Source organism: Candidatus Abyssobacteria bacterium SURF_5 (genome assembly GCA_003598085.1).
GTDB lineage: Bacteria > Abyssobacteria > SURF-5 > SURF-5 > SURF-5 > SURF-5.
Genome location: QZKU01000019.1, coordinates 1 through 57671, shown reverse-complemented (window position 1 = coordinate 57671; position 57671 = coordinate 1). Strand labels below are relative to the sequence as shown.

The following is a 57671-nucleotide window of genomic DNA, read 5'->3' as shown; positions in this document are numbered from 1 at the left end:
GGCAGAATGCGCTGCCGACTGAGAGACAGAGCTTCCTCGAGGGAGGCTTCCGCCGCAGGAGTGAACCGTTGTACGTTCAAGCTCCTCATGAGCTTGATGCTTCCGATATTAAGAATCGAAAAATTGAAATCGGCGACAACCTGCCCCGGAAAATATGTATTGGCGAGCCGAAGCGCTCCCAGGTTTGTGGCCAGGACGGAATCGATTAGATCAATTGGTAGACCCTGGAACAGGCGCTCGAGTTCCCACAATTCTCGCTCCGTGCTGATTCTCGGCGTGGCGATTCCGGCGTTCCTTCCCGATGCCCGGGCGAACGAGGCGAATTCCGCGATCGAGCCGCCGGTCCATCGCGTTCCCTCCTCGAAGAAGACTTCTCCTGCGACATAAACGAGGTCCGCACCCGCTTCCAGCGCGCCATACGCAGCCTCGGGAGAGCCTGCCCGCACTGCCAGGCGAGGAACCGGATTGCAGGCGTGCTGTTGATCACTATTGCGGGAAGCCGATGCTGCAAGGTCGGCCATTCCCTTTGCGTTCTGGAACCGAATCCCGGGAGCATGGCTGAAGAGGCGCGGCTCCCGCTTGCCGGAAAATCCGATGGAAGACGATCCGGGATTGCCAAATGCATAACAGGACGAAAAATCGCGGACCCGGTTGTTTTGAAGGTCGCTGTACGCGTCTCCGTTCTTGCGGTATGAACAGGGAGCTTCCCAATACCTGTCAATCTCCTCGCGATAGGCTTGCACAATCGGTTTCAGAAATTCAGACGGACGCATCCTGCCCTCGATTTTGAATGAGCATATTCCGGCATTCACCATCTCCGGTATATTTTGAAACATGCACATGTCGTTTCGAGCGAGCAGATATGGTCCCGGGCGGCCGTTTTTGACAGAGTCGCCGTTCTGCGCGTCGACAAGGTCATATGGCCAGCGACAAGGCTTGAGGCACCGCCCCCTGTTGCTGCTTTCTCCGAAGAGGATGCCGCTGGTGAAACACTGCCCGCTCTGAGACGTGCACATATCGCCATGGATAAAGTATTCGAATTCGAGGCCGGTTTCCCGCCACATCGACTGCACTTGAGCAAGCGTGATATCCCGCGACGTGATGATGCGCGTAATCCCCAATTCGCCCAGGGAAGTCGCCATGGCGCTGCTATGCACGTTCATCATCGTGCTGGCATGCTTTTCGAGCTTCAAACCTAATTCGCGGGACAGATGGAGAACCCCGAGGTCCTGCAAAATGATTGCGTCGACGCCGATGCTTTCAAGAAATTCGAGGTAGCGGGAAAGCCGGCTCAGTTCCTCGTCCCCGAGAAGACTGTTGACGGTTACATATATCCGTTTGTCGCGCTCGTGACACCACTTGACTGCTTCAGCCAGTTCCTCTGCTGAGAGGTTGAAGTCAGAGCGGTGAAGACGCATGTTGAAATTCTTGCCGCCGCAATACACGGCGTCCGCCCCCGCGCTTGTTACCTCTTTCAAGGTCTGCAACGTACCTGCAGGAGCAAGCAGTTCCGGCTTTGTCATTCTTCGATTCATCAAGAGCACCTGCTTTCCTTACCGCAAATATCCCTCAATACAGTCCGGTCTTCAACCGATTCCTCATGACCGGCAACGGCTCCGGGCAACGGAACCCGTCTTGCACAAAACCCAGATGTTCAACTCTCTCAGGGGGCGGGATGCGCTCGGCGCTATCGCGTTCGCACATGTTGACGATCAGTCCGCTGGAATCCAGTCGGTGAAACATGATCCTTCCTCGCTCGCCGTAGGCGACCCTTGTTTGGAGCACTCGCTCGTCAGGGATGGCTCCCTCGCACAGGGGGATCAGGCGAATGACAAGTCGATTGCCGTGTGGATAGTAGTCGATTGGCCGAGGCTCGACGGGAAACAGTTCCGGACACATTCCAAACAGGGTATTGCCGTAGCCTGAAATATGAACCGCGTTGGGGAACATGTCTTGCCGAAAAGCATCGTACCTCTCATGGGTCAGAGCGACTCCTCCATAATGCACGCCTCTGATTTTCAGGCGCTGAGATTTGGTCATCCCCTCGCTCAGAGCCGCCAAGACGGAAGGTGTTGTAAAAAGCACTCCAACGTCCTGGCTGTCCAGGATTCCCAGAGCCTGCTCGATTACGTGCTCAAGGTATCTCCGACTCCCCATTGAGCCGGATTTCATTTTCTTAGCCCATCGCGCATCGAAATCCACCGAAAATGGGTCCATGCTTTTCAGTCGATTGGCGCAGGCGCGCGCGGCCTTTCCGATTATGTGTGGGCCGGAAGGACCTATATACAGCCAGTTTTCCTCGCGTGGAAATCGCATCGCATTCGCGGCACGGGAAAAAGGCTCTATAAACGCGCCGCTGAACTCCTCTTCTGAGTAGGCGGTAAGCTTAGGCGCGCCGGTTGAGCCTGCGCTGTCACCAAGAACAAACGTTTGCTTTTCCTTTAGTAATGCCCGAGGAACAAACTCTTCCACTGACAGGCCTCGCAGTGACTCGTCATCCATCAACCCCAGCTTCCAAAGATCGTCCACTTCTTTCACTTCACTTGCAACATCAATCCCGAGTTCTGTCTGTCGTCTGAGCCAGTACGGGCTCCCATGTTCGGGATGAAAATGCAGCGAGAGTATATTTCTCAGATGAGTCTGCATGCCATCCAAGATGTTTCCCACAACTTTGTCTGAGGTCCTTTGGAGCATGGACATTCCTCTCATTTTTTCGATCCTTCCGCCGCTGAATTCTCTGACGCCGTTTCCAGCAACTGCCGGGCGTCACTGTTGTTCGCTTTACTCGTCAGGCTTTTTGAGGCTTCACGCTCAAGGTCGTCTTTTAAAGCTTTCCATTCGAGCGGCGCCAACAGGAAATTGTGAGCCCCAATTTTTTCCACTTGCTTGATCCTCTCGGGAAATTGTTGAAACTCTGCGGGCATTGTTAATCCTTGTTCCTGGATTTGTTGAAAAAGCGCGTGTGTCTCAACCCGGCTATCAAACCAAGCCTTCATCCAGTCGAGCAGTAAAAGCCCATATCGAGGGTTGTGACATTGGACGCACCTATCCTGATAGCTGACGATTCGCTGTCCTTCTTCGCGACTGTCATGACACTGGTCACAGCGAATGCGTTTCCAATGTGGGTCCGGCAGGGCCTTGCCGGCAGTCATGCCGGAGGAGCCGGCCATTATTTCCGCATACTCGGCGTGGCAATCGACACAAGCGGCTTTGAGAGGCTTGTATGTCTCGTGTTCATGACAATCCGCGCAGCCAACGGAGTTGTGGATGGCGTCCAACTTGAAATTTGATTGCTCGTCATGGTTGAATGTGAGGAAAGCGCCCTTCCATCCGAATTCGCCGTGACAGTTCCGGCATTGTGTTGACAGTTGTCCCTGGTGCTCGTCCGTATGACAGTTAATACAATCGGTCCCAATATCCTTGAATTTAGCGGCCGCAAGTTTTGCGATTGGTTCGCCGGGTTTGTGGCACTTGTCGCAACTCAATTCCTGATGTTTTCCCACCAGCTTATAATTGGAGTCGAGTGCATGGGAGTAATTCGTGCTTCTGCCGGTCCACCCCGTTTCGTCGTGACATTTTTCGCAGCTTTTTGAGAGCTGGTCGTTATGTTTGTCCGCGTGACAATCCACACAAGCGGTGTTCGGAACAATGAATTGAGTTGCCGGCTCGGGACCACGATGGCATTTTTCGCATGATGCCTCCTGATGTTTTCCCAGTAATTTATATTGGGAATCGCGGCTGTGTGTGTACTTCAGCGCCGGCCCGGACCAGCCGTCGGTTGAATGACATTTTTCACAATCGATACTAATCGCTTGCGGGTGTGGATTCTTATGACAGCTCGTGCATTTGGTTGCTTTGAGTCCGATATAATGAATGTGCGGTTCGTCGTGCGGGTGCTGTTTGGCGTGACATTTATCACAATGGATTTCGGCGTGTTTGCCTGTTAAAGGATAATTCGACAGCCTGTGGTTGAAAGCTTGTGGGTCAAAGTCATTGATGATATCCGACTCCAACCCTTTGTGATCGGTATGGCATTCTGTGCAGCTTCCCTGGAGTTTGCCGTGATAGCCGTCCCTTCTCGAAAGCCTCTCCTTGACGTCCTTGTGGCAATCCAGGCACCGAGAGTCGTCTATTCCGCGGGTGAGCGTATGGCACGCGTAACAATCCGTTAACTTCTTTTCATGAGCGTGGGATTTTGTGAGCTGTCCGGGAGAGAGAAACCTGGCGAAGGAAGGCAAATCCGCCTTTGCCTCCGTCCCGAGGACAAGCGGAACAACCAGCATGATTGCACGCGCCACAGCGGCGAGATTTTTATGATTGAGGATCTTCATCTGTGCAAGGTTCTTCCACTGTTCCTGCCCATCGAGGATGATGATGATCAGCCCATTCTCTGTCGACGTCCCCATGAATGATTGCCCAAAACGAGGGGCGCGTGGATCGATGCAGAACAGCCATGTACATGTGACCCAATACCGTGAGAACCGCAAACGGGAACAACGAGGCATGGATGAACCACGCCAGCAACAGGCCGTCGGATAACCACATGATAAGTCCCGAAACAACAAAACCAACGCCCATGCTCATTACAATCAACATGTTGAGCTTCTGTCCGGCGTTAAATTTTGCAACGGCGGGCATGGTTGTAGAAGGGATGAAGAGTTTCATGAACGAGCCATAGAACCACCTGAAATCGTTGCGGTCCCAACTGAATGCCAGCTTGATGTTTCTGAGGAGGATTTTCGCGTCCCCACTCATGAAGACCAGGAAAGGCGCGAGGATATAACATACGGCCGCGATCCTGTGGAGCGTCGTCAGGTTCAATTTGGATGCGCTTTCACCCGAGCGTGAGGCGGAGAATAGCAGCAACCCCCCTGTCACCATCAGGACGATTTGCGGGAGGGCGAACGACCAGTGCAACAGGCGTTCGGTCGCAGAAAAACGGCGAATTTTACCAGTTCGTCTCGCCCTTGACGAACAGGTGCTGATCGATGATAAATCGATGTGCTCCATCTTGACCTTCTCTCTTCAATACAATTTCCAGCCGGCTTGCCTCAAGAGGTAGTGAAAATCGGAATGCGCGTCGCTCCAGAGGCCTCAGAGCAGTCTGCGTTTCCTTATAAATGTCCACCGCCTGCTCGAGCAGCGTCTTCCCGTCGTCCGACTTCACTGTTAAGGACAATGTCGCTTTCCGAAAGCCGAAATCGCCGGTCGGGATGAAGTGGGGAAGAAGATTGATCACGTTCACTTCGGCGAAGCCCCCCTGCTCTTCGCATTCCCACCTGACATCCAAAGAAACGGCTTCTTCGGGCGCTTCCATTTTTTCGAAACTGAACGTGTGCCGCCTGAGCATGTGCTCCTCCTCCATGCTCACCAAGATCTTCGATGTTAAGCTGTCAGCCTGGGTGACCTTTCTCTTCACCTTCGGCATGTGACAGTCCTGACAATTTTTCTTGTTCTCGATTGCAGCGTTGCGCCACTCTTCATATGTTCCCTGATGGCATGTCCCGCAGAGCGAACTGGTCGTGAAGAATTCTTTTTCGACGCCGACCTCGTGCGGCACGACCGTGGCCGTAGGTTCGATGGGACCGATAAGTGTTCCCTGATTGAAATGGCATGAAATACAGGTCACGCCCTCTTCGCGGATGGCATTTCTTGCGGCTGGTACGCCCGCGGCATGAATGGAAACGGGCGTATGACAACCAAGACAGTCCTCAAAGGAATGATCATTCGTCGCGAGACGGAAGCTGTCACTGGAGTAACTCTTGGAATGGAGCGACTCCGTCCACTCTTTGTAGATCTCGATGTGACACTCGCCGCATTGGGAAGCGGAGGGATAATGCTGCTCCACCCTGGTCAGCATCCGGAAATGTTCGGAGGCGCATCCCCCAATGAGAAAGACGCCGAATGAGAGCAATAAAGCCAGAGTCGCTCTTCCCGGGTATGCTGATTCCCTCAATAAAGACTCTCTTTGGGTTCGTCTTTGCATATGGCTTCATTCTTGATATTCAATATGTATGCCATCAAGAGCACGCAGGCGCGGCATCGTCAGGAAACTACTTGGAACCAAGGGCTTTGGATGATGCCGGGCTCGGAGGAAAGGGTAAAGCCTATGTCCCGCTGTGTAAAATTTATATGGTCGTCAAATGAAAATCCTACAAAGAGCCCGCAACTCTGCCCGGGTCTGAGAAGCTGGGAGACACCCTGCGATATACGAATCAAAATTTCCTGGTTTTCCAAACCGAAGGAGGATTGCCTCATGTCTTACTTTGCGGGTGATGCACGGTATGAATTAAATTTTGTGATGCAAACAAAACTATTTTTGAACAACGGTGTCGTAACCTCAACGGGCGCCGCCGCGCGCGATCTTGAGATAGAGAAAGCTTTGATTGTCACTGGCCCGATCACGGCGGAATCAGAAGGATTGGCCACAGCCGTAGAAACCCTGGAGGGCGCGAAGATCAAACACGCGGTGTGGGCCAATGTCGAGCCGGAAGTGCCCGAAAGAACAGTGAGCGCATGCGTCAATGCTTACCGGGAGAATGAATGTAATGGCATTATTGCCATTGGCGGAGGCAGCTCGATCGATACCGCCAAGATGGCCGGTTGCATCATCGGGGGAGGCGGGTCAATCCGGGAATACGATTTGACGCAGGAGCGCCAAGCGCCACCGAATCTTCCGCCGCTTCTATGTATTCCCACCACGGCCGGCACTGGCAGCGAGGTAACCTCTATGGCGGTATTCACCCATGGCGATGACTCCTCCAAACGGGTGGTGATAAGCGCCAACATGTGTCCAAACGTCGCGCTCGTCGATCCCCTGCTCACCTACTCGATGCCGCCGGATCTGACCGCTGTCACGGGGATAGATGCATTCTGTCATTCAATTGAAGCCTATCTGTCAACCCTATCCAGTCCTATCAGCGACTCCCTCTCTCTCTATGCAATGGAATTAGCGGCCAAATTCCTCCCGAGAGCCGTGAAAGACGGAGAGGACGACGAGGCCCGAGCCGGCATGAGCGTGGCCGCAACCATGGCGGGCATGGCAATCAGCCATGCGATGCCTCATTTCGCTCATGCGATCGGACATGTTCTTGGCGCAAGGTGTCATGTGCCGCATGGCGCCGCCTGCAGCGCAGTTCTCCCGCAGGGGCTGAGGAAGCTGAAAAGCGCTCAATCAGGCAAGTTCCGAAAGATCGCTTGCATCTTTGGGCTGGCGCCCGAAGACTATGCCGGCGAGGAGGCAGTTGCCGATGCAGCAATTGATGCAATAGAAAATATGATATCCACCATCGGCCTGCCAAGACTTGAGGATGTTATGGGACAATTCGAAGGAAAGCCTTCGGAATTAGTGTCTGCGTGCGTCATCGAACCAGGTATGATGTTTTCGCCCGTACCGCTCTCAGAACTCGACGTAATGGATATCCTCGGCATCAAGAGCGGCTGACTATGCGTTGAGACTTGGCGATTCTGCGAAACCATTCAGTATAGGATGCAATTCCCCGAACTTGTATTTATGAGCCTCCAGCCCGGCGTCAGCTTGACACATCCCAAAGAAATATAATAAAGTCACATGGTCATACCATGTGATAATAGCGGCAAATCCGGTTCAGGGGGTGCGGCGCAATACCGGCCCTCTTCACTTTGCCGGCAAGTGGAAATCAGAACAGGAGAGGAATGATCATGGCAACCCTGAATGCGTCCAAGTCTGCGGATTCCGCGCCGCAAGACGGCGCTTTACATTTCCGTCCCGTTGAAAAAACGACTCTTTCAGGAGAGATCGTCGACCAGATTCTCTCCATGATCGTGACGGGAAAACTGAAGGCGGGAGACAGACTGCCGCCTGAAAGAGAGCTCTGCGAATCGTTCAAAGTCGGACGCGGATCGGTCCGAGAGGCGATGAAGGCGCTGGAGATCCTCGGAATTATCAGACGGGATGTTCCCGGCACGACCATTTGCAGGCCGGAAGAAAACCGGTATCTCGGCCTGTCGCTTACCACGGGTGCAGCGTCTCTCGAACAGGCGCTTGAATCGGCCAGAATCGTGGGCATCGAGACGGCCGGGTTGGCCGCCGAACGCGCGAAGCCTGCGCATATTCGGAAGATGGCTCAGAAAGTGAAGGAATCGGAAGACACGCAGAATCCGGCCGCTATCCATTTATCTTATCACCGGGCCCTCGCGGCCGCCGCTCAGAATCCGGTCCTCTCCCAGATCTACAGCATGCTCATCGCACTGGTTGCACAATCGCGCTCGCTCGTCCTGACATACCAGAACATGGATGAGAAGAAGTTGGAGAAGGTCGCCAGAGAAATCTTCGACGGCCACAAAAAAATTCTCAAGGCTATCGAATCGCATAATCCCATCTCCGCCAGGAGATGCATGAAAGAACACTACGACTGCATGGAAAGCGTGGCTCTTGGAAAATGACTCCCCCTCGAGCATGCCGGGGCAGTCCAAATAACGCGACAAATATTTGTCCAGAAGTCAGGCGGGAGGGGGATGACTGATGGCTGATGCAAGTTTTGACGCGGTGATCATCGGAGCGGGCCATAATGGCATGGCGCTCGGGTGTTATCTCGCGAAGTGCGGATGGAGCGTCGGCATCTTTGAGAGGAGGCACGAGGAAGGCGGGGGCCTCTGTACAGAGGAGCTCACGCGGCCCGGCTTTCTGCATAATGTCCATTCAAATTATCATACGCTTGTCGGTGTTTCGCCGGTGTATGACGACCTGAGACTCTTCGAGCATGGCCTCACCTATGCCCACCCCCCGGTCCAAATGGGAAGCGTCTTTCGGGACGGAACCTCACTTACTATCCATACGGATATGAACAAGACGTACCAGTCAATGGCTCGCTTTTCGGAACAGGACGCCGACACCTGGCTCCGGCTTTACGGGGAAGTGAAAGGATTCCTCGACCTCCTGGTCGGCACCCTCATGTTCGCGCCGCCCATCGACCTGAACGAAATTACAAATGCGCTCACTGTCTGGGGAGTCGAAGATAAATCCGAGTTCCTGCGGGCGCGCCTGCGCAGCCTGAGCATCAATGATTTCCTGAACCAGCATTTCGAAAACGAAAAGATCAAGACCATGCTGGCATTTCATGCGGCCGTATGCGCATACAGTAACGACGTGCGCGGACTCGCGATTTCTTTTCCTTTGCTCGCCGGCAAGATCGACAATTGGCAATGTTGCATCGGTGGATCTCATAAACTGGCGCACGCCCTCTGGTGGACCCTGCTTGCGGATGGCGGCATCGTGCATCCGGCCGCACCTGTCGAAAAGATTCTGACCAGGGACGGCCGGGCTGCCGGCGTGAAGTTGCTGGATGGCTCGCAAATCGAAGCGAAAAAGCTGGTCGCGAGTAACGTGGATCTCGAGCAGACGTTTCTGAAATTTCTCGACAGCGAAATCACGGACAAACTCTTCATCGAGAAGGTGAAGAATTGCAGGCACAAGGACTGGTCGCTGTTCAGCGTCCACCTTGCAATGAACGAGCCGCCACAGTATACGGCCGCCGCCTTCGATCCCGACATCAACCAGGCATGGGTAATGAATGTGGGATATGAATCGCTGTCGGATCTGAATAAGGACTTCGCGCTGGTCAGGAATGGAAAGCTGGCGGACCCAAAGCTCAACTGCGCCGTCAATTCACTTTTTGATCCCACCGACGCGCCTACCGGAAAGTACACCGGTCTCATCAGGCAGTTCGCTCCGTTTCAGATTGACGGGAATGAGAATGCCTGGGACGAAGTGAAAACGGATTACGCCGAGCGGTGCATAGCGAAGTGGCGCGCATATGCGCCGAATCTGGATCGCAACGCGATCATCGAATATGTTCCCTATACGCCCAAGGAGATCTCAGACAGGCTGGTGAACATGGTTCGCGGCGACTGGATGCTTGGCGCCATTGCGCCCGACAACCTGCTTTCACAGCGCCCCTTCCCTGCCCTTTCCCAATACAGAACCCCGATCAAGGGATTGTACATGTGCGGCTCCACCCAGCATCCGCACGGGTATATCACTTTCGCTCCCGCATATAATGCACTCCAGGTGATAGCCGACGATTATGGCCTGGAAAAATGGTGGAAGAAGGTCTAACTCCCTGTAGAGGTCGATGGCGTGAAGGTGAGTCTTGAAGGAAATGGCGAGCCAAGCGGGCTGGCGATGATGTTGTTCCAGTACTTTGAGCAGAACCTGGGCGATTGTGAATACAAGCGCAGGCAAGCCTGCAGAATACGAGGAAAGATGGCTATTGAAGCATCGGAAGGCAACATCGGTGTGACTGTTCAATTCAAGGGCGACAGCATAGAGATATCCAGCGGATGCTTTCCGAATGCGGACTTGTCCATGCGGGGAGGCATTTTTGATATTGCCGAAGCCGCCTCAAGCGGATCAGGAAAAGCAATTGAAAAGATAATGAGCGGGAAGCTCAAAATCGAATCCGCATGGAGACACCCGCTTTTTGCGTTTCGCGTGGCCAGATTCATGAGCCTGCCCGCAGAAATGAGGGCTGACGACAAGCCTGCGACATGGCCCGTCGGATGGATGCTCGCGGCAGCGGGGGCCGCAGTAATATTGGGGATGGCGGCGCTTCTCGCGCTAAGATGACCTTGGCTCCCCGGAGATGAGCAGGGAGGATACCTGAACAATGAAAGCGTATGACGCGATAGTGATAGGCGGCGGTCATAACGGGCTGACGCTGGCCGCGTATCTGCAGCGCGCGGGGATGCAAACGCTGGTGCTCGAGCGGCGACATGAATGGGGAAGCGGTCTTGCGACGGAGGAAGTGACGCTTCCCGGTTTTCTGCACAACACCCACGCGCAGTACATGGAATTCATCGATTACATGCCCTTCTATCACGACTTCGGGCTTGAGAAACTGGGCGCAAAGATGATTTATCCAGTCAATCAATGCGGCATCACTTTCGCCGATGGGCGGCCGCCGATAATCGTTCACAATCCGCAGCACCTTGACCTCACCTATAAGAGCATCGCGCAATACTCGAAGCAGGATGCCGAGACGTTTTGCGAGTTGAAACGCAAGACCATGGAAGTCGATCATCTATTCTGCATGCTGTACTGGAATCCTCCTGTTATGCCTCCCGACGATTCGCTTCACGGCCCGGAGGACATCACGATCGCTTTGCTCGAGCATCTCGGCCTCGGCAAGGAAATGCTGAATAAATCAGTCAGGGTGATTATTGACGAAACGTTTGAAACCCCTGAACTCAGGACGATGCTTTATCGCCAAGTGTTAGAGTGGGGCACCCCGCCGGAGTGGACCGCGACCGGCTTTTCTTTCATCGCCTGTATCCTGTGGCTCATCGGCATCTGGAAGATGTGTGTCGGCGGGACCCACACGCTCAGCCACGCCATGGAGAGCGCGTGCAGGCGGGAAGGAGTCGCCATGCGCGAGAACTCGCTCGTGCGCGAGATCATTATCAAGAACGGTCGCGCCGCCGGCGTCAGGCTGGAGGACGGAACACAGTTTGAAGCGAAGAAACTGATTGCCAGCAATGCCGACCTCAAGCAAACGCTGTTCGATCTTGTGGGCAAGCAAAACCTTAGCGAGCTGTGGATCAAACGGGTCAAGAATTTCAGAATAGGACCCGACCATTGCCTGGGCACGACCTCATTTGCCCTGAAGGAGGCACCGGATTACAAGTCGGCGAAATGGGATCCGAATATCAACAAGACGTTTTACACGATCGTCGGCTTCGAAACACCCGAGGAGATGATTAACTATATCAGGGAAGCGACACAGGGCAAGATACCCGGCACGCCCGGCGCCGGCACCTGGGTAAATTCACTTTGGGACCCGACACAGGCGCCACCCGGCAGGCACTCAATGAGCGGATGGTTTTTCTTCCCGAAGGCAAGCGAACTGACGCCCGCGGAATGGGATAAAGTCCGATCCACCTACAACGACAAATTTCGCAATCATTGGGAAAAATATGCGCCCAATATGACGTGCGCTAATGTGCTCGCCCACACACTCTATACACCCCTCGACATGGAGCAGACAATGCTGATGCGTGAAGGCTGCTTTTCAAACGGCTCGCTTGCAGCCGATCAGGCGGGCTGGATGAGGCCGTTTCCCGAGGCGTCACAATATCGAACCGAGATAGACGGGCTGTATCTTTGTGGGCCATATACGCATCCGTCCGGCGGCGTGTTTGCGGCATGCGGATACAATGCCTTCAAGTCTATCGCGCAGGACTTCGGACTTCCGAGGCTCTGGGAACAAGCGGACAGAGGATACTGAAAAATTGGCGGGGGGGAATATGGCTGATATCTATTCAATAGACTGGTACGACACGCTGAAGGCGCTGGTGAACAGCCGCGAAGACATCTCCGCTCGCGCGCCTCAGGGCCAGTGGCGCATTTGCGTTGAAATTGCGGGGGACGGAAAATCACCGTATATCGGCAACGGACAGGCGAAATATTTCTTTATCCTGTTCGATAAGGGAAAATGCCAGGAATACAAAGAACTTTCCGAGACAATGGACGGCAAGGGACTTGACTTCCGTTTCAGCGGTCCGGCCACCGTTTTCGAAGAAATAGCTGCCGGCATGCGTGATTTCATCGAAGCCGGCTTGCGCGGAGCAATCAGGATACGCGGCGATATGCGCATCTTCATGAAGAACGCCGAACTCGTCAAAATCATGTCCGAACTGTATTCTCAACAGGTCGATACGCAGTGGCCAAAAGGCAGACCTCCATACGTATGAGGAATTCTAAAGAAAAGGCAAAGAGGCCACCCGGAGAATGTTTCGCTGATCTCTTTTCAATATCTTACATGGTCAAGGTGTCTGGGTTGAGCGGGAATTAGAACTTTGCCGTTTTCACACAGGTGCTTCCCGCAGAGGACGACCGTCCGCTTTATTTTCATGTGATCCCCCCGCAAATCGCCATGCGCGCGTATCCAACGACCGGACTATATCGGGCCTTTTTCTGGGAGACAACGGGACTTTGGAGACAGTTTTGGGATAGTCCAGGAAGGGAAAAAGTACAGGCGGGATGATCCGGTCACCTGCGACCGGCCGAGACCCCGGAGCGACTGCGCCGCTTCATTCACATCTGCTACGCGGTCCAGAGCGATCAGTCCGTCACCCAATCTGATCGATAACGGTGTCGCGCGCCACCGGCGCGACATCGAAAATGCGAAAGCGGGCAATAGCCAGCGCATAGGGAAGCAAGGCGGAATTCAGGACAAAGACCAACGGATTGAACGGCGCGATTCGAGCGCCTGAGAATGTGACATATCATTCGCGCTGCTTTTCTTTATTTGCTTCCTTCTTCTCTAATAGCTGCAGTTGGTATAGATCGCCGAATCTATTTGTGAACTTAAACACTGTTCGATTTAACGGATTTCTCGAATAGAAATAAAGGCCGCACGGCTCAAGGCATTCAACAAGGCGAAGCTTTGTTTGGTTGTCGATCAGGCTGTAGTGAATTCGGTTGATGTTATTCTTGATCGCATAATCAAGCGAAGTGACTATCACACGCTCGTAGGCAAAACTCTTCCGGGAATGGTCGCGGTTGAAGCCTCCCAGAACTCCACCCATGTTTGAGCCGCTGATTTGAAAAGTATGGAAACCGGAGATTGTCTCATTGACACGGACAAGAATGTGGAGATATTTGTCGGAGTTGAAGACCTCCGTTTCAAATATATTGTCCTCAAAGAATTTTTGGCAGGGAGTGTTGACTCTGCTATATTCGACTGAACATTCAACGCACGCCTTTACCTGCTCTTTATCTTTATCCGATAGCGGGCCCTGCCGCGCCTCGGAAACTATGGACTGCTTTCTTCTGGACAAATTTTTCTTCAGGCTCCGGTGTTCCCCGAGGTATTCGGATATGTCCTTGTACCTTGTCGCATCAAGCCACGCTTCTGAGGGAGAGGGATATTTTGCAAAGCCTTCAGTTTGATAGACATCATCGTGAACAGCTGTATCAACGATCGTAACCATATCAGCTTCTTTTTCATTCCTCAAACATGTCAGGATGGCCTTCATCATTTCATCGGCCATTTCCGGCTCCCGATAAAAGAAGGGCCTGCTAAGATTAGAGGTAATCAGGTTACGAAAGGATAAGTAGGCGCAGTTGTTTGTAAGCGCCGACAGTCCGCCGCCCAATAGCCCGAGAAAGGAGTTTTTTCTCAGAGCTGCATAGGAAGTGCGAAGATCAAACGGCTTGATCTTCACAAAAAGCCCAAGCCCTGTCAATTCATCATCCGTGAACAGTTTCAAATAGAAAAAGCTTACTCGGCGAGTTGATCTGGCAACCCATTCATCGAAAAGATCCCAGACGTTATTGGACAGTCCCTGCTGTCTGAGATGCTTTGCGAATAGGTCCTTCTCCCGCTCGGTCAGCGTAGTAGCTTTTCCGCAGCGGATATTATTCATATTCACGTTCACGCAATTGCTCGGACAGGTAAGGCCGCGCGATGAGCGCCAGAGCCGTCCTGCTCCGCCGTTTCTTCATTTTTTTGCAGGTCTCTTCGGGATTCTTGTTGAGCAGGGCACGCCCGACTGGCAGAGGCCGCATCCCGCCTCTTCGTCGATTTCGAACTCCTTGCGCCATTCCTCGGTGCACTGCATTACATACATGCCGCATTTCATCTTATCATGGCCGGATTCCGAGAGCGCTCCGGCCGGACATCGCTTTATGCACTCGCCGCAAGTTCCGCTGTTGTGAAAGAGGCAGTTTGCCATGTGGTTTTGGTAGGCGCGGGGGCTAGCCTCGAGCTTCATGTTCACGATGACGCTGCCGACTCTGTGAGCGATTCCCCTGGGGGTGATCAATCCGTCATTGAGGCTGAAGGTGCCGAGGCCTGCCGCAAAGGCCGCATGGCGCTCGGACCAGTTAGACGCAAGGCCGACGCGGTCATCCACCAGGAATTGCCAATAGCTTGTGAGTATCGGCGCGGTCGCGAGGAGACCCTCCCTTCTGAGAACGTCTGCGACATGCCGCCGCAGCAGCTTGTTGTGCTTCTCGCCCATCTCACGGGTCAACGCCCATCGGCGGGAGGGCCGCTTCTCTTCCTTCGCGTTGTCTTCAACTGTTTCCTTCATGATCGGCAGAACCCAGGCGATAACGCTTAAGTTCTCCAGGCTTCCCTCATACTTCTCATCGGTAGCAAGCTGCTGCATGAGGTCCCTGGGCCTCCAGTGAAAATCGCCGACTACTCCCTGGTATTTGTCGAATATCTCGTCATCGCCGTCCGCGAAGCCGACCAGCGGCTTATCGAACATCCTCGAGTTATCCAACGTGGTGAAACGATTGGCCTCATTCTCTGCGACAAATCGTTCTATCTCTTCCGTGATAAACATCTCCGGATTATCCTGCAGCAAATGGTTCATCGTTTTCTCCCTGAATATCGGGTGTTATCCAAAAGGAAGAGCGGAATTATCCTTATTTCGTCTTTCCCCTGCATGACAAAATGCACGTTTCGAGGATGAATGAGCAGGCTCATACTGCATTATGGCAATCCCGCACAGTTCGTTTTGATCATCAGTGGATCAGCCAGGCCCTTGGCAAGAACCGAAAGCTACAACCACTCTCCCTCTTCGAGCGCTCCGCGGTGGGCTTCCAGGCTTTCTTCATTGAGTTCAATGCCGATGCCCGGTCTGTCGGCCAAGTTGAGATAGCCGTTTTCCCAGTCAAACGGTTCTTTGACAATCACATCAAAAAAGTTCCGGGACTTGTAGATGCTCTCCAAAATAAGGAAATTCGGAATATTGGCGGCTATCTGAATCGCAGCCGCCGTGATTATGGGTCCTCCCCACACGTGGGGCGCCATGAGCACATAGTTCGCTTCCGCAAGTGAGGCGATTTTCTTGCAGGCGGTTATTCCGCCGCAACTGCCGAGATCGGGCTGCACGATAGCGCACGCGTTCTCTCTTATGAGATTTTGAAATTCATAGACCGTAACCAGACGCTCGCCCGTCGCTATCGGAATCGAAGTGCTCTGGGCAATCCTTCCCATCTCCGCGTAATTTTCGGGCGGGCAAGGCTCTTCCAGCCACAACGGATCATATTTTTCCACTCTTCTGGCCAGACGGCGCGCCGCAGCAGGCGTGATCTGCCCATGCGTGCCGATGCATATATCGGCTCTATTGCCCACCGCTTCGCGAACAGCGGCAACGGCCTTTTCGGCGTGATCATATTCCAATTGGGAAATTTCCCAGGGAGGATTCTTGAATTGACCCGATCCAGCCTGCCACAAAGGATCGAACTTCACGCCGGTGAAACCTTCATCCGCCAGTCTGGCCGCGTGTTCGCCCAATCTGGCCGGATTGCTGAACCAGTCCTTGACTGCGTTAAACAGGCTATCCGTTGCTTCCAGATCATAGATGTAGGTATATGTTCTAATTCGATCCCTGCACTTGCCGCCAATCAGATTGTAGACCGGTGCATTATAGTATTTGCCGCAAATGTCCCAAAGGGCGACATCAAACGCGCTGATGAGTCCCAAGGCGACATAATCGGGATGCTGCGACGTCAGTGATGTATAGAGCATGTGATAGAGCGGCTCCCTGTTGATGGGATCCTGGCCCTTCAGCAGCCGGTCAAATATTGCCTTGACCGTGACTTCATAATTTTTTTCAAGGCCGTGCAGGCAACTCAGTATTGCGGTTTCACCCCAACCTTCGATCCCTTCATCGGTTTCAAGCTTTGTGAAAAACCACAGTGGTCCCCCCCAATTGGGAGGGTCGGTTCTTATCACGTAGGTCTTTACGTCGGTCAGTTTCATCAGCGCGCCCCCTTACCATGCCTTATAAATCCAGTTCCCATATAATAGTCAAACATTGGTCCATGAACCATGTGAATTGGGCAGACCACAGGAATGGATATCCTATAAGAAAATAGCATATCAGAAAGTACCGGTTTGTCGCCAATGAAAACTAGCTCACCGAGAGGAGTAACTTTCTCCGGAATTCAGTACGAGAGGTTCAGAGCATTCGCAACAAATAGCACAAAAAAACCCAAAACTCGTCGGCTTGGGCCACAGTTTGGGCCGGAACGAAAATTTCTCATTCGCTTGCTGCTTCCTGCTGAGTACGCAGCGAGGATTGACTGCTCACAAATTGAAATCCTGCGCCCGTAATGATCGCCTACCTGCTGCAAAGCTATACTTCAAGTGTGTCCTCCGTTAAGGACATCTTCCTGGAATTCGAAATGGTGAAGATTTTATGACGAACTCTTCGCGCAGGAATCGGTCGATGACTATTTGAAGATTTGCTGAAGATTTGAACTTGTGTTGCGGCTTCGATTGTCAAGCAGTTGCATGAATCATGGCTGGATTCTGCTGCAAAACTCCCACTCTCGGGTTCAACCGCGCTATGGTAGGTGCGAATTTATTCGCACATTCAAGACTGGCCGAATGAATTCGGCCCTACCAAAGGGGGTTCTGCAGTGGAATCATGGATGGATACATGACCTCAATATCGAGTTTGATAGGGCTGGAAATAGCCTATCAGTACTTGACAGGAGGCGAGGGATGTGATATATATTTATAGGGCGCCCTATATATTAATCGCCTTTCCAAGGAGATGAAATGGGTAGAAAGAGCATTGCGCATATCAGACGAGAGCAGATCATCAACGGATTTTTCAAAGTCGTGGCAAAGAAAGGCTTCGCAAATGCCTCGACACGTGAAATAACCGAGGCCGCTGGCGTCAGCAAGGGGGTCCTACATCACTATTTCATTGACAAAGAGGCAATGGTTCTGGGTGTCTTGGGCCACGTGCTCGAAACCTACCTGGCAGAGTTCACCGAAGGCCTCGAAAAGCGCGAGTCGCCCACCGAACAGATGGAATTCTTCTGGTCGTGGTTTCTGGATCTCAATCGTTTCAACATGGAATTCTCGCGTGCGTGGGTGGAGTTTTGGGTTCTGTCCAAGACCAACGAGTCCATCGCTGAGGCTCTAAGGGACTGCTACGGACAGATTATCGGCAGGCTTGCCGGAATCATACGCAAGGGGATCGAGTCGGGAGACTTCGCCAAAGTCGATCCCCTGGTTACGGCCAATACGATGCTCGCAAGCCTTGAAGGAACAACCATGCTCTGGGTAGTCAATCCCATGGCGACACCCGTCGAAGCAATTAACGACAAGATCGCAGAATTATTTCTCAATCATCTCAAGCCCGGGCAAGAGAATTGAGAAACCATGGGAACAGAAGAAGATAAATGTCGCTGATTTCATATGGGATCCCCATTCTGGGCATCATAGGTTTCGCCGTCGCGGCCTTCAGCGTCTTTACGGGAATACTGAATCCGGAGAAGATGGGTATCTCGCAGAATGTGCTCTGGATGTTCGGCGTCAGCGAGATAATAATGGCTGCTTGCTGGGCCGTTGTTTTGTATGGACTGCTGTCAGGCTCGTCGTGGCCGAAGTCGCTGGCGCTCCTCATCACGGGGATGTATCTGTGCAATTACCTTGTCAGCCTCGCGATGTTCAAGAACATGGGGGACAAGCTGTTCAAGTATTGGGGAACCATCGGGGCGATCGTTTTGCTCCTGTACTGCATCTGGATCTGATTCCGGGAAAAGGAGTGATCGACATTGTGGCTTTTCAACTTTTGAGTTGGGCGGGCGCGGCATTGGTACTACAACCATTATATTGTATCTCGCTCTGACACTTCAGGAGAAACAAGAATGGCAAGCGGAAAAGTGATTATCATCGGGGCTGGCATCGGCGGCCTTGCCGCCGGTTATTGGCTCTGCCAGAGAGGCTATGAAGTAAAGATCCTCGAAGGTTCCGATCGGCCGGGCGGACGCATGGTATTCCTGGAGCGCAAGGGAGACCGCGTGGACGTCGGCGCCCAATTTTATCATTCCAACTACCGATACGCATTCGAGCTGGCGGATGCGGCCAATCTAAGCCATTCATGGCGCCCCATCAAAGGAAAAACCCAATTCTCTCTCAGAGACGGCTCGACTCAACTTTTCGGCCATCGAGACCCCTGGATGAAGATGCTCGGTGTGCGAGGCAACCTGCAGCTCTACTGCTTTCTCATCAAGTATTTTCTGTTGGGCAAGCGCTTCCCGATGTATCGAATAGCGAGAGACATCCCTGAGTATGATAACGTGATGCCGCTCGACCTGTACCCGAACCGCAAGGACCAGCCGATAAGGGATTACATCGTCACCGTCGTAAGCCAGGGCGAGAATACGGGGATGCCGGAATGGATCAACCTGTACCATTACCTCCATCAATTTCGCATGACCATGTTGACCGATTTTCTTAGTCTGACGCGCGGCGTGAGCTCTCTCACCGAGGAACTTGCCAGGCAATTGCCGGTACAATATGAATCGCCCGTGCGGCAACTGGTAGCGGAAAAAGGCAGGATTGTCGGAGTCCAGATGGAGAAACAAGGAACGATCAAGAAGGCCGGGCACGTGATTGTGGCGGTAGCGCCGCCTTCGGCGTCTCGTCTCATGCCTGAAGAGCTTGAAGAACAGAAAGAGTTTTTTGACTCGATCGTTTACGCGCCGCTCCCGATGCCGGTCTTTTATCTTGACCGCCCGCTCCGCAAGGATGTCTGGAACTATTTCAATGACCCGGGTCTGAAGAAGACGTTCTGGTTTGCAATCGATGCGTGGGCCAAGGTTCCCGAGATGGTGCCGAGCGGTAAGAGCATACTGACCGGATGGTCCGGCCATCCGCTGTCGTTGAACCTCATTGACCAACCGGATGATGAAATCCTAAAGAAAGCGCAGGAAGACATCGAGGTTATGGTTCCGGGCTTTTCCAAATGGGTCGAGGAAGCTACAGTATTTCGTCATCCATATGCGACGGCGCGATACCCTGTCGGCTCTCATCGTCGAATTTTGGATTTCAAAAAGAAGGCCGAGCAATTGAAGGGGGTTTCGTTTGTAAGTGACGTCTTCGGCGGTTCCGCCATGGAAGGAGCGATGGCGAGCGCAGCGGAAGCCGTCAGCCGCGTCTGCCAATGGGGAGGGACGGCATAATCAAATCAATTGCTCTTCCCAGGGGAGATAAGGGCATCGCCATTTACTCTTTCCATACCCTGATGCAAGAGAGGAAATCGGTCAATGCGAACCGCACGAGATAACCTTTGGTTGGATGCACCCTATGAGCCAGGGCCTTCTTTGACGGGAGACCTTAAGACTGACGTCGCCATTGTCGGCGGGGGGCTCACGGGCCTGGCCTCTGCTTACTTTATCAAGAAACGATTTCCCGAGAAACGGGTCATCGTGCTTGAGAGCAAATTCATAGGATTCGGGTCCTCCGGCCGCAACTCGGGCATTGCAACCGGAATGCTAGGCAACAGCGCCCTCCTCCTGAAAAAGACGCATGGAAGAGAAAAAGCGGCGAGGCTCCAACAGCTTGCGGCTCAGGGTTTCCTGCTTTTTGAAGAACTGGTTAAAGAACATGGCATCGATTGTGATTACGAGAGGAGCGGGCGCTTGGTCATTGCCGAGAATGGTAAAGCCATGAAGCTGCTCGAGCAAGAAGCCCGGGCCTGCGAAGAAACAGGCGCGCCGGTGACATGGCTTGAAAGACAGGAGGTTCACAGCCGTCTTGGAGCGCTCGATGCCTTCGCGGGCCTTTATTCGCCGGACGAGGGAAAGCTTAACCCTGCGAAATTCGTGCGCGGGATGAGAAAAGTAGTGGAATCCCTCGGTGTCGAGGTCTATGAATATTCCCACTGCGCCCACATGGAGCCCGGATCCACAATATCATTATACACGCCGTTAGCCCACGTGAGAGCGGCGACCATCGTCATGGCGACAAATGCTTATGAAAATCCTCTCGGATTATTCCGGTACAAGGTGCTGCCCTTTTACGTATATAATATTGTTACTGAACCGCTGACGAAGGGACAGATGGATGAATTCCGCTGGGCAGGGAAATTCGCCGTTTTCAACCAAAAGAACCTGTTCTGGATGGGGCGCCTCACGGCCGACAACCGACTCCTTTTTATCGATAACGATGCGTTATACTTTTACCGTGTGGATCGGGACTACAGCCACCGTCCCAGCGAGTATCGGAGTCACTTCCGACTCTTGATCAAAACGTTCCCCTTCCTGAAGGGCATCGAGGTGACTCACCAGTGGGGAGGGCGGATCGGCATCACACTCGACTTCCTGCCGTCAATAGGCAGGACGGGCAAACACCGGAACATATATTACAGCATGGGCTACAACGGACATGGAGTTACATTCAGTCAACTTGCCGGCAAGATGCTTGCCGAGTTGATGGCCGGTGAGAAGACCGAATTAACCGACCACATGTTGATAAACAAGGCCGTCTTCGGCGTTCCTTCCGCATCCGTCATGTATCTCGGAATCAATGCCTACAAGTCGTATTTCAGAATATTGGACTTGATGCTGGATATGGGAAAGTAGAAGCGAGTATTTCGCATTATTTATCAGTGGGGAGGTACGGCATAATGAAACCGATCGTTTCTATCGTACGGTACACGGACGTTGGTTCGGTGGCGAACGCGATTCAAATGTGCGAGGGCTTCAAGGCTCTCAAGGCGAGCGACAGGGTCCTGCTCAAGCCCAACATCTGCACGGCGGGAGGCGGCTTCATCCCGCCATACGGAACCGTCACCACGACGGCAGTTGTGGAGGGGACGGTGCGCGCGTTGAAGGATTTCGGCGTCAGAGACATCAGCATCGGAGAAGGCACCGTCACCGACGAACTCGGCACGAATACCATGAAGGGCTACAAATGGATTCATTTCGATCGGCTGGCCAGGAAGTACGGAGTCAAGCTGATCGATTTCAACGCGGGACCTCACAAAAAGATCATGGTTGAGGACGTCCCCATGAACATTGCGGAGGCGGCCCTTGACACCGACTTTTTCATTAATTTGCCTGTCCTCAAGACGCACCAGGACACGAGGGTTTCCCTCTCGAGCAAGAACCTCAAAGGCTGCATGAGCCTGGCCTCGAAGAGATATTTCCATGGGGAACACGGCACCATTCATTACCGTATCTCCCGTCTGGTGGAAGCCGTGCCGCAGCACCTGGTCATCATTGACGGCATCTACGCGATGGAGAAGGGTCCCGACGCCACCATCGGCACAGGCCGCGCCCGCGGGATACTTGTGGCCTCAACCGATTTCCTGGCTGCCGACGCCGTGGGCGCTCGCCTGCTGGGAGCGAAACCGACTGAATCAGAACATCTCAGGATTTATGCCGAGCGTCACAAAAGAATGGACGTTCTCGAGAAGCCGGATGCGATCGAAGTCAGGGGGGAGCGAGTCGAGGATCATACTAAATATCTCGAATGGCGCTCGATAGCGGCCGAGGATATGCCGGCTTCAGGACACACCGGTTACGAGGTGCTGGCTTTTACCGACGCCGCATGCTCGCAATGTTTCGCCAACCTGTCGGGGCCGTCGCTGCTTCTCGCCGCCTTGAGCCGCAACCAGGATTTTAACGATCTGAGGATAATCTTTGGGAAAAGCTATAAGGAGGAACGCAACTCGCCGCGCACACTCTTGTTCGGCAACTGCGCCATCAAGTACAACAAGCATCTTGATAAAGCCATGCAACTCGAGGGATGTCCCCCAAAATTCTGGACGTCCTTCTTTTTCTTAACGGGACAGATGCAGAGCTTGCCCGGCAAAATCGCGTTCTATGGCCGGACGGCGCTCTATCTCTTGAAGGTTTCCTTTGGAATCGGGCTGCTTCCGCTGCCGCGGTTTCAAGTTTACAAGAATAACCCGGATTACCAGATAAAGCACTTCAGGCTCACATAACCAGTTGTTCTCGGGTTCCGGATATTTTATATATCGTAGTTTACATTATCAGGTGCATCGCCGTCGGAACCTTTCACGAGTCGGTCGATGACGTAAAGAAGGAGATGGGTCATATCTCTTACTGGAAAGGATTAAGGCCACTCGGGCTGCTTCCCAAGTGGCCTCAGATCAACGATCTGCCTGGGTCGGGGCGACTGGATTTGAACCAGCGACCTCTTGACCCCCAGTCAAGCACGCTAACCAACTGCGCCACGCCCCGATGGTGTCTTTCAAGCTTATTGTATCGCACGTTGAGGCAAAACTCAAGCTGAAGGCGAAAAGAACCGGTAGCCTTCCTGAACCTTCAGATTGTTCTTCTGTCCAAAGGCAAGATGCTCAACTCTGCGTTCTTTCCACTCCCCTATCATCCATTTTGCATTTCAACTTGAACCACTCCCGTCCAAGATGAACCGAAGGCGGTATTTTGAAATGCAAAATGAGATTCGGCGCCGCATCAGGAAAAGGGCAGGTTGAAGATTGTCAGACGCCCGAGTCGAGCATCTCGATGATATTCTGCAGCCGTCTCTCGACATCGGAAAGCGCATCGGAAAACGTGTGCGCCTTCTCCGCTTTTTCGGTCTCGATTTTTTCATCGCGCAGCTTCTTGCGCGCGCCCCGGATGGTGTAGCCTTCGCTATAGAGCAGGCGCTTGATCAGGCGCACCTTTTCGATGTCCTGCTGGCGATAGGCCCGGCTGCCATTGCGCCGTTTCGGCGGGTTGAGCGTGGGGAATACGTCTTCCCAATAGCGGAGCACGTGCTGAGGAATGTCGGTCATCGCGCTGACTTCTCCGATGGAGAAGTAGATCTTCCTGGGTGCTTTTCCATCCATGGTCACCACATCACCCGAAGCGCCCCCGATAACAGGCCTTCCCGGGGCATACCCCGACTGAGAAGCTTTCCGAATGAAGAAAAGAGCAGCCGCGATTCAGAAGGCGTTAGGACAGCGCTTCCTTGAGCTGGCGGCCGGCTTTGAACGAGGGCACGACTCGCGATTCTATCTGAATTGTTTCGCCCGTGGCGGGATTGCGGCCTTCACGGGCTTTGCGCCGTTTTATGTCGAACGTACCGAAACCGACGAGCGACACTTTCTCGCCGCGCTTCATGGTTTCGGTTATGGTATTCAGGATTATGTCAACGACCGTTCCAGTTTCCTTCTTGGTGAGGCCGCTCTTTTCTGACACGATGTCGACAAGTTCTTGTTTAGTCACTTCGACGTCACCCCCTGTTATCCTTTCCCCTGAGATTCGCCCTCGTGGAACTCGAACCAATATTTTGAGGCAACTTCTTGCGATCACTGAATCGGGCGTAATTCTACCAGAGCCTTTTGTTGAATGCAAGTTTTTTCTGCAGGTTACAGCATCAAAGCAGTTCCAGCACCCGCTCGACGCGTTGCAGGCATTTCTCTTTGCCCAGCAGTGGAATCGCCTTCGCCAATTCGGGGCCGTGAAGTCTGCCAGTGACGGCGGCGCGGATGGGCATATACAGCTCTTTGCCTTTCACGCCTGTGGTCTTCTGAATGGATTTTCCAATTGCCGATACATCGGTCAATTCAATTTTCTGCCGATTCCTCAACTCCTCCGCGAACGCAGTCAGAACACCCCTCGAGACAGCATTGGCTTTCAGATATTCGCGTGCGTCCGCTTCGAGGAGATCTTCGATGGTCTTGAAATACGGCGCCGCCTGCTCGACGCTATCGGAAAGCACTGCCATGTTTCCTCTGATAGAGACGGCGATTTCGCCGAGAGCGGCATCGCTATATGCGGACATATCGTAGCCCGCCCGCTCGAGGTACGGCCTGCAGAGCTGTCCGAGCCGCTCGGGCGGCATCTTGCGAATGTACGTGCCGTTGAGCCAGTCGAGCTTGGCGCGGTCGAAGATCGCCGCGCTTTTGCCCAGAACGTTCAGATCGAATTCCTGAGCAAATTCATTCATGCCGAAAACTTCGTTGCCGTCCGGCGGCGCAAAACCGAGGAGCGCAAGCCAGTTGACGAGCGCCTCAGGAAGGTAGCCGGCATCACGAAACTCCTCGACCGCCGTCGCGCCGTGTCGTTTGCTCAGACGCGCGCCATCGGGGCCGAGTATCAGCGAGAGATGGGCGAACTTCGGCGGGCGCGCGCCAAAGGCCTCGAAGAGCAGCACGTGGCGCGGAGTGTTCGAGAGGTGGTCTTCTCCCCGGATCACATGTGTAATCCGCATCCGCAAATCGTCGATCACGTTGGCAAAATGGAAAGTCGGCGTCTGATCGGCTCGCAAAATGACAAAGTCGCTGATGATGCCGCGTGCGAACGTGACGCGTCCGCGGACGATGTCGTCAACGATAATGGACCGGTCGTCGGGCACCTTGAACCTCACTACCGGCTGTCTTCCTTTGCTCGCGAACTCAGCCACCTGCGCCGCCGAAAGACTTCGGCACCGCTTGTCGTATCCGGACGGCCCCCCCTCCTTCAGCGCCAGCTTACGTCTTTCGTCCAGTTCGTCCGGCAGACAATAACAATGATAAGCGTGACCCGATTTCAGCAGCTCATCCGCCTTCTGTTTGTAGTTGGCGAAATTCTCCGATTGATGATATGGACCATACGGACCGCCTTTCTCGGCGCCCTCATCCCACTCCAGCCCCAGCCATTTCAAGGAAGCAATGATCGATTCAAACGACGCCATGGTCGAACGCACCACGTCCGTATCCTCAATGCGCAATATGAAGATGCCGCCATGACGCCTGGCGAACGCCCAGTTGATCAACGCCGTCCTCGCACCGCCAATGTGCAGGTAGCCTGTCGGACTCGGCGCAAATCTGACGCGCACTTCGCTCATTTTTCCTCTTCTACCAAGGCGACGGCGTGAACGCAGAGGGCCTCACCCGCGCCAATGGCCCCCAGACCTTCCGCTGTCTTTCCCTTGATACTTACCCGAGAAGGGTCGATGCCCAGTATGGCGGCGATATTTCGCGCCATCTCCTCCTTATGGGGCGCCACGCGCGGAACCTCGGCCACGACGACGGCATCGATATTTATGACGGCAAAACCAGCGGAACGCAGCCATGCAGCCGTCCGTTTCAGAAGTTCAAGACTCGAGATGTCCTTGTATGTCAAATCGGTGTCCGGGAATTTTTGGCCGATATCTCCGAGATTCGCGGCTCCGAGCAGTGCGTCGATGATTGCATGGCATAGTGCATCACCGTCGGAATGCCCGACCAAACGCCTGTTCAGCGGTATCTGTACGCCGCCGAGTATGATCCCGGTTTCCGATGGCGCCAAACGATGGATATCGTAGCCCAAGCCGATCCTCACGATAGTTATCTCCTTCTGAGCAACTCTTCACAGACAATGATGTCTTCCGGAGTAGTTACCTTGATATTTTCGTATGATCCCTCGACCACATGCACATCGACGCCGAGTCGTTCGACGATAGCCGAATCATCGGTAGCGGAGAAGAGATCGAATCTGGCTTTTTCATAAGCCTGCAGGATCAACTCGAGCCTGAAGCATTGCGGCGTCTGCACGAGGCGCAGGTTTTCTCGAACAAACGTTCGTTCGATGACACCCCGCTCGTTGCATTCCTTTACTGTATCTTTACTTCTGACTGCCGCGACCGCAGCCCCTACTTGGGCGGCCTTGGTTAGGGTATCTCGAAGAAGCGCCCGGGTTACCAGGGGGCGTGCGCCATCGTGAATGGCAACAAGATCGTAGTCGACCGGAATCTGTTCGAGGCAATTCTGGACCGACTCCTGACGGGTCCTACCTCCGGCGACAAAGCGGACGGAACCGAAAACTGGCGCAAGCGAATCGTGAAAGGCGGTTTCTTCTCCGGGCGGGCATGCAACGAGGATGCTCGAGAACAGTCCCACCTGTTGGATAGGATCGAGGGTCCATCCGAGCATCGGGCGACCGAGCAGAGGCAGCAACGCCTTTGGTTTTCCCAGGCGCATACGAATACCCTGTCCGGCGGCCGGCACGATTGCGGCGGCCCGAAAATAAAGGGTTGCCTCACTTGCGTCTGGGGAAGCCGCAGTTTGCTGGGCGGAGGGCGCCTTCAACGGGTTCATTTGATCTTGGTGAAGATCATCTGACCAGCCGACGTCTGGAGGACGCTGGTAACAGTCACCTTTACTTCTCTGCCGATCAATTTGGAGCCGTTTTCAACGACCACCATCGTTCCGTCATCAAGATAACCGACACCCTGTCCGGATTCTTTGCCTTCTTTGATGATCTTGATGATAAAATCCTCGTCCGGCAGTACGATCGGCTTCAGCGCGTTCGCCAGGTCGTTGACGTTCAGCACTTCGATTCCCTGGAACTGTGCGACCTTGTTCAGGTTGAAGTCGTTGGTGACGATTTTTCCCCGGAGCTGTTTCGCGAGTTTGACGAGCTTCGAGTCTACCTCGCGCACCTCGGGATAATCGACTTCGCTGATGCGAACGTCGATGGCCACCTGTTTTTGTATCTCGTTCAGGATATCGAGTCCGCGTCTTCCCCGGGTACGGCGAAGCGGCTCGGGCGAATCGGCGATATTCTGCAATTCCGCAAGGACGAACCGCGGAATAACGAGTGAGCCCTCGATAAAGCCAAGTTTGCAGATATCGGCCACGCGTCCGTCAATAATAACGCTCGTATCAAGCACTTTCGGCGAGGTCAGGGAATTACGGCCGAACGTTGGGGCGGGCAGAATCCTCAGGTCGCCCTTCTGCTTGAGTCCGACGGTGAAGCCGAGATATCCGAGGAAGAGCATGAGCACTATCGTTAAGAAGTGCTTGATATTGCTGAACACAACAAACGAGCTTGGAAGCACGAGGTCGAGCCATCCGACGATGAAGCTTGCAGTAACCATTCCAAGGATGAGTCCTACTGTTGGCGCGACTAACCCTTCAAAAGAAAAGTTCTTGATGACGAACTCGATGCCGATGATAAAGAATCCCACCGCACCACCGAGGAGCATTCCGAGCAGCGAATGCCAGGGTTGAAGTACTCCGAACGTGTTTCCGATGACATATCCAATGGAAGCACTGAAAACGATCAGAAGCACTCTTGCTACAAATGTAACCATCATTTCACCTCCTTTCCCTTTTTCAGACATATTTCTCATTTCATGGACGTAATGGTTTTACTGATGAGTCGGCCGAGCTTGGGTTCAGCCTCGGCCGCAACCTTTAGTATTATATCGATGTTAGCCGGTTTCAAGGCATCGGGAAAGCATTCGTCGGTGATGACGCTTATGCCGAGGACCTTGAGTCCGGCATGCACGGCGACAATGACCTCCGGGACGGTGGACATTCCCACGGCGTCGGCGCCAATGGATCGCAGGAATCGGTATTCGGCCCTTGTTTCGAGGTTCGGGCCGGGCACTGCGACATAGACGCCGCGCTTCAGAGGAATTTTCTCATCGAGCGCGACTTTCTCCAGCAGGTCGATGAGGCCGCTATCATAGGGTTCGCACATGTCGGGAAATCTCGGGCCGAGCCGATCGTCGTTTCGGCCGCGCAACGGGTTATCGTTCATCAGGTTGATGTGGTCGCTGATTACCATCAAATCTCCGGACTTGAATTGAGGATTCATGCCGCCGGCGGCATTGGAAACCACGAGCGTCTTGATACCGAGCGCCTTCATGACGCGCACCGGGAAGGTAACCTCCTGCATCGTATAGCCTTCGTAGTAATGAAAGCGGCCCTGCATGGCTGCAACGGGGTGTTCGCCGATTCTTCCGAACACCATTTGATTTTCGTGACTCATCACTGTCGAAACCGGAAAGTTCGGGAGCTCGTCGTACGGAAGCGCCTTTTTCCCTTTTATGGTTTTGACCAGCGAGCCCAGCCCGGTGCCGAGAATAATTCCGATCTCTGGTTTTATGTCGGTCCTTTTCCTAATTGAAGCGGTCGTTTCTTGTATCTTCTGAACCAGATCAACCACTTGATTCTTCTCCTCTTTCGTGAGTAGTAAGCTATGCCAACCGCAGCAGGTCTTCCAATCGCTTTACAACAGCGGCGGCATCCAGTCCTTGAAGGAGAATCCTTTTCCCCCTCGATTTGGAGCCGGAAATAACCTGGACGCGCCCCTTCGCAATACCGAAAACATCTGAGAGCAACTTTCGGCACGCTTCGTTTGCGGCGCCTTCAACGGGTGGCGCGGTTACCTTTATCTTCAGATAGCCTTCCACCGGCCCAATCAGCTCATTTCTTGCCGATTTCGGCTGAACGCAAACTGAAAGAACCACACCCCCCTGATTCTGTTCGAGGCAAGTCGCAAGAGCTTTTGCGCCATCCGAATTTTCTTGTGGTCGCGCGATTATATCACGTCCTAATTTACGTTTTCAATAAAATTTTTTCCCAATTAGCGGGAGATATCCGGAATTCGATTATTCTTTTTCTTCTGTTTGCTCCGGTTTCTCCACCCTCAGCGCATATTTTTCCATGCGGTAGATCAATGCCTGGCGCGTGATCCCCAGAAACTTGGCCGAACGCGTCTGGTTCCAGTTGTGTTTGCGAAGGCTATAGAGCAGGAGTTCTTTCTCCACATCATCCAGGTTCAAACCTTGTTCCGGTACATTCAGCAGGAAGTCGAGTCGCTGTTCAGCATTGAGAATATTATCGGGAAGATCTTTAACGGTCAGGCGGTCCGGGTGTTTCCGCAGCAAAATCGAGCGCTGAAGCACATTTTCCAGTTCGCGCACATTGCCGGGCCAGGAGTAGCGACTAAAGGCGATCATCACGTCGGGCTCGATCTTGCATTCCGCTGCGCTGAACTTGTTCTTGAAGTGGTGAACGAGGAGAGGGATGTCATCCTTACGCTCCCTGAGCGGCGGGAGCACAATGGGAACAACGTGTATCCGGTGGTACAAGTCTTCCCGGAAATCGCCGTTCTTGAGCATTTCATCGAGATCCTTATTGGTAGCGGCAACCACTCGAATATCGACCTTGATAGGTTTTGGATCGCCGACGCGCTCGATCTCCTTTTCCTGAAGTACGCGCAGCAGTTTCGCCTGAAGATCAAAGCGCAAATCGGCCACCTCATCCAGGAAAATGGTTCCACCGCTTGACAGCTCGAATTTTCCCACCTTATCGCTTACGGCCCCTGTGAAAGCCCCCTTTTTATGGCCGAAAAGCTCGCTCTCAAGGAGATTCTCAGGAATGCTCGAGCAGTTGACTGCGACGAAATTGCCGCCGGCCCGGGGACTGTTATAATGGATCGCGCGCGCGATCAACTCTTTGCCCGTTCCGCTTTCCCCCTTTATCAGGATGGTTGCGTCACTGGGGGCTACCCGCCTGATCATCTCAAAAACCTGCGCCATCCTCGAACTTCCGCCGATGATGTTCTCAAAACTGAATTTTTCCACCAGTTGCGCCTGCAAAAGTGAGGTGCGCGAGCGCAATCGCTTCAGATCAAGGGCCTTTTGGATGACCAGCTTCAATTCATCTCGATTGAAAGGCTTGGTTATATAGTCGTAGGCGCCCAATTTCATCGCTTCGATCGCATTATCGATAGTGCCGAAGGCGGTGACCACGATTACCAGCTTCTCCAAATCGCGCCGCTTGATCTCCTTCAGCAGGTCGATTCCATCGAGGCCCGGCATCTTTATGTCGGTGATAACCAGATCTGGCTCGTGCTCGTCGTACAGACGCAATGCTTCGCTGCCGTCTGATGCGGGAAACACGATGAAACCTTGCTGTTCCAGATTATAATGCAGCACCTTGCGAAGGCTCTCGTCGTCATCGACCAGCAGAATCTTTTCTGGTCTCATCGGCTGTCCTCCGAGTCAGGCAGAAACAAGGTGACACAAGTTCCATGCCCCACTTCACTTGAAACCTCGACTGAACCTCCGTGAGCTTTCACGATGCGCTTCACCATGGAAAGTCCCAGTCCGGTTCCGTCCTGCCTGGTGGTGAAGAAAGGTTCGAAAACACGTGAGAGATGCTCCGGCGCGATTCCCGCCCCTGTGTCTTTTACTTCAACGACAACACCTCCGGCGCCATCGGATTTTCTCAGGTAGCTCGCAAGACTCAATGTGCCTCCATCAGGCATTGCCGCCGCAGAATTCAGCAAAAGATTCAGGAGCGCCTGTTCGATTTGTGAGACATCAAGATCGAGTTCCGGCAGATCGGGAGCGAACTCAGTACTGATTGTGATATTCTTTCGTTTCATCTGCGATTCGACAATCTGAAGCATGCGTGAGAGGATTTCCTTCATATTTGCTTTTTCCCGGTTCAATCGCTGAAACCGTGCAAGGCGAAGGTAGTTCTCCACAACACGAGTCAGTCGATCAACCTCGTGCAACATTAATTTCGCGAACTCCTGCCGCTTCTCCTGAGGAGTTGTGATATCCTGCAGAATTTCAGCGGTCCCCCTTATTGATGCAAGCGGATTTCGAATCTCGTGGCTGATTCCTGCAGCCAATTCCCCCAAAGTGCTTAGCCGCTCCGCCTTCCGCAGTTGCTCCTCGGTCTCGATCATGATATTTGTCTGTTCATGAAGCTGCTCGTATGCGGCCCGAAGCTTTTCAGCCGTTCGGCGATAGCTTTCTCGCTCGCGCCGTTCCCGTTCGGAAAGCAATCCTGTCACAAGCCCGACCACGTTATAGATGACCAGTTCCAGCACCTTATGGGTGTTCGAGGTGAAGACATGTCTTCCCATCGGTCCGAGCACAACAGGAGCATACAATATGCTGACCGCAACGGCGGCAGAAATTCCTCCGATCAAACCATACCAGATGGCGGCCATCAGCACGGGCAGGAAGTACAACAAGTAATGTATATTGTGTAGTTCCATGTTTTCGTGGCTCACGCCTACAAGGTAATGTTGCGCTGTTATCGCTGCGGTGATAACAAGGATAATGGATAGCCTGGTTATGTCTCTCATCGCCGATGTCGACACTGGTTCCAACGGATACCACCACCGAAAGTATTGTACATTATCATACAGTTTATTCTACCGGAAGCACGGGCGACTTTGCAAGTTTAGCCAAGGCAACGGCTTGAAATATGGGGTAAAGTTGGTATGATATTTCTTCAGAATCCTCTTGACAAAGGCAAAACTGGGGACTATAATTGTTTAGTAAACAATAAACAGGATGAGCAACTTGAAGTTCGCCGGAGACATTTCGCACGGCAGGTGAGCAAGAAAAAATAAATGTGTTATTTTTAGAGAAGGTTTCGGTACAGAATAATTTCATAACGCATATTATCATCGAGTGAGGGAAATACAAAAATGAAAGGGAAAATGAATCCGCAGGTAACGATCCTTTTGAAACTTCATAAGCTGGAGAAGAACGGCAATGGAGTGGGGAAAGTGAAGGATTTTCGGTCTTTGGAAAAGCACTTGGACCCGACGCTGCTCAAACGTTATCAAAAACTGAAGGAGCGGAAAGGGACGGCCGTAGCGGTGCTTGAGAACGGGGTTTGCAGCGGTTGCCAAATGGTGTATCCGGATTCGCATGAGATGCTGCGGTACAAGAATTTCATTCGCACGTGTGAATATTGCGGCAGATTGTTGGTGGTAACGGAAAGAGCAAGCAAAACGAGTGTCGCTTAAATAAGATGGACTCAAGATTACTACATACGGAATCCACGCGCAGACGAATCGGAAATTTCGATGTAAAGAGTTGGGTCGCTGTCATTCATTTCGAAGCTACATCCACAGTTCAATCTTCTCCCTCGATATTCCTGTCAAGAAACCGATATATTTTCTAAAGTCCTCGTTTTTCCCGACCAGTTGCAGTCAGCCCGCAATCAGTCAGCGCTGTATAGCCGGTCGATCGTTCTGGAGGATTCCTTCAACATCAGCGCGTGAGATCCATGCAAGATCGCCCGGAATAGTGAATTTGAGGGATGACAGAGCGGAGGCAAAGTCAAGGCTGTATTGGACGTCGCGATTCAAGAATCCAAAGAGGAATCCCGCTGCAAAGGCATCGCCCGCGCCGACGCGATCCGTTTCCACCGCCAGAAACGTGCGAGAACGGAATATTTGGCCTTTGTGTCTGCAGAATGCGCCGTCTTTACCAACGGTGAGCACGACAGCGGCGCCATTGAAGCGCGACTGCAGATTCTTCAGGACGTCTTCTGGAGCTCCGCGCGCGCCGAAGACATTCGCTGCATCTTCATAGTTGACGAAAAGGATATCGACGCCAAGGCACAGCGGAGAAAGAATTTCGCCGGCCCGTTTGCAGCTCCAGAGTTTGGCCCTATAGTTAACATCGAAGGAAACGAGGGCTTTTTCTTTACGGGCTCGCTTTATCATCATTTCGACCAACTTGCGGCAGTTGCTGCTTAATGCGGCGGTTATTCCCGTGAGATGAACGATTTTTGCGCCTTTGAACAGCGACCAATTTATTTCCGACGGCTGAAGTGTATTGATGGCCGACGCCTTTCTATCGTAAGTGACGCGATGCGAGCGCGGCGGTTTGCCAAGTTCCACAAAATAGGTTGCGTTACGTCCCCTCGAGATCCATACGACGCCGGAAAGATCGACACCGTGGGCGGCAATTGAAGTATAGATTTTCTTTCCCAACGGGTTATCTGTCAGCTTGGAAATCCACGCGGTCTTCACTCCGAGACGGGACAAGGCGACGGCCACATTCGATTCGCTGCCGCCTATCGTAACATTGGCGGTGGTCGCTTGTTCGAAGGTCTGATGATCGGGCGGTGAAAATCGAATCATCGTTTCACCGAAAGTTACGACATCGACCGGAATCGCCATTCTCTGTCCTCCTGATCAATCAGCGAACTCGACCAGAACTTTTATTTCATTATTTGGCGACAGAAGCCGTTCGAAAGCGTCGGGAAGCTGTTCAATCGAAATCGTTTCGGTCACCAATCCATCTGTTCTCAAGACCCCTTTCTCGATTTGCTTCATTGAGCTGAGGAGGTCTTCTCTGACAAAACCGATCGTTGCCTGCATCGATATTTCATTAATCACCCACAAGACAGGATGTACGGTTGCCAGGTCCATGCAGACACCCACAAGAACGACTTTGCCTGCGCGCCTGACCAGATTGAACGCCTCCTGGGTTGTGTCCGGTATACCGACACATTCGAAGACGAAATCTACGCCTACTCCATCGGTCAGGTCGGCAAGCTTCCCCGATACGTCATCAGTCGGGTCCAGCACCAGATCGGCGCCGAAAGCCTTCGCCGCACGGGCGCGCGCCTCGACTCTTTCAGTCACGCAGACTACCTTTGCGCCTGCCAGTTTCAATTGCTGTAAGGCGCACAAGCCGATGGGTCCGGCGCCCATGATAAGGACTGTGTCGGCGATCTGGAATCCGGATAATCGAACGGCATGGAACGCAGTGGAAAATGGATCGAGCAGCGCCACATCGCGGAGGCGCATCTTCTCCGGCACCGGCAGCAGCATCGAAGGAAACACCTTGAGATATTCGGCGTATCCGCCCGGCATATCGCCGAGGCCGATGCCGCCGACCTCGCGGCACAGATTGGTTTGGCCTCGTCTGCACCAGAAGCATTTCCCACAGTAAAGTCCTCCATGGATACCGACCCTGTCGCCGATCTTCCATCCTTCGACACCGTCTCCCACTTCGGCGACGATGCCGGCGCATTCGTGTCCCATGATCGTATCCGGCGGCACCAGCCCGGTGGTATAGAGATGCAGGTCCGAGCCGCAGATTCCAACGTATTTCATTTTCAGGACGACTTCACCGGGGCCGGCCTTTGGGGCGGGTGTCTCCTCGATGACCATCTTCCGCCTGTCCTTCATAACTGCCGCTTTCATTTCTTCTCCCTTTCGATGTTTCTGGTTTCCATTGCACAAAAATCGGGAAGCAAGGAAGGCTCATGATTTTCGAGAAACGTCTGGACCTCGGCACGAGCGGGAAGCGAAGATTGCGCTCCTCTTCTTGTCACGGAAATCGCGGCCACCGCGGAAGCGAACCGAATTAATTTGGCGAAACTCGGGAAAAAAGAGTAGCCCGCGGCAAGCGCACCGACGAATGCATCGCCCGCGCCGGTGGTATCCTCAGCTCGAACAGTATATGCAGTTGCGCATTGGATTTTGTCTTCGTCGGAGAAAACGGCTCCGCGATCGCCCAGAGTAATGATTACCTTCTCGGCTCCCTGTTTACGGAGCGCCTGCAGAGCTTTTTCAGGGAAATCAGGCGACTGCGGATCGAGACCGGTGAGCGCTTCGGCCTCGAGCTCGTTGGGCACGAGGATGTGAACCTGTTCCAGCAGGCCCGGATCGAACGGTCCGGCAGGCGCCGGCGCCGGATTCAGAATGACGGGAACATTCGATTTGCGCGCGGTCTCTACTGCGCAATGAACGGTGGGGCGAGGTATTTCCAGTTGGATGACCACGAGTTCGGCCGAAGCGATAAGCGGCTGCGCGCACCGGATGTCCTCCGCATTGAGTTCCTTATTCGCGCCCCGCACGACGATGATCTGGTTTCTTCCCACGGAGTCCACGATGATCAGAGCGGTCCCACTCGAGCAATTACTCACCTGGCGCACGCAACTCGTGTTCACGCCTTCATCGCGAAGGTGCTGTGTCATCTCTTCGCCAAAGCGATCGTCGCCGACACAACCGACAAAACTGACCGGCGCACCCAGCCGGGCGGCAGTTACCGCCTGATTGGCGCCTTTGCCGCCGTAACTCGTGTAAAAGGTTTCACCGGCCATGGTCTCGTCCGGCCGTGGAAACCGGCTGGCCTTGACAACCAAATCCATATTGATGCTGCCGATGACGACGATGTCTTTTGTTTTCAAGCGCGCCCCCGGACAAAGGGTTTTTGGCTGAGATTGGTGAGATGATTATATAAGAAAACGGATGACGGGGCAAAAATTTGATTTTCCTATCTGAAGGAATGCGGAGGGGCTTGCACGAGCGATGAGGGTTGACTGCGGTCTGTTCCGCACTGACAGCACAAAAACGCCGCACGCCCAAAGCATAAAAGAAATCGGCAGGAGCGGGTTTCGCTCCTGCCGAAACGTATAAGCATCTCCTATTTCATCCGTGCAAGTCCGCCGCGGCCGTCGAAAGGACGTGCGCATGCGTTGAGAGGTACTGCGAAATATCGGAATCGGGATGTTCTTCTTTATGCTTCTCGAAGGCCGCATTTACTTCGTCCATCAATTTCTGTTTCTTTTCGGGCGCCAGGATAATCGGAGCGCCGCCGAGCTTTTGCTTTCCCCAGGAACTCGTCATGCGCGCAACGATGACCTCCCCTTGTTTCACTTCTTCGCGCGCGGTCTCGTCTTCTATTGAATGCTGTTGTCCGGTGAAAACATCGATAAGCGAAACGACATTCTCTTCAACCTTCTCGACCTCGAATGCTCCCAGTCTGGATTGTTTCCATTCATCGAGCAGTTTTTTCTGATCATCATCAAGATACCTGCCCCGAACCTCTCCGAACAACTGCATAACCGGTTTGCTCTCCTTCGAAAGCACGTGCTCGTGGATGAACCAATCGAGAAAACGAATGTTATCGAGCGGGTCCTGTTTTGGGAGGAGCGCTTTCCCGCTGGTATAGACGGAGTAAGCCTCTACCATTTCATCTTTAAACCGTGCACTCATGGCGAATTTGAGAATCTGGTTTCTGAGGCTTTCTTCGGCCCTGGCAGACCTGAACTCCTGCAAGTTAATTGATGTGTCCTTTGCCATACAGCATTTCTTATACTTCTTGCCGCTGCCACACAGGCAGGGTTCATTACGACCAACTGTTGCCATCTACTGTTTCTCCATTAACCCGTGGATTGATTTCTTCAGTCAATTATAAGGAAAACAACCGCTGAACGCAACGAGAGCGCGCTTGGGGAATTCCTTGGTATTTCTACTTTCCGACACGAAGCCGGGCGGAAAACGTTTCATCTGCAAAAAAGTTTTTGCTGATAAGGCAACTCCGAGATGCTTGCGCACGCTTCATTTTTCGCGACCGCCGGAATTGTACCTATGCAAGAGCAACAGTCCCTGTTTCGCCGACTCCAAGTCAGGCTCGAGCGAAAGCGCCTTCAACCATTCCGCTTCAGCCTCTTGATATTCTCCTCGACTGAACAGGAGAGCCCCCAAATTATTATGCGCAAGCGCATAATCGGGATCGAGCCTGATCGCCTGTCGATACATCTGCTCGGCGTCTTCCTTTCTTTCCGCCGCCTCATACATAACGCCGAGGTTGTACGGGATTGGGGAAAAATCCGGTTTCAATGAATAGGCTGTCCGTGTGTGCGCAAGTGCGAGCTCCACATGTCCCAGTCGAAAATAGATATTTCCCAGATTGTATTGCACGCGAAAATTGTCGGGCGCGCACGCGGCAGTGCTCCGGTAGAGGGTGAGACTGTTCCGCCAGCACGAATTGCGGCTCCTCGTTTTTGAAGCAAAAAGAACGACAAGAATCAACAGCCCTATCATGGCAAATTGATTTTTCCGGCGGCCGCCGTCATCGAGAATAGAAGCGCTTAGCAGGCCGACGATTGCGCAATATCCAACTGAAGGCAGATACAGGAACCGTTCCGCCTTGAGCACCGAGATCGGCACGATCTGGAGCACTGGCAGCAGGCACAGCAGAATCCAGACAAGGAACAGCCCGAAAAGCTGTTTCTTCATCAACAGAAAAAACACCGCGATTGTTCCGAGAACAAGGATTCCGAGTGCACCGAGATTTGCTGTGGTAATCGAGCGTTGCACTCTCACGACGTAGTCGGCGCACAAGTTAACCGGCGCCACTAACAGGCGGAGGTAATCGAGCACGACCGACGGCATCGTCAGCAGTACCTCGATCGCGGATAACCTGCCTTCTATCCGGGGATTGATGTGCAGGAGTCCGAACCGCAACGCCAGGTATCCCGCAAGTATCAGCCAGAACGGCGTGTGAAGAAGCAGCTTTCTTCGCGCCGGCACTGCGGCGGGCTTTGCTGTCTCAACAGCCAACAGCAAAAGCGGCAACACCGCCGCCACTTCCTTCGAAAGCAATCCGGCGCCAAAAAGCAGGAGCGCAAGCGGCAGCTTGTAGGAGAGACGACCGGATTCTCGCTCGGCGAGGTACAGACACAGAGATAGGAGAACAAAAACGGTGGCGAGGACGTCTGTTCGGCCGGAAATGAAGGCAACCGATTCGACATGAACCGGAAGCACGGCAAAGAAAACGCCTGCGACCAGAGCGGCCGCGACTTTTTCCGTCAGTTGCAGAACCAATAGAGATACCAGTGCCGCCGCGATCGAATGAAGAAGCATGTTTGTGAGGTGGAAGCCGGCCGGATTCTTTCCCCAGACCGCGTAATCGAGCGCATATGAGAGCAATACCGCCGGCCGGTAGTAACCGCGCGCACTCGGCTGATTCGATTGTGACCAGAAATGGCCGGTGAAGAAGGAGGGGACATGCGACAATGAATGAACTGCGGGATTATCGACTATGAGATCGTTATCATCCCATACGAAGTCGTTTCTCAGCGAATTCGCATAAACAAGAACCGACAGGATAGCGGCCGCGGCAAAAACCCATGCACGCCGTTTGGCGGTCAATCGGAGTGAGAAGGACGGGCCCTGTCGCTGCTTTTCCGCAGCTTTTTCTGCCATCTCCATGCTGTTTCCAAAATCTCTTCAAGGGAAGAGCGACGTGGTTCCCATCCGATCTCGCGCCTGATCCTATCCGCGGCGGCGACGAGGACCGGAGGATCGCCGGGCCGGCGCGAGGAAACGGTGTGAGCGATGGAGCGCCCGCATACCTGTTCGGCCGCGCGAATTACTTCCTTCACCGAATATCCTTTGCCGGTGCCGACGTTGAGCGCGGTGGTCGCTCCTCCGCCGGACAGATATTCCAGAGACCGGATATGAGCGTCGGCCAGATCGGTAACATGGATAAAATCCCTGATGCAGGTCCCATCCGGTGTCGGATAGTCGTCGCCGAAGATGGAAATCTTCGGGAGACGGCCGAGCGCGGTATCGAGCACCAGCGGGATCAGGTGCGTCTCGGGATCGTGGTGTTCTCCGATGTCGCCGTCAGGATCGCAGCCGCCCGCATTGAAATAGCGCAAGCTCACCGATCGAATGCCGTAAAGCCGCTCGTGGCTTTTCAGGATGTCCTCGAAGAGCGACTTCGTCTGGCCGTACGGATTTATCGGGAGTTGCTGATGCTCCTCCGGGATCGGCACCTGCACCGGATTTCCGTAAACTGCGGCCGATGATGAGAAAATGATGTAGCGCACATTTCGTTCGGCCATCGCGCTCAGCAGGTTCATTCCGCACAGCACATTATTTTCATAGTACTTTATCGGCTCCTTCACCGATTCGCCCACGTAGCAGGAAGCGGCGAAATGGATGACGGCATCGATGCGATGTGAAGAAAGGGTATCACGCAATGCTTGCAGGTTGCGGAGGTCGGCCTCGACGAACACGCCTCCGCATATTGATTCGCGGTGGCCGGTAGAAAGGTTGTCGAGCGTGACCGTGTCACAGCCCTGCCGGAGCAGTTCTTTGACTGTATGGCTGCCAATATAGCCGGCGCCGCCGGTCACCAGGATTTTTTTAAAAGAAAGGTTCAATTCTTCTGCCGCGGGATGCCAAAACATTTATCCGGAGCTAGAGGATCACGACTTTTGCATCATTCACATACTTTACGCTTTTTACTTCATCGAGAATCTCTGCTGTCAACTCGGCATCGAGATTGAGAATGGTGGCGGCTTTTCCGCCGCGTTTTGTCCTGCCGAGCGTCATCGCTCCGATATTTATGTTGTTGTTTGCCATGAGCGTGCCGAGCCCGCCGATGATCCCCGGTTTGTCTTCGTTCAGACAGATGAGGACCACCCCTTCCGGCCAGATATCAACGTGGAATTCGTTCAGCCGCACGATGCGGGGCGTGGTGAGGCTGAAGAGGGTTCCCGCCACCGAATTTTCTTCGCGGTCGGTGATTGCGCGAACCGTTATCAGGTTTGCATAATCGCGGAGCATCTTTCCCTTGCGTTCGGTAACGGCGATCTTTCTGTCGGCCAATAATACCGGAGCATTGACGTAATTGACGTTCTCATGCAGGAAGACTTCCAGAAACCCTTTGATAACGGCGGTCCGGATCGGGCGCAGATCATAATTTTCAATTTCGCCGAATACCTCGACCACTAGCTCGCGCACGTTGCCGAGAGGATACTGCGACTGAAAGCGTCCGAGCTTTTCCGCCAGATCAAGATACGGCTTCAGTTCGCGATAGGCTTCCGGATCGATCGGGGGCACATTCACCGCAAACGGGACGGGCTCGCCCCGAAGCGCGCGGATCACCTGGTCGGCCACCTCGCATGCGACGCTGACCTGGGCCTCCTCGGTAGACGCCCCGAGGTGGGGCGTAACGATGACGCGATCGTGATCGAGCAGCGGACTGTCGAGCGGCGGCTCCTTCTCGAAAACGTCGAGCGCGGCGCCGGCCACTTTGCCGCTGTCCAGAGCCTGTAAGAGAGCAACTTCGTCCACGATACCGCCGCGCGCGCAGTTAATGATGCGCACGTCGTCCTTCATTATGGCGAATTGGCGCGAGGAAATGAGGTTTCTTGTCTGGTCGGTCAAAGGAACATGCAGGGTAATGAAGTCCGACCGCCGAATAAGATCATCGAGATCGACCGGTTCAACGTTCAGCGAGCGCGCCTTTTCCGGAGAAATGATCGGGTCGTATCCGAGCAGCTTCATGCCGAGCGCGTGAGCGCGGCGGGCGACTTCGCCGCCGATGCGTCCGAGTCCGATTATTCCGAGCGTCTTGGCATAGACCTCTGTGCCGGTAAAACGCTTGCGCTCCCATTTGCGTGATTTTACGGACGAGCACGCCTGCGGTATGTTTCGAGCAAGAGCAAGCATCATCGAGACGGCGTGTTCCGCGGTTGATATGGTGTTCCCGCCAGGCGCATTCAGAACGACGACGCCGCGCTTGGTAGCCGCATTCACATCGATGTTATCGAGCCCGACTCCCGCACGACCGACAACTTTCAGGTTCTTCCCGGCCTCGAGCACCTTTTCGGTCACCTTGGTTTCGCTTCTCACGATAAGGGCGTCATATGCGGGAATAACCGAGAGCAATTCGGTTGCGTCCAGCTTTGATTTCACGTCTACGTGAAAGCCGTTGTGGCTCTTGATGAAGGTGATCCCCTGCTCGGCCAGCGGATCGCTTACCAGAATCCTGGCCTGAACCTGTTTTCTGTTTTTGTTCTCATTCATAGCTGTTGTGTGAAGACACGTTCCGCCGCTGCGGCTGCCGTGCCCGGTTTGGCTGAGTAGCCCATCTTGTTTAACACTATCTCAAGAGCGGAAACAGCCGTCAGAACGTCCGATTCCGCACAATATCCCAAATGAGCGACGCGAATGATATTTCCTTTCAATTTGTCTTGGCCGCCCGCGAAAGAGATGCCGAACGCGCCGGTCAGCTTCTTGCGGAGAACATCCGCGTCGATCCCGCCCGGCATCTGCACGGCGGTAGCGACGTTGGAAGGCGCTTTTGAGAAGAGGCTCAAATCCAGAGCCTCGGCGGCCTCACGCGTCGCGCGCGCCAGACGCGAATGACGCCGGATCACCTCGGCGATACCCTCGGCTCGGATCATTCGGATGGCTTCCCTGAGGCCGTAAATAAGCGAGACGGCAGAGGTAAAGGGCGTATCTGTTTTCGCGAGGCTTTTGAGCGCCTTCTGAAAGGACAGGTAAAATTTCGGCAAATTTGAATTGACTATAAGCTGTTGCGCCTTCGGACTGATCGATGCAAATGACAGGCCCGGCGGCAGCATGATTCCTTTCTGAGAGCCGGAGACCGCAACATCCACCGACCACTCGTCGGTTTTCAGATCGTCCGCGCACAAGCCGCTGATGGCATCGACCACCAGCACAGCGGCCGTGTCGGCCACAGTCTTGCCGATAGCCTCAATATCGTTTCTTACGCACGTGCTTGTTTCACATAATGTAGTAAAGACGGCTTTTATCTCAGGATGCTCTTTCAGGGCAGACTGGATGGCGACCGGATCGACCGCATGCCCCCATTCGACATCGATATAAAGGGGCTTCATGCCGTAAGCCTCGCAGATCTCGCCCCAGCGCTCGCCGAACTTGCCTCCGCGAACAACCAGCGCCAAATCGTTGCGGGAGAGGAGATTGACTACTGCCGCCTCCATCGCGCCCGTGCCCGAGGCGGAAAACATTACGACCGGGTTTTTCGTCTGGAAAAGGTACTGCAGACCCTCGTTTGTTTCCTTGAGGATGGCCTTAAATTCCTCCGTCCGGTGATGGATGATCGGTTTTGCCATGGCGAGCAACACCTCGGACGGAGTCGAGGTCGGCCCTGGCGTCATAAGCAGCTTCTTCTTCATCGAAATCCTTCGTCACAAGAAACACTACACCCTTCGCAACTCAATAACTAAAATTATACTAAATTACCAGAAAGCACGTCCAGTGTCAAGAAGGACTCGCGCAGTAGCGGGCTTTGAGCACGGTTTTCATTGGCAGGTTTTTTGCTCCTTCGGCTGAATAAAATCTTAATTTATTGAAAAGGCCGACAATGGCAGGAACGAGGCCAGCCGGCGTCTGACAAACGGACAACCGACGTGAAGAGAGGGGTCGCAAGATGACTGCGAATGGACATTTTCGCACGACACTGTTCCTAATGCTCATGCTCTTGATGGGCACGGCGGGCTGCAGTTCATATTCCGGCAACAAATATGCCGCCGCAGCCGATCGAAGCAGTTCTTCTACATTACTGATGACAGAAGCAAGTAAAGGGAACTCGAAATATGTTCGTATTCTGCTGAGCGATGGGGTAGATCCCAATGCCACCGGAATCGATCTTCAAACGGTAAGATTAATCGAGCGGTATCTCAATAAAGAAGAGGCCGCCAACCTTCTTCTGGGGGAGGATGAGAGCTGGGCGCCATTCAAGGACAGCAACATGACGGCCATAATGGCTGCCACCAGCGGCGGAAATTCTGATGTCGTCAGAAGCTTATTGAGGATGCGAGCAAATCCGAACGCAAAAACCACCCAAGGCTTCACCGCGCTCACGCTCGCTGCTCTCGCGCGAAACACGTCGATCGTGTACATTCTTCTGGACGGCGGCGCCAAGGTCAATACGAGGACCAGGGGAGGCGCCACCGCGCTGATGATCGCCGCTCTCAACAACGACCTCCACATGGCCGAAATCCTGCTCCAGAGAGGCGCTGATCCTGATACGGCGGCGAGAAATGGTTGGACGTCGCTGTTGCTGGCCGTTCGCGATAACAAGATGGAGATGGCCGGTCTCCTGCTCGATGGCGGCGCGAATCCGAATGCCCGCGATATGGAGGAGTCGGCGCTGCTGCTGACGGCCGTTCGTGAAGGCAAAAACGATCTGACCCTTCTCCTGCTTGATCATAATGCGGACCCGAATATACGGGATAAGAATGGGCAGACTCCGTTGCTTGCTGCGGTTGCTGCCGGAAACGCTGACGTCGCAAAATTACTTCTCGAGAAAGGCGCCGATCCCAATCTCGCCGCAAAGGATGGATCATCGCCATTATTGATGGCCATTGGCGAGGACAAAACCGAAATCGCCCGGCTTCTGCTCAACGCGAATGCCGACCCGAATGCAAGGAACAAGAATGGGCAGACTCCCTTAATGGCCGCCGCATCAGTCGGAAACGCTGAAGCTGTAAAAATGCTCCTTGATCGAGGCGCCAACGCAACCGCCAGAAACAAGGCCGGACTGACAGCGCTCGCCATCGCAAAAGCTGAAGGGAACGCTAAGCCTCCCCTCGTACAACTGTTGGAACAGGCGGAAGCGGCCGAACTGGAACAGCCGAAGGAATGATAGGCCCAGCAGGGTCCAGGTGCTGTCCGGATAGTCTGACTTTTTCCTCACAGCAGGAATTTCCTAAGGCCTTAGCTCCTTCTGAAACTCTTTTTTCCTTGTTTCCTCCCGTGACAATTCTCCCCACTTTATGGGATAATGAATCCAACGCAAGCCACCGGCATTTTGACCGTCATGTTTAGTTGATCGGGAGGAAGCATGAAAATCATCACTATCATCGGGAGCCCTCATAAAGCGAGGGGTGCGACAGCGCGATTGGCAGATTTGGTGGGTGAAGGCGCGGAAGGTGAAGGCGCTTGCGTCGAAACGATTTTCCTCCCGGGCAAGAGAGTGAATCCGTGCAACGCCTGTGACACTTGTCATAAAGTGGGGAAATGTCCGCAGAAAGATGATTTTGAAGAGATCAGGCAGAAGATCCTTGACGCGGACGGACTGATCCTCGGCAGTCCAAACTACATCTACAGCGTGAGCGCTCAACTTAAGGCATTCATTGACAGGTGCTGCGGCGTGATTCATTGCGTGGGATTCGAGGGAAAATATGGCGCCTCAGTCGTAACGTCGGGCGGTGGCGACGAGGAGCCGATTGTCAACTACATGAATCATTTCCTGATCACCACTGGCATTACGCCGGTCGGTTCGGTCTGGGCAACTATGGGCCTGCTTCCGGACGGCCGATTCACCGAGGAAATTGTTGCGCGCGCCCGCGAACTGGGCAGGATTTTGGTGCATTCTTGGAAAAGCAAAGCAGTTCTGCCGGAGGTCGAGCGCGTGAAAGATAATTTCAAGGAGCGAATGAAATACCTGATGGTCTACCGGAAGCAGGAATGGCCGTACGAGTACGCGTTTTGGCAGAAGCATCGGGGACTCACCTGATTTTTGGATTTGGATTCAAGCGACGCCCTTCCTGCAGTGCTTATGATCAAAATTCCGCCCACCGAATTGGACCCTCTCAAGCAGCTTTTCTGCTAACCGCGAACGGTGTGGCTGTATTTGATCAAAGCCACGAAAAAAACCCCTCCAATTATGTTTCCAAAGGTCATCCACAAGAGGGTGTACAGATATTGCCAGAAGCTGACCCCAAGGCCCAAATAGACGGCAGGAAGGATTTCTATTGAGCCCACAATACAATGATGCAGTTTCCCGAATCCTATTGTTGCTGTGAGCAGCATCACAAAAAATACCTGTCCGATTGTCTCCTTCCCTGCGGTCACGAGCCAGGACACCAGGCCCATCAGCCAACCTGCCACAACGCCACTGAGCAGGATTATGTACCATGAAGGCTTAATGAGCGATTCGGCAAGATTGACAAAAGCATCCTCCTTGATGATGTTCAGGGAAGGACCGACAGCAAGCAGGAGAAGAGAGAATGCAGCCGCTCCGAGAAGGTTCGCCATGTAAATAATCATCCACACGCGCAGCAGAGAGCGAATCGTGGACCGCCCGGCCAAAACAGGAAATACCGCCAGCGCCGTGTGTTCTGTAAACAATTCCGATCTGCCGAAAATCACCAACAGGAAACCGGTTGAGTAGACGATTGCCATCAGGCTTTCTATGGCTTCATTTGTAAGAATTCCGCTGAATCTGGAATACAGGACCGCCATTAGAAAGACGCTGAAGCCTAAATCCAAGCCGGCCGAAAGAGCGGATAGAAACAATCCGCTGTTGGACCGCTCAAACTCGGCCAAGCCCTGTTCTATTTTTTGCTCTAAAATCAGATGGTAAGATTTTGTTGGGCCATCAGCTTGCCGATCTTGCATATTTTCATCCTTTTCTTTCTGCGGTACTTTCATCTTGTCCTGGTGTTAGGAAACCGGTTTTCTACCAGGGTATTTGCCGCTCATTTTAACTTCCAGTGGTACGTTTCAGGAAGGTTCTGATACGAGTGGCGGCTGCACACTCTGCCATGGGTTTTCCGGCGCTCCATCTTAAAGCCCTTTTTGCGGTTCGTGAGAGGCCCTCATCGCTGTCTCATTATTTCCAATGCTTCTAAAAGCAGCAAATCTGAATTTCCTGCATTCTGGTCCAGAAGCCAAATGACGGGGCGTCCCTTTCCGGGAAACGCTTATGATACGCCTGCGAACGTCTCCATTACCTGGATGATTTCCGGCCGGAGAAGCAAACTCTTCCCAATGGAGACGATGAAGCGATGCCGGAGAAGATGGAATTCTGGATGGTGCGAGAGAGCAAGAGCCGCAAAAAATGCTTGAAATACGCCGTTCGCTTTGCTATACTTTTCCATCGCCCACCCAGAATTGGAACTGGCAAGGGCAGTAGAAAAATTTTTTCTAAATGTGCTATTATTATAATGATAGGAATATTGTTCAAGGGGAAAAGCAACCAAGGAGACAACGGAAAAAGTGGCAAAATTAACTGAAATTCGATGGCATGCACGCGGAGGCCAGGGCGCCAAAACGGCCGCCACTTTTCTTGCGGAAGCAGCGATAGGAGACGGCAAGTACAGCCAGGGTTTCCCTGATTATGGTCCTGAGCGAATGGGTGCTCCGATGAGGGGTTTCACGCGGATCAGCGACCATCCCATACGCCTTCATTCGGCAATTGATGAGCCCGATACGGTCGTCGTGCTTGACGACACGCTTCTGGACACGGTTAACGTATGCGAAGGACTTGCAGAAGACGGGATTCTGATTGTCAATACGAACAAAGATCCGAAGGCAATCCGCGGCAAACTGAAATGGAGCGGGAAAAAGCTTTTCCTGATTGATGCGTCGCAGATCGCGCTTGAAGAAATGGGCCGCCCCATCCCGAACACGCCGATGCTGGGTGCGCTGGTAAAGGTATCCGGCACCCTCTCGCTTGACGTATTGCTTGAGGATATCAAGAAAAAGTTCTCCAAGAAATTCAAGGCTCAGGTGGTCGAGGGGAACCTCAAAGCGATCAAACGCGCATATGAGGAGGTAAAAGCAGCATGAGCAAATTGAAAGGCTGGAAGGAAATCCCCATCGGCGGAATCATTCCGCGCGGGGGGACTGCATATGAATATGAAACCGGTTCATGGCGTTCATTCAGGCCCGTCCATGATAAAGAGAAGTGCATCAATTGCCTGGAATGTTGGTTTGCCTGCCCGGATGCAGCCATAATAGTGGAAGACGACCAGTTCAAGGGATTCGATCTCACCCATTGCAAGGGGTGCGGCATCTGCGCAGCAGTGTGCCCGCCGAAGGTGAGCGCCATCGCCATGAAACCGGAATCAGAATTCGAGGAATAAGAGGTAAACAATGGCAAAAGAAACAGCGAGAATTGCGCTGACTGGGAATGAGGCGGTCGCAGAAGCGCTGCGGCAGGTAAATCCGGATGTTGCCGCCGTTTTCCCGATCACGCCGCAAACAGAATTGATGCATAGATTCGCCGAATTCGTGAATGACGGCAAAGTAGACACCGAACTGATTGCCGTCGAGTCCGAGCATAGCGCCATGAGCGCCACTGTGGGCGCCTCGGCAAGCGGAGTCCGCGCCATTACCGCTACGAGCGCCAATGGACTGGCGCTGATGTGGGAAGTGCTGTATATTGCATCGGGATTGCGGCTGCCGATCGTGATGCCCGTCGTAAACCGCGCGCTGAGCGGCCCGCTGAACATTCATTGTGATCATAGCGACTCGATGGGCGCGCGCGACGCCGGTTGGATACAGATTTTCTCTGAGAATACGCAGGAAGCATACGACAACACGCTGCAGGCGTTTCGGATCGCCGAGCACAAGGACGTGATGTTGCCGACAATGATCACGCTGGACGGCTTCATTATCAGTCATACCACAGAGGTGCTTGAAATTCTGGACGATGAGGCGGCGCGGCGCTTCGTAGGTGAGTTCACGCCTCTTTTCACCCTGCTCGATCCTAACCAGCCGATAACGATGGGCGCGCTGGACCTGCAGGATTACTATTTCGAGCATAAGCGCCAGCAGGTGGAAGGCATGTACAATGCGCCCCGCGTGATCGAGCAGGTTGGCAAGGAGTTTCTTGAACTGACCGGCCGGGAATACAGCTTCTTCGAAAAATACCGGTTGGATGACGCCGAATGCGCGATAATCGTGATGGGTTCGGCTGCGGGCACGACGAAGGAAGTTGTCGATACCCTGCGGGAACGCGGAACCAGGGCGGGAATGATCAAGTTGCGCGTGTTCCGGCCCTTCCCGTATGAGCAGCTCGCTCAGGCGCTCAGCCACCTGAAATCGGTCGCCGTCCTGGATCGATCGATCTCTTTCGGTGCGCAGGGCGGGCCGCTGTACCTGGAAACAAAAGCAGCCATGTACGGGAAGACAATCCCCATTTGCAGCTACATTTACGGTCTCGGCGGACGCGATTTCATGCCGGCAATGGCCGAATCGGCGTTTAACGATCTCTTTGAAGGGAAATGCGACCAGCAGATGAAATACCTGGGGCTGAGAGAATAAGTCTTTAATAGAGTGAGGGTGATTCAATGGCATCTTTAAAAGAATTAGCGAAAAGACAGGACATATTCTGCAGCGGGCATCGGGCGTGTTCCGGTTGCGCGCCTGCAATAACAATGCGACAGGTGACCCTGGCAGTAGATAAACATCTCGTGGCCGGATTATCAACCGGCTGCATGGAAGTGGTCTCCACCATATTTCCGTTCACGGCGTGGCGTAGTTCCTTCATCCATAATGCATTTGAGAACGTTGCCGCCACAATCTCCGGAGTTGAAACCGCATATCGGGCGTTGAAGAAGAAGGGGAAGCTGGACGCCGAGTACAGCTTTATCGCCTTCGGGGGCGATGGCGGCACGTACGACATCGGCCTGCAATCGCTTTCCGGCGCGATGGAACGCGGGCACAACATGCTCTACCTTTGCTACGATAACCAAGGCTATATGAATACCGGCATCCAGCGCTCGAGCGCAACCCCGTTTGGAGCCGCCACCAGCACGACACCCGCCGGCATTAAGATCGCGGGGAAACAGCAATTCCAGAAAGATCTGACGCAGATTATGGTGGCACATGACGTGCCATACGTAGCGCAAGCATCAATCGGTTTCCACCGTGACCTCAACAAGAAAGTAACAAAGGCTCTGGCGACGAAGGGGCCTTCCTTCATCAACGTTCTCTCCTCCTGCCACAGGGGCTGGCGGATTAACCCGGCCGATTCTTTGAAATATTCGAAGCTCGGCGTGGACACCTGTCTATGGCCGCTCTATGAAGTGGTGAACGGCGTCTACAAGTTGACTTATAAGCCGCGCGAGAAGAAGCCGCTCGAAGAATGGCTGAAGGGTCAGGGTCGCTTCAATCACCTGTTCAAGCCTGAGAACGCCGACATGTTGATGACTTTCCAGAAATACGTCGACCACAAATGGAACACGCTCTTGTGGAAATGCGGCGAAATCAAGGAAAGACCTGAATAACAATCTTGCCGCTCTATCGCGTGAACCTGTGCCGATGGAGCGGCATTTTTATCACTGGGAATAAGATGGTATTTCAAAAGTGACGCCGGAACACTCAACTTCTGCAATCGATCTCAGCGCCCCCCATGCAGAAGAGATCCCCGTTTGCGGCCCGATAGAGGAAAGCGGCGGCAGGTTATATAAGATTTTCCTCCTGTTGTTCATCATGGCAGTCGCCGGATTCCTCTTTTTCGGGTTATTTGAGCCTTTTGACGGCTTCCATGGTTTTCAGGAAGCCTGGTACGCCGCCATCGCCGAAAATTATTCCTCTCATTCTCTCTTTATGCCGACCACCTATGATGAGAATCTCGATTTGAATGTCCCTCCCTTTTTCTCTTATCTCATTTATATCAGTTTCTCACTGTTCGGACCTGGCGAGGCGGCGGCTCGTATTGTGCCGGTGTTTTTTTCGCTTCTGTCGCTTCTGGCGGTTTACTTGCTGGGAGAGACGCTGCTTAGGAAAGGGGCAGGTCTGGAGACGGCTGCCCTTTTTGCCTCGACATCTCTCTTCCTTATCCTTGGCCGCAACGTGCAAACGGACATCGTTTACGTCACGCTCTCGCTCTTCTGCGTCTATTTCTATTTGAAGGCCCGCCGCAGTGAAAACAGCCTTACTTTCGTGCTGGCGGGCATCTTTCTTGGGTTCTCGCTTTTCACAAAACAATTCGCCGTCATACCGGCCGCGGCACTAATTCTGTTCGAGGCGCTTGGACCAGACAGAAAAAAGCTGCTGAAAAAGGATTTTCTCATTTTCTTGGCAGCCGCCGCAGTGGTAATCGCTCCGTACTACGGATATCATCTGCTGCACGATGCGGGCCGGCTGATCCGGGCACAGTTGCACGGCTCAGCGAGCAAAGCGGGCCTCGCCGCCGGCCCCACATTGCAGTTTTTGCTTACAGAGTTGCTATGGGGGTGTTCGCCGCTAATACTCCTTGGTGGAATCGCAGGGATGGCGGTTTCATTTCTTCATTTCACTCGAAACAAGCTGCTCGTGATCCTTTCAATTGCACTTTTCTTCATTTTCTACCTCTTTTTCCATCGGCACAGCTACTATCTCTTCGGCATGATTCCCTTCTTGGCGGTATCCTTTGGATGGCTACGGGAACAACTATCTCAAAGAATTTATCGCCTGATCCTGCTCCTATCCATCCTGTTAGGGTTCTGCCTATCCCTCTATCAGTCGTTTGGCAGCAACTATGGAGGAGGCGAACTTAAACAGGTGGGCCAATATCTTGTTTCATATGAGAATCCGGTTGTGCTCGCCGACAGGGCATACATTTTGAATTACGAGCCGCTGTTTCGATATTATGCGAGAAATGCAATGCTGTTACCCCGGGACTCGGAGTCGTCTCCAGCGCAGAGGGCGAAGATAAGGGAGAGCGACGGCATCTTTTCTTTCTCCGGCATCCCGATTGATTCAAACACGACTCAATCCATCCCCATCACCGGCACGAGGTACGGTTTGAAGGTTGGAACGAGATGTTTTATCCATGTCCCCCCCAACGTTCATTTTCTGGCGCCAGCCGCTCCGGCGGAGACCGAGCGTTATGAGATCGACCGCTCGCTCGGGCCCTTCGTTCGGCTGACGCAGGTGTCTTTTTTCCTCATCAAACATTCCGGCAGCAACAATTCATAAGCCGGCCATATGACTTTTCATCTTCCTCAGCCCGAAGATACGGGTTTGGGAGAAAGAATGGTATTCAGCCAAGCTCGTTAATGATTTCTTCATTTTCCACATTTGGCGGTGATATAATAACGATCATCACGAGAATCAATTGGGGCTGGAAGTTGGTCATCCAAGGGGGGGGTATGATGTGCAGACAGAATGATCGTTCATTAACAGCAGTCTTCGTTGTTCTCGCTTTCGCAGCATCACTTTTGCCTGGCTCTTCTCATGCAGCCAATCTCTTTCTCCCTTACGAGACGCATGAAACAGGTTCGTGCGCTGAAGCGGTGGCTATTGGAGATCTCGATAACGACGGGTTAAACGACGTCGTTGTTGCCACGCCGGGATATGGATGGGACCCGGATAATGACAACCGCATCCATGTCTTCCTGCAGCAAGAGAGCGGCGAACTCGCATTTTCCGGCAAGTATGGCGTGGCCCCGGCTTATAGCCCGTTTTCCGTTGACATTGGTGATCTGAACAATGACGGAAAAAATGACGTGATTGTCGCCCTGAATGGCAACATAGGCGTTTTCCTTCAGAATGATATGGGTACTCTTGATCCGGTTGTTCTCTACCCCACTCGGCTTTCGAGCACGCGCGTCAGGATTGGCGACTTTAATAATGACGGCCTCGATGATGTTGTCTCGATCGACTGGGGGGCACAATCACATGATGTCGAGGTTTTCCTTCAAAACATTTCGGGAACGCTCAACCCGCGGGTCACGTATATTGTGAAGCATGGCGGATACGATGATCTGGAGGTAGGAGACGTAAATAATGATGGGCTCGATGATATCATCGTGATGAGCGGACAGGGATATGATGTTGATAATCTTGGAATCTTGCTGCAGAACACGTCGGGAACAATGGAAGGCCCATTCTATTACGACCTCCTGATTGACGAGAACACATCTGGAGTGGCCGTTGGAGATGTCAATGAGAATGGTCTGCAGGACGTGGTGGTCACCTATAGCTACAATATCGGTGTTTTCTTCCAAAATGAATCCGGGACACTCGATCCCGTTGTAAGTTATCCATCCTCTGGACAACCTACTCCGGTGGAAATTGGAGATGTCAACTGGGATGGAAAAAACGACGTCCTTACTGCGGGCGGCGACGTGCTGGAAGTGCATCTCCAGAGCGACGGCGAACTGCCTACTTACGAGTTGTACCCGATTCCTTACAATTCACTTTACAAACCGCATTCGCTCGTAATCGGCGACCTCAATAACGACGGCTCCAATGACGTCGCTTTGGCCAGTTGCGGCAGCGGGCTAACGGTTCTGTACGCCAACACTTCTCCGGCACCTGATATCAAGGCTAACGGGAAGGATGGGCTGGTGACCGTAAGAGAGAGCCAGCCCGTTACTATTACTGTTTCCGTCGAACCACATGCCTCAGCCGGCATGTTGTATGACTGCTGGATAGGCGCGAAGGCCTCTTCAAGTCTGTACTGGTTTACGCCGCCTGATGTTTGGGTGCGCTCAGAAGTTCCGGTAAGTGCGGGCTCTTACGAATTATTCGACCTTCCGCCTACCCCTATCCTGGAACGGACGCTTCCCAGGGGGAGTTACCGTTTCTTTTTCATTCTGGATGGTGACCCGAATGGAAAACTTGATGACATGACCGGGAAGGATTTTGTGGACGTAACTTCAACTTACTAAACATAGATCAACCTCGCCTTCAGGGGGACGCGCCATGCGTCCCCCTTCTCCTGGCTCCCTTGCCCCTTCATCCCATCTGTGCAACAATTTGTTTTAGAAATAAATACAAAAAAATGGGCATCCGAAGCCCGAGGAACGCCAATGGCTAAAAATTTTGTCTTGCTGATTGCGGTTGTGGAATTCATTTTCTTCTCTTGCGGAATATCGGACGCCGAAAACACACAATTGCCCCTGCATCTGATCAAGCTGCCCGCCGGCTTCGAGATCGCCGTATATGCCAACGATATCCCCGGGGCACGATCAATGACTCTCGGGAAAAACGGCACTTTATTCGTAGGCACGAGAAACGAAGGGAAAGTTTATGCGGTTTTAGATAATGACAATGATTCAAAAGCGGATGAGGTGATCACTATCGCAGGCGGTTTGAATATGCCGAATGGAGTCGCTTTCCGCGATGGATCTCTTTATGTGGCGGAAATCAACCGCATTATCCGGTTTGACAGAATTGAGGAAAACCTGCAAAGGCCGCCAGACGCTGTAGTTGTCAATGACAGCTTTCCCGCCGATCGATCTCATGGCTGGAAATTCATCAGGTTCGGCCCGGATGGAAAGCTTTACGTGCCTGTGGGAATGCCATGCAATATCTGTGTTCGAGAAAACCCTCGTTATGGCACCATCATGAGAATGAATCCGGACGGATACGATCTTGAGATTTTTGCGCGAGGCATTCGCAATACCGTCGGCTTCGACTGGCACCCCAAGACCGGCGTGTTGTGGTTTACCGACAACGGGCGCGATCGGTTGAGTGATGATTTGCCGCCAGACGAGTTGAATTATGCGCCGCAGGAAGGAATGCATTTCGGCTTCCCTTATTGTTATGGGAAGAATACGCCTGATCCGTTTTTTGAGGAAGAGGCAGATTGCCGAAAATATGTGCCGGCGGCAATGAACTTGGGCCCGCACGTGGCGGCGCTCGGCATGCGGTTTTATACGGGAGAAATGTTTCCCTCCGAATACCGAACCCAGATATTCATCGCCGAGCACGGATCGTGGAACCGAACAGAACCCATTGGCTATCGGGTGATGCTCGTCCGGCTGGAGGACAACAAACCCGCGGCATTAGAGGTATTTGCGGACGGATGGCTTCAGGATTCGGATAAGTGGGGACGGCCGGTTGACGTGCAGGTTATGCCCGATGGCGCACTACTCGTCTCCGATGATCATTCCGGCTCCATTTACCGGATCAGCTACAGCCGGCAGCCGTAGCGAGCACGTTGAATAGTAGAATGGGTCAAGCCGTCCGGATTCCGATCGCTACCCCTTGTCAAGAAGGAGCGTCCTAGTTGGAATCGCTGCCCCCCAATTCTGTGCCCTCGGCTAACGGGTCCGTGACAGTTTTGCCAAATGCCCCCGCGTGCAAAACGAAATGGCGTTGCGCGATGTGATCTTGTTTGATTGATGCAGAGACTCCGCTTATCATGGCCTCGGAAATTATGGTATTCTCTCAAAACGACGAGCGAATCATCTTCTGGATTACGTGGATATTCCTTATAACGCAGTACCCACAGAAGGCGATGGACAAATATCTTCTGAAACTGAATATTTCGCGGGATTATGTAATGTATGGCTATATCATCTTCATGCTGCTTTTTGGGGTGGTACTATGGCGTCTTTTCCGTATCAGAAGATTTTTCGTGATGAAGAACGTCCTCATCGGACTCCAGGGGTTCTTCCTCTTCCATCTGTTTCTGTTTGCAGCATGGTTGGGGACACTCCTCCTTTTTCATACCCTTTTCCCGAGATCATTACCGCACTGGATCAGCAGCGCACTTGGTATCGCCTTGTTTTATCTAGCGACTTTTCTCGGCGGATGCTGGATCGGCCATAAGAATAAGCGGCTGACTTTCCTGTGGTGCGTCATCGGCGTGATAACTCTTTATTATAAGATCACGCTGGGGCTCGCATCCTTTCAGGCGCGCGATATGTCTTTTGTCATTGCGTCATTGATCGTATGCATGGCCGGGGCTGTCGTCGGGAAAAGATATCTCAAAATTCAGCCGGTGCAATAATTGTAGTGACAGAAATGTCTTCGCATGCGCGGTGAGGCTATTCTGAATCTATTACAGAATGGTTGGCCGGATGGAAATCTTGCATGGCGGCACCGCAAGCAGGCTGAAAGCAGTCGCAAAGAGATAGGTAACAGCGAACAGCACAAAAGCAGCATTATAACTCTTGAAAAAATCGAATATGAATCCCGCAAACGGAGCCCCCGAGGACCCGCCGATTGTGGTCAGGACGTAGAGCATGCCGAGAATTACTCCAAAAGATTCCATTCCGAAACATTCAACCACGATAAGCGGCTCCAACGCAATTACTCCCCCCATCGCGAATCCCCAAACGATTACAAACCAGTAGGGGGAGCCCAAGCCTCCGGTTTTTAGCAGAAGGAGCGTTCCCACGAATTGCAGCCCGAAACAAAGCATCATTGCATAGCGGGCGGGATAGCGGTCGGCCATTGCCCCGAAAAACAACTTTCCGCCGATCCCCAAGAAAGCGCACAGGCCAAGTGCGGCCGCAGCCTTCTCGGCTGATATACCGATATCCTGAAAGTAAGCGACCTGATGAATGAGGATGGGAGTCTGCCCAAAGGTTGCCAAAAGAAAGGCGGCGGCGATTGCCCAGAAGGTTTTTGTACGAAGCGCTTCCTTGAGCTTCCAGGAAACCGGCGCCGCAGGCGAAGAGGAGTCAGAGCCGCTTGTGCGCGCGACCGCTTCTAGGTCTCCATCGGGCATCACTCCTGCCTCGGCTGGCCTTCGTCTGATGATAATACTGGTAATCGGAACAATAGCCAAGCTGATAAAGAGCCCATAGGCAATGAAGGTTTGTCGCAGCTCGAGCGATTGAATGAGCCGGTTAGTCAATGGAACAAAGGTTAGTCCGCCCAATCCGACGCCTATCATCATGATTCCCATTGCCCTTCCCCGTTTTCTCTGAAACCAGTCGGAGATCACGTAACTGGCAGGCATTGTTCCGGTGCAGCTCAACCCGATGGCGAGGAAGGAGCAAATGAGGTAGAATTGCCAGAGCGCCGTCATGAAGCTGAACGCGATAAACGCGAGGCTCATGAGAATGGAGCCGGCGATAATAAGTTTCTTCGGCCCCAAATTCGGCAGCAATCTGCCGACGACCGGACTCGCAAAGCCCCCAATGATAAAGGTGATCGAGATGCCAACTGCGGTGGACCCTCTTCCCCATCCCAGCTTATTGGTCAACTCCACCAGGAAGACGGGGAAAGAATAGAAGCCAATCCCGGCATTGATCCACAAACAGATGAATCCGGCACAGACAATGTACCAGCCAAAAAACACACGTCCCGTTTTTTGGGGAGAGATGGAATGACTCATAAATGTATGAGCAATTGAAGGGCAAAGCACCTTTCACACGAGATGAACCACCCGGAACCGGCTTTCGCCTTTAGGGGAGTGTTCTCTTGGCCCCGGTAAAACAGGTGGTTTTGCCCCCTTTAGCCGCCTTTCATCGAACCGTCTTCGACGACGTTCGGGTGAGATACCACTTGTGCAGGCGAGCCGAAAGAAACCGCGCGCTTTGCGGTCCGGCATAGGGAATTTTATGATTCAACACAAATAAATCCGTCAGTCCGCTCCGCTCGCCGGCTACAAGCTCCGCAATGATTCGGCCTGCAGTCTGCCCAAAAGCGACTCCTTCGCCGTTATAGGCGACGCCATAAAACAAATTGTTATCATCTCCCAATACGCCGACCGACGGCGTAAAATCAAGGGTAAAACCCATAGTGCCGCCCCATGCGTGATCGATTCGGATGCCTTCGAGTTGCGGAAATGTCGTCAGCAGGCTCTGCGTCAACAACTCGATGACCGGTTTATTGTTCCCTGAACTGAGTTGGTCGTTGGCGAAATAGGGATAATCGGAACCTCCGATGACTATTCTGCCGTCGGCGCTTGGACGCTGGTAATCGAATAGAACCCGCATATCTGCCATTCCCTGTCTGTTCTTCCACCCGATTGAGTCCCACTGCGCCTGGCTCAGAGGTTCAGTCGCGATCACATAGCTACAGAGCGGCATTACGCGATTCTTGAAGAAGCCGATTTTTGAGGAATATCCATTCAGACCCAGAACGAGTATGGGCGCGGTGATCTCCCCCATCTCCGTCTCAACACGATGCTGTTTGCCCGGAGTCACCCGCATGACAACTGTGCATTCGTGCACCTCGACCCCGGCCTTCTCGATCAGCGGTTTCATACCGCGCGCCAATTTGGCGGGATTTACTATGCCGCCGTACGGGAATTTCAAGAGCGCAAGATACCGCGGCGAGTTTACCTCCATTTTCAGTTCCTGTCCCTGCACAATGGTTGCGTCGAGCCCCATCGTCTTATATAGCTCATACTCCTTTTCGAGATTCTCGGCCTGCTCCTCATCCATTGCCGCCTCGAGCATTCCGTTCTCCTCGAAATCGCACTTGACTCCATGCTCCGTCGAAAGCTCTCTGATCTGCTTCAGGCCGTAAAGTGTGGCGTCAAACGCCTTCCGGCCAAGCTCCGGCCCGGCCTCATGCACATAATCCATCAATCCCGGGATGCCGGCGTCGCAAAAACCGCCATTGCGCCCGCTCGCGCCGTACCCGCAACAGGCGCCTTCAAGCAGCACGATCTTCTTCTGAGGCAGCAGGCGGCTCAGATGCAAAGCCGATGACAGCCCGGTAAAGCCGCCGCCGATAATCACGATGTCTGCTTGATGGCTGCCTTTCAGCGGTGGATTCAGGCGCTCGCGCTCGAGCTCGGCCTCCTTGAACCAGAAGTTGTCAAGAAAGAATTCGTAAAGATCGGGCGGACGTGAGGGGTCAACGGCCATCGCCTTTAATCCGTAAGAGATCCCCCAAGCGCCTGCCGCGCCGGCAGCCGCCCCGGCAAGGAAAGAACGGCGAGAAATCTTCCCATCATCTGACGCCATATCAGATCTTGTGTCTTCTTCCATAGCTGTTCTCCTTTATCCGGCGGCTTTTCTGCGGGGTCGGGGGTTGCTGCACTATACTATATGAACATACGGCTTTAAGCAAATTCGGGCGTCGCTTTTCAACGACCAGCCCCGGCTTTCCGAACCCGGGCGACTCCTGCGGCGGGAAAACGTACGGTACTGATTCGGCTTATCTGTTTTCCTTTCTCTCCCGCTCCAACACGTTCGTTACGTACATCAGGCGGGGCTGTAGGTGAACTCGTCGCGATTATTCCAACCGGCGAATCAGGGGGGCACATCATAATCCGAATCCCTCGCACTCGGCGCAGGGCTTACGCATCTAAATTCCGAGTAATTTCTGTAGGAAAGTTTGATCGAGGGCGGCTTTTGTTCTTTTTCTTCTGAGTGATAGCTTTGGTGTT

52 protein-coding genes and 1 tRNA gene (1 of these 53 running past the window's edge) are annotated in these 57671 nt (G+C 53.2%); 23 read left to right on the top strand and 30 right to left on the bottom strand.

Annotated elements, in window-relative coordinates:
- The 5 genes in view from C4520_02125 to C4520_02105 are tightly spaced (at most 25 nt apart) and all read right to left on the bottom strand, a layout consistent with a single transcriptional unit that may run on beyond the window.
- Positions 1 to 1544: the 5' portion of a U32 family peptidase gene (locus tag C4520_02125; GenBank protein ID RJP25693.1), read on the bottom strand. 499 nt of this gene lie to the left of the window's left edge; 1544 of the gene's 2043 nt are visible here — the first part of the coding sequence; it begins with the start codon at positions 1542 to 1544; its stop codon lies off the left edge, out of view.
- Between the two features lie 25 nt (positions 1545 to 1569).
- Positions 1570 to 2694, bottom strand: a complete 1125-nt coding sequence (locus C4520_02120) for a hypothetical protein (protein ID RJP25692.1) — start codon at positions 2692 to 2694, stop codon at positions 1570 to 1572.
- Between the two features lie 11 nt (positions 2695 to 2705).
- Entirely contained in the window at positions 2706 to 4562 is a 1857-nt protein-coding gene (locus C4520_02115) for a hypothetical protein (GenBank protein RJP25691.1), read from the bottom strand.
- Complete coding sequence (locus C4520_02110) at positions 4312 to 5010, bottom strand: hypothetical protein (protein ID RJP25690.1); 699 nt, start codon at positions 5008 to 5010, stop codon at positions 4312 to 4314. Before C4520_02110 ends, C4520_02115 begins: the two co-directional genes overlap by 251 nt.
- Positions 4949 to 5986 (bottom strand): hypothetical protein, encoded by a 1038-nt coding sequence (locus tag C4520_02105; GenBank protein RJP25689.1) that lies wholly within the window; start codon positions 5984 to 5986, stop codon positions 4949 to 4951. Before C4520_02105 ends, C4520_02110 begins: the two co-directional genes overlap by 62 nt.
- On the opposite strand from C4520_02105, the gene C4520_02100 reads away from it, so the two are divergent.
- The 6 genes from C4520_02100 (at position 5987) to C4520_02075 (ending at position 12729) form a co-directional block, all read left to right on the top strand.
- The gene (locus tag C4520_02100) at positions 5987 to 7444 is read left to right on the top strand and encodes an iron-containing alcohol dehydrogenase (protein ID RJP25688.1); all 1458 of its coding nucleotides are present in this window, start codon (positions 5987 to 5989) and stop codon (positions 7442 to 7444) included. It begins immediately after the preceding gene.
- Between the two features lie 230 nt (positions 7445 to 7674).
- Positions 7675 to 8424 (top strand): FadR family transcriptional regulator, encoded by a 750-nt coding sequence (locus tag C4520_02095; GenBank protein RJP25687.1) that lies wholly within the window; start codon positions 7675 to 7677, stop codon positions 8422 to 8424.
- Between the two features lie 79 nt (positions 8425 to 8503).
- On the top strand, positions 8504 to 10096 hold the full coding sequence (locus C4520_02090) for an NAD(P)/FAD-dependent oxidoreductase (protein RJP25686.1): 1593 nt from the start codon (positions 8504 to 8506) through the stop codon (positions 10094 to 10096).
- 21 nt (positions 10097 to 10117) lie between these two features.
- A complete protein-coding gene (locus C4520_02085; protein ID RJP25685.1) occupies positions 10118 to 10606 on the top strand; it encodes a hypothetical protein in 489 nt (162 codons plus the stop codon).
- Positions 10607 to 10646: 40 nt separating this feature from the next.
- Complete coding sequence (locus tag C4520_02080) at positions 10647 to 12263, top strand: NAD(P)/FAD-dependent oxidoreductase (GenBank protein ID RJP25684.1); 1617 nt, start codon at positions 10647 to 10649, stop codon at positions 12261 to 12263.
- Positions 12193 to 12729, top strand: a complete 537-nt coding sequence (locus tag C4520_02075) for a hypothetical protein (protein ID RJP25683.1) — start codon at positions 12193 to 12195, stop codon at positions 12727 to 12729. Before C4520_02080 ends, C4520_02075 begins: the two co-directional genes overlap by 71 nt.
- 534 nt (positions 12730 to 13263) lie before the next feature.
- On the opposite strand, the gene C4520_02070 is transcribed toward C4520_02075, so the two are convergent.
- The 3 genes from C4520_02070 to C4520_02060 all read right to left on the bottom strand — a co-directional run bounded on the left by C4520_02070 (position 13264) and on the right by C4520_02060 (position 16757).
- Positions 13264 to 14406 (bottom strand): hypothetical protein, encoded by a 1143-nt coding sequence (locus C4520_02070; GenBank protein RJP25682.1) that lies wholly within the window; start codon positions 14404 to 14406, stop codon positions 13264 to 13266.
- A 75-nt stretch (positions 14407 to 14481) separates the two neighbouring features.
- Positions 14482 to 15333: an epoxyqueuosine reductase gene (locus tag C4520_02065; GenBank protein RJP25709.1), complete on the bottom strand. Its 852-nt coding sequence runs from the start codon at positions 15331 to 15333 to the stop codon at positions 14482 to 14484.
- Between the two features lie 218 nt (positions 15334 to 15551).
- Positions 15552 to 16757: a mandelate racemase/muconate lactonizing enzyme family protein gene (locus C4520_02060; GenBank protein ID RJP25681.1), complete on the bottom strand. Its 1206-nt coding sequence runs from the start codon at positions 16755 to 16757 to the stop codon at positions 15552 to 15554.
- 804 nt (positions 16758 to 17561) lie between these two features.
- On the opposite strand from C4520_02060, the gene C4520_02055 reads away from it, so the two are divergent.
- The 5 genes from C4520_02055 (at position 17562) to C4520_02035 (ending at position 22746) form a co-directional block, all read left to right on the top strand.
- Complete coding sequence (locus C4520_02055; GenBank protein ID RJP25680.1) at positions 17562 to 18167, top strand: TetR/AcrR family transcriptional regulator; 606 nt, start codon at positions 17562 to 17564, stop codon at positions 18165 to 18167.
- A gap of 26 nt (positions 18168 to 18193) precedes the next feature.
- Positions 18194 to 18544 (top strand): hypothetical protein, encoded by a 351-nt coding sequence (locus C4520_02050; protein ID RJP25679.1) that lies wholly within the window; start codon positions 18194 to 18196, stop codon positions 18542 to 18544.
- Between the two features lie 117 nt (positions 18545 to 18661).
- A complete protein-coding gene (locus tag C4520_02045) occupies positions 18662 to 19978 on the top strand; it encodes a hypothetical protein (GenBank protein ID RJP25678.1) in 1317 nt (438 codons plus the stop codon).
- 84 nt (positions 19979 to 20062) lie between these two features.
- Positions 20063 to 21379, top strand: coding sequence for an FAD-dependent oxidoreductase (locus C4520_02040; GenBank protein ID RJP25677.1), 1317 nt, complete (start codon positions 20063 to 20065; stop codon positions 21377 to 21379).
- 44 nt (positions 21380 to 21423) lie between these two features.
- Entirely contained in the window at positions 21424 to 22746 is a 1323-nt protein-coding gene (locus C4520_02035; GenBank protein RJP25676.1) for a DUF362 domain-containing protein, read from the top strand.
- A 182-nt stretch (positions 22747 to 22928) separates the two neighbouring features.
- Here the strand turns inward: C4520_02035 and C4520_02030 are convergent.
- From C4520_02030 to C4520_01980, 11 genes are all read right to left on the bottom strand, one after another.
- A tRNA-Pro gene (locus C4520_02030) sits at positions 22929 to 23005 on the bottom strand.
- Between the two features lie 260 nt (positions 23006 to 23265).
- Positions 23266 to 23625, bottom strand: coding sequence for a MerR family transcriptional regulator (locus C4520_02025; GenBank protein ID RJP25675.1), 360 nt, complete (start codon positions 23623 to 23625; stop codon positions 23266 to 23268).
- Between the two features lie 97 nt (positions 23626 to 23722).
- Positions 23723 to 23995, bottom strand: a complete 273-nt coding sequence (locus C4520_02020; protein ID RJP25674.1) for an HU family DNA-binding protein — start codon at positions 23993 to 23995, stop codon at positions 23723 to 23725.
- Positions 23996 to 24146: 151 nt separating this feature from the next.
- A complete protein-coding gene (locus tag C4520_02015) occupies positions 24147 to 25598 on the bottom strand; it encodes a glutamate--tRNA ligase (GenBank protein ID RJP25673.1) in 1452 nt (483 codons plus the stop codon).
- Complete coding sequence (locus C4520_02010) at positions 25595 to 26074, bottom strand: 2-C-methyl-D-erythritol 2,4-cyclodiphosphate synthase (GenBank protein ID RJP25672.1); 480 nt, start codon at positions 26072 to 26074, stop codon at positions 25595 to 25597. Before C4520_02010 ends, C4520_02015 begins: the two co-directional genes overlap by 4 nt.
- A 5-nt stretch (positions 26075 to 26079) precedes the next feature.
- Positions 26080 to 26829 carry a 2-C-methyl-D-erythritol 4-phosphate cytidylyltransferase gene (gene ispD, locus C4520_02005; GenBank protein ID RJP25671.1) on the bottom strand — a complete coding sequence of 250 codons (750 nt, stop codon included), beginning with the start codon at positions 26827 to 26829 and terminating at the stop codon, positions 26080 to 26082.
- Positions 26826 to 27827, bottom strand: coding sequence for a TRAM domain-containing protein (locus C4520_02000; protein ID RJP25708.1), 1002 nt, complete (start codon positions 27825 to 27827; stop codon positions 26826 to 26828). Before C4520_02000 ends, ispD begins: the two co-directional genes overlap by 4 nt.
- 35 nt (positions 27828 to 27862) lie before the next feature.
- Positions 27863 to 28687, bottom strand: a complete 825-nt coding sequence (locus C4520_01995) for a purine-nucleoside phosphorylase (GenBank protein RJP25670.1) — start codon at positions 28685 to 28687, stop codon at positions 27863 to 27865.
- A gap of 31 nt (positions 28688 to 28718) precedes the next feature.
- Positions 28719 to 29063 carry a DUF167 domain-containing protein gene (locus C4520_01990; GenBank protein RJP25669.1) on the bottom strand — a complete coding sequence of 115 codons (345 nt, stop codon included), beginning with the start codon at positions 29061 to 29063 and terminating at the stop codon, positions 28719 to 28721.
- Positions 29064 to 29132: 69 nt separating this feature from the next.
- Positions 29133 to 30515 (bottom strand): sigma-54-dependent Fis family transcriptional regulator, encoded by a 1383-nt coding sequence (locus tag C4520_01985; GenBank protein ID RJP25668.1) that lies wholly within the window; start codon positions 30513 to 30515, stop codon positions 29133 to 29135.
- Complete coding sequence (locus tag C4520_01980; protein RJP25667.1) at positions 30512 to 31630, bottom strand: DUF4118 domain-containing protein; 1119 nt, start codon at positions 31628 to 31630, stop codon at positions 30512 to 30514. The genes C4520_01985 and C4520_01980 overlap by 4 nt, the downstream gene beginning before the upstream one ends.
- Positions 31631 to 31978: 348 nt before the next feature.
- On the opposite strand from C4520_01980, the gene C4520_01975 reads away from it, so the two are divergent.
- Positions 31979 to 32302: a hypothetical protein gene (locus C4520_01975; protein ID RJP25666.1), complete on the top strand. Its 324-nt coding sequence runs from the start codon at positions 31979 to 31981 to the stop codon at positions 32300 to 32302.
- Between the two features lie 201 nt (positions 32303 to 32503).
- On the opposite strand, the gene C4520_01970 is transcribed toward C4520_01975, so the two are convergent.
- The 8 genes from C4520_01970 to C4520_01935 form a co-directional block, all read right to left on the bottom strand.
- Positions 32504 to 33466 (bottom strand): sugar kinase, encoded by a 963-nt coding sequence (locus C4520_01970; GenBank protein RJP25665.1) that lies wholly within the window; start codon positions 33464 to 33466, stop codon positions 32504 to 32506.
- 15 nt (positions 33467 to 33481) lie between these two features.
- Entirely contained in the window at positions 33482 to 34498 is a 1017-nt protein-coding gene (locus C4520_01965; GenBank protein ID RJP25664.1) for a hypothetical protein, read from the bottom strand.
- Positions 34495 to 35487 carry a ribokinase gene (gene rbsK, locus C4520_01960; GenBank protein ID RJP25663.1) on the bottom strand — a complete coding sequence of 331 codons (993 nt, stop codon included), beginning with the start codon at positions 35485 to 35487 and terminating at the stop codon, positions 34495 to 34497. The genes C4520_01965 and rbsK overlap by 4 nt, the downstream gene beginning before the upstream one ends.
- A gap of 241 nt (positions 35488 to 35728) precedes the next feature.
- Positions 35729 to 36448, bottom strand: coding sequence for an SEC-C domain-containing protein (locus C4520_01955; GenBank protein RJP25662.1), 720 nt, complete (start codon positions 36446 to 36448; stop codon positions 35729 to 35731).
- A gap of 192 nt (positions 36449 to 36640) precedes the next feature.
- On the bottom strand, positions 36641 to 38296 hold the full coding sequence (locus tag C4520_01950) for a tetratricopeptide repeat protein (protein RJP25661.1): 1656 nt from the start codon (positions 38294 to 38296) through the stop codon (positions 36641 to 36643).
- A complete protein-coding gene (gene galE, locus C4520_01945) occupies positions 38233 to 39282 on the bottom strand; it encodes a UDP-glucose 4-epimerase GalE (protein RJP25660.1) in 1050 nt (349 codons plus the stop codon). The genes C4520_01950 and galE overlap by 64 nt, the downstream gene beginning before the upstream one ends.
- A gap of 10 nt (positions 39283 to 39292) precedes the next feature.
- Positions 39293 to 40906: a phosphoglycerate dehydrogenase gene (locus C4520_01940; GenBank protein ID RJP25659.1), complete on the bottom strand. Its 1614-nt coding sequence runs from the start codon at positions 40904 to 40906 to the stop codon at positions 39293 to 39295.
- A complete protein-coding gene (locus C4520_01935) occupies positions 40903 to 42042 on the bottom strand; it encodes an alanine--glyoxylate aminotransferase family protein (protein ID RJP25658.1) in 1140 nt (379 codons plus the stop codon). Before C4520_01935 ends, C4520_01940 begins: the two co-directional genes overlap by 4 nt.
- Before the next feature lie 254 nt (positions 42043 to 42296).
- Here C4520_01935 and C4520_01930 point away from each other — a divergent pair, with 254 nt between their 5' ends.
- The gene (locus C4520_01930) at positions 42297 to 43514 is read left to right on the top strand and encodes an ankyrin repeat domain-containing protein (GenBank protein RJP25657.1); all 1218 of its coding nucleotides are present in this window, start codon (positions 42297 to 42299) and stop codon (positions 43512 to 43514) included.
- 198 nt (positions 43515 to 43712) lie between these two features.
- Complete coding sequence (locus C4520_01925; GenBank protein ID RJP25656.1) at positions 43713 to 44387, top strand: flavodoxin family protein; 675 nt, start codon at positions 43713 to 43715, stop codon at positions 44385 to 44387.
- A gap of 92 nt (positions 44388 to 44479) precedes the next feature.
- On the opposite strand, the gene C4520_01920 is transcribed toward C4520_01925, so the two are convergent.
- Positions 44480 to 45304, bottom strand: a complete 825-nt coding sequence (locus tag C4520_01920; protein ID RJP25655.1) for a formate/nitrite transporter family protein — start codon at positions 45302 to 45304, stop codon at positions 44480 to 44482.
- Positions 45305 to 45660: 356 nt separating this feature from the next.
- On the opposite strand from C4520_01920, the gene C4520_01915 reads away from it, so the two are divergent.
- The 9 genes from C4520_01915 to C4520_01875 all read left to right on the top strand — a co-directional run bounded on the left by C4520_01915 (position 45661) and on the right by C4520_01875 (position 54329).
- On the top strand, positions 45661 to 45888 hold the full coding sequence (locus C4520_01915; GenBank protein ID RJP25654.1) for a hypothetical protein: 228 nt from the start codon (positions 45661 to 45663) through the stop codon (positions 45886 to 45888).
- The gene (locus tag C4520_01910) at positions 45872 to 46444 is read left to right on the top strand and encodes a pyruvate synthase (protein ID RJP25653.1); all 573 of its coding nucleotides are present in this window, start codon (positions 45872 to 45874) and stop codon (positions 46442 to 46444) included. The genes C4520_01915 and C4520_01910 overlap by 17 nt, the downstream gene beginning before the upstream one ends.
- A complete protein-coding gene (locus C4520_01905) occupies positions 46441 to 46740 on the top strand; it encodes a 4Fe-4S dicluster domain-containing protein (GenBank protein RJP25652.1) in 300 nt (99 codons plus the stop codon). The genes C4520_01910 and C4520_01905 overlap by 4 nt, the downstream gene beginning before the upstream one ends.
- A 10-nt stretch (positions 46741 to 46750) precedes the next feature.
- Positions 46751 to 47923 carry a pyruvate ferredoxin oxidoreductase gene (porA, locus tag C4520_01900; protein ID RJP25651.1) on the top strand — a complete coding sequence of 391 codons (1173 nt, stop codon included), beginning with the start codon at positions 46751 to 46753 and terminating at the stop codon, positions 47921 to 47923.
- A gap of 26 nt (positions 47924 to 47949) precedes the next feature.
- Positions 47950 to 48888 (top strand): pyruvate ferredoxin oxidoreductase, encoded by a 939-nt coding sequence (locus C4520_01895; GenBank protein ID RJP25650.1) that lies wholly within the window; start codon positions 47950 to 47952, stop codon positions 48886 to 48888.
- A 79-nt stretch (positions 48889 to 48967) separates the two neighbouring features.
- Positions 48968 to 50563 carry a phospholipid carrier-dependent glycosyltransferase gene (locus tag C4520_01890; protein RJP25649.1) on the top strand — a complete coding sequence of 532 codons (1596 nt, stop codon included), beginning with the start codon at positions 48968 to 48970 and terminating at the stop codon, positions 50561 to 50563.
- Positions 50564 to 50643: 80 nt separating this feature from the next.
- Positions 50644 to 52260 (top strand): VCBS repeat-containing protein, encoded by a 1617-nt coding sequence (locus C4520_01885; GenBank protein RJP25648.1) that lies wholly within the window; start codon positions 50644 to 50646, stop codon positions 52258 to 52260.
- Between the two features lie 141 nt (positions 52261 to 52401).
- A complete protein-coding gene (locus C4520_01880; GenBank protein ID RJP25647.1) occupies positions 52402 to 53526 on the top strand; it encodes a sorbosone dehydrogenase family protein in 1125 nt (374 codons plus the stop codon).
- Between the two features lie 212 nt (positions 53527 to 53738).
- A complete protein-coding gene (locus C4520_01875; protein RJP25646.1) occupies positions 53739 to 54329 on the top strand; it encodes a hypothetical protein in 591 nt (196 codons plus the stop codon).
- Positions 54330 to 54380: 51 nt separating this feature from the next.
- Here the strand turns inward: C4520_01875 and C4520_01870 are convergent, their stop codons facing one another.
- Entirely contained in the window at positions 54381 to 55664 is a 1284-nt protein-coding gene (locus tag C4520_01870) for an MFS transporter (protein ID RJP25645.1), read from the bottom strand.
- A 130-nt stretch (positions 55665 to 55794) separates the two neighbouring features.
- Positions 55795 to 57270 carry an FAD-dependent oxidoreductase gene (locus tag C4520_01865; protein ID RJP25707.1) on the bottom strand — a complete coding sequence of 492 codons (1476 nt, stop codon included), beginning with the start codon at positions 57268 to 57270 and terminating at the stop codon, positions 55795 to 55797.
- Between the last annotated feature and the right edge of the window lie 401 nt (positions 57271 to 57671).

Excerpts from the sequence above, each read along its gene's own strand:
- C4520_01875 (RJP25646.1), top strand. The coding sequence starts at position 53,739 with ATGGCCTCGGAAATTATGGTATTCTCTCAAAACGACGAGCGAATCATC.
- C4520_01985 (RJP25668.1), bottom strand. The coding sequence starts at position 30,515 with ATGAGACCAGAAAAGATTCTGCTGGTCGATGACGACGAGAGCCTTCGC.
- C4520_01955 (RJP25662.1), bottom strand. The coding sequence starts at position 36,448 with ATGGCAACAGTTGGTCGTAATGAACCCTGCCTGTGTGGCAGCGGCAAG.
- C4520_02045 (RJP25678.1), top strand. The coding sequence starts at position 18,662 with ATGGCAAGCGGAAAAGTGATTATCATCGGGGCTGGCATCGGCGGCCTT.
- C4520_01965 (RJP25664.1), bottom strand. The coding sequence starts at position 34,498 with ATGAAAGCGGCAGTTATGAAGGACAGGCGGAAGATGGTCATCGAGGAG.
- C4520_01950 (RJP25661.1), bottom strand. The coding sequence starts at position 38,296 with ATGGAGATGGCAGAAAAAGCTGCGGAAAAGCAGCGACAGGGCCCGTCC.
- C4520_01930 (RJP25657.1), top strand. The coding sequence starts at position 42,297 with ATGACTGCGAATGGACATTTTCGCACGACACTGTTCCTAATGCTCATG.
- C4520_02095 (RJP25687.1), top strand. The coding sequence starts at position 7,675 with ATGATCATGGCAACCCTGAATGCGTCCAAGTCTGCGGATTCCGCGCCG.
- C4520_02105 (RJP25689.1), bottom strand. The coding sequence starts at position 5,986 with ATGCAAAGACGAACCCAAAGAGAGTCTTTATTGAGGGAATCAGCATAC.
- ispD (RJP25671.1), bottom strand. The coding sequence starts at position 26,829 with ATGAACCCGTTGAAGGCGCCCTCCGCCCAGCAAACTGCGGCTTCCCCA.
- galE (RJP25660.1), bottom strand. The coding sequence starts at position 39,282 with ATGTTTTGGCATCCCGCGGCAGAAGAATTGAACCTTTCTTTTAAAAAA.
- C4520_02070 (RJP25682.1), bottom strand. The coding sequence starts at position 14,406 with ATGAATAATATCCGCTGCGGAAAAGCTACTACGCTGACCGAGCGGGAG.
- C4520_02120 (RJP25692.1), bottom strand. The coding sequence starts at position 2,694 with ATGCTCCAAAGGACCTCAGACAAAGTTGTGGGAAACATCTTGGATGGC.
- C4520_01915 (RJP25654.1), top strand. The coding sequence starts at position 45,661 with ATGCCGGAGAAGATGGAATTCTGGATGGTGCGAGAGAGCAAGAGCCGC.
- C4520_02035 (RJP25676.1), top strand. The coding sequence starts at position 21,424 with ATGAAACCGATCGTTTCTATCGTACGGTACACGGACGTTGGTTCGGTG.
- C4520_01885 (RJP25648.1), top strand. The coding sequence starts at position 50,644 with ATGATTTCTTCATTTTCCACATTTGGCGGTGATATAATAACGATCATC.
- C4520_01970 (RJP25665.1), bottom strand. The coding sequence starts at position 33,466 with ATGGCGATTCCGGTCGATGTCGTAACTTTCGGTGAAACGATGATTCGA.
- C4520_01880 (RJP25647.1), top strand. The coding sequence starts at position 52,402 with ATGGCTAAAAATTTTGTCTTGCTGATTGCGGTTGTGGAATTCATTTTC.
- C4520_02080 (RJP25684.1), top strand. The coding sequence starts at position 10,647 with ATGAAAGCGTATGACGCGATAGTGATAGGCGGCGGTCATAACGGGCTG.
- C4520_01975 (RJP25666.1), top strand. The coding sequence starts at position 31,979 with ATGAAAGGGAAAATGAATCCGCAGGTAACGATCCTTTTGAAACTTCAT.
- C4520_01925 (RJP25656.1), top strand. The coding sequence starts at position 43,713 with ATGAAAATCATCACTATCATCGGGAGCCCTCATAAAGCGAGGGGTGCG.
- porA (RJP25651.1), top strand. The coding sequence starts at position 46,751 with ATGGCAAAAGAAACAGCGAGAATTGCGCTGACTGGGAATGAGGCGGTC.
- C4520_02090 (RJP25686.1), top strand. The coding sequence starts at position 8,504 with ATGGCTGATGCAAGTTTTGACGCGGTGATCATCGGAGCGGGCCATAAT.
- C4520_02055 (RJP25680.1), top strand. The coding sequence starts at position 17,562 with ATGGGTAGAAAGAGCATTGCGCATATCAGACGAGAGCAGATCATCAAC.
- C4520_02100 (RJP25688.1), top strand. The coding sequence starts at position 5,987 with ATGGCTTCATTCTTGATATTCAATATGTATGCCATCAAGAGCACGCAG.
- C4520_02050 (RJP25679.1), top strand. The coding sequence starts at position 18,194 with ATGTCGCTGATTTCATATGGGATCCCCATTCTGGGCATCATAGGTTTC.
- C4520_01870 (RJP25645.1), bottom strand. The coding sequence starts at position 55,664 with ATGAGTCATTCCATCTCTCCCCAAAAAACGGGACGTGTGTTTTTTGGC.
- C4520_01935 (RJP25658.1), bottom strand. The coding sequence starts at position 42,042 with ATGAAGAAGAAGCTGCTTATGACGCCAGGGCCGACCTCGACTCCGTCC.
- C4520_02000 (RJP25708.1), bottom strand. The coding sequence starts at position 27,827 with ATGGTTACATTTGTAGCAAGAGTGCTTCTGATCGTTTTCAGTGCTTCC.
- C4520_01905 (RJP25652.1), top strand. The coding sequence starts at position 46,441 with ATGAGCAAATTGAAAGGCTGGAAGGAAATCCCCATCGGCGGAATCATT.
- C4520_01865 (RJP25707.1), bottom strand. The coding sequence starts at position 57,270 with ATGGAAGAAGACACAAGATCTGATATGGCGTCAGATGATGGGAAGATT.
- C4520_02015 (RJP25673.1), bottom strand. The coding sequence starts at position 25,598 with ATGAGCGAAGTGCGCGTCAGATTTGCGCCGAGTCCGACAGGCTACCTG.
- C4520_01895 (RJP25650.1), top strand. The coding sequence starts at position 47,950 with ATGGCATCTTTAAAAGAATTAGCGAAAAGACAGGACATATTCTGCAGC.
- C4520_01980 (RJP25667.1), bottom strand. The coding sequence starts at position 31,630 with ATGAGAGACATAACCAGGCTATCCATTATCCTTGTTATCACCGCAGCG.
- C4520_02040 (RJP25677.1), top strand. The coding sequence starts at position 20,063 with ATGCGAACCGCACGAGATAACCTTTGGTTGGATGCACCCTATGAGCCA.
- C4520_01920 (RJP25655.1), bottom strand. The coding sequence starts at position 45,304 with ATGAAAGTACCGCAGAAAGAAAAGGATGAAAATATGCAAGATCGGCAA.
- C4520_02065 (RJP25709.1), bottom strand. The coding sequence starts at position 15,333 with ATGTTTATCACGGAAGAGATAGAACGATTTGTCGCAGAGAATGAGGCC.
- C4520_02060 (RJP25681.1), bottom strand. The coding sequence starts at position 16,757 with ATGAAACTGACCGACGTAAAGACCTACGTGATAAGAACCGACCCTCCC.
- C4520_01940 (RJP25659.1), bottom strand. The coding sequence starts at position 40,906 with ATGAATGAGAACAAAAACAGAAAACAGGTTCAGGCCAGGATTCTGGTA.
- C4520_02110 (RJP25690.1), bottom strand. The coding sequence starts at position 5,010 with ATGGAGCACATCGATTTATCATCGATCAGCACCTGTTCGTCAAGGGCG.
- C4520_02075 (RJP25683.1), top strand. The coding sequence starts at position 12,193 with ATGCCTTCAAGTCTATCGCGCAGGACTTCGGACTTCCGAGGCTCTGGG.